Origin of the sequence: Roseofilum acuticapitatum BLCC-M154 (assembly GCF_030068475.1) — a bacterium.
Lineage (GTDB): Bacteria > Cyanobacteriota > Cyanobacteriia > Cyanobacteriales > Desertifilaceae > Roseofilum > Roseofilum acuticapitatum.
On sequence record NZ_JAQOSP010000150.1, the window covers coordinates 1 to 57,671 of the forward strand.

Annotated in this window: 55 protein-coding genes and 3 riboswitches (1 of these 58 running past the window's edge); of the genes, 26 read left to right on the plus strand and 29 right to left on the minus strand. The window is 45.8% G+C overall.

Annotated elements, in window-relative coordinates; genetic code table 11:
* Positions 1-160: 160 nt before the first annotated feature.
* From PMG71_RS23160 to crn3, 15 genes are all read right to left on the minus strand, one after another.
* Positions 161-1,942: an SLC13 family permease gene (locus PMG71_RS23160; protein WP_283756104.1), complete on the minus strand. Its 1,782-nt coding sequence runs from the start codon at positions 1,940-1,942 to the stop codon at positions 161-163.
* Positions 1,943-2,009: 67 nt separating this feature from the next.
* A complete protein-coding gene (locus PMG71_RS23165) occupies positions 2,010-2,405 on the minus strand; it encodes a DUF732 domain-containing protein (protein ID WP_283756105.1) in 396 nt (131 codons plus the stop codon).
* Between the two features lie 64 nt (positions 2,406-2,469).
* A complete protein-coding gene (locus PMG71_RS23170; RefSeq protein WP_283756106.1) occupies positions 2,470-4,446 on the minus strand; it encodes a hypothetical protein in 1,977 nt (658 codons plus the stop codon).
* A gap of 119 nt (positions 4,447-4,565) precedes the next feature.
* Entirely contained in the window at positions 4,566-5,204 is a 639-nt protein-coding gene (locus PMG71_RS23175) for a hypothetical protein (protein ID WP_283756107.1), read from the minus strand.
* Positions 5,204-6,223 (minus strand): RAMP superfamily CRISPR-associated protein, encoded by a 1,020-nt coding sequence (locus PMG71_RS23180; RefSeq protein ID WP_283756108.1) that lies wholly within the window; start codon positions 6,221-6,223, stop codon positions 5,204-5,206. Before PMG71_RS23180 ends, PMG71_RS23175 begins: the two co-directional genes overlap by 1 nt.
* A gap of 6 nt (positions 6,224-6,229) precedes the next feature.
* Entirely contained in the window at positions 6,230-6,658 is a 429-nt protein-coding gene (locus PMG71_RS23185) for a hypothetical protein (RefSeq protein ID WP_283756109.1), read from the minus strand.
* Positions 6,655-7,599 (minus strand): RAMP superfamily CRISPR-associated protein, encoded by a 945-nt coding sequence (locus tag PMG71_RS23190; RefSeq protein WP_347179381.1) that lies wholly within the window; start codon positions 7,597-7,599, stop codon positions 6,655-6,657. Before PMG71_RS23190 ends, PMG71_RS23185 begins: the two co-directional genes overlap by 4 nt.
* A 10-nt stretch (positions 7,600-7,609) precedes the next feature.
* Entirely contained in the window at positions 7,610-8,464 is an 855-nt protein-coding gene (csx7, locus tag PMG71_RS23195; protein ID WP_347179382.1) for a type III CRISPR-associated RAMP protein Csx7, read from the minus strand.
* Between the two features lie 11 nt (positions 8,465-8,475).
* Complete coding sequence (locus PMG71_RS23200) at positions 8,476-8,919, minus strand: hypothetical protein (RefSeq protein WP_283756112.1); 444 nt, start codon at positions 8,917-8,919, stop codon at positions 8,476-8,478.
* Positions 8,916-10,115, minus strand: a complete 1,200-nt coding sequence (gene csx10, locus PMG71_RS23205; protein WP_283756113.1) for a type III-D CRISPR-associated RAMP protein Csx10 — start codon at positions 10,113-10,115, stop codon at positions 8,916-8,918. The genes PMG71_RS23200 and csx10 overlap by 4 nt, the downstream gene beginning before the upstream one ends.
* Positions 10,112-10,837 carry an RAMP superfamily CRISPR-associated protein gene (locus PMG71_RS23210; RefSeq protein WP_430541030.1) on the minus strand — a complete coding sequence of 242 codons (726 nt, stop codon included), beginning with the start codon at positions 10,835-10,837 and terminating at the stop codon, positions 10,112-10,114. The genes csx10 and PMG71_RS23210 overlap by 4 nt, the downstream gene beginning before the upstream one ends.
* Positions 10,837-13,113 (minus strand): type III-B CRISPR-associated protein Cas10/Cmr2, encoded by a 2,277-nt coding sequence (gene cas10, locus PMG71_RS23215; protein ID WP_283756115.1) that lies wholly within the window; start codon positions 13,111-13,113, stop codon positions 10,837-10,839. The genes PMG71_RS23210 and cas10 overlap by 1 nt, the downstream gene beginning before the upstream one ends.
* 37 nt (positions 13,114-13,150) lie before the next feature.
* Entirely contained in the window at positions 13,151-14,269 is a 1,119-nt protein-coding gene (locus PMG71_RS23220) for a hypothetical protein (RefSeq protein ID WP_283756116.1), read from the minus strand.
* 41 nt (positions 14,270-14,310) lie between these two features.
* Positions 14,311-15,237 carry a CRISPR-associated protein Csx3 gene (locus PMG71_RS23225; protein ID WP_283756117.1) on the minus strand — a complete coding sequence of 309 codons (927 nt, stop codon included), beginning with the start codon at positions 15,235-15,237 and terminating at the stop codon, positions 14,311-14,313.
* Positions 15,238-15,256: 19 nt separating this feature from the next.
* Complete coding sequence (gene crn3 / locus PMG71_RS23230) at positions 15,257-15,586, minus strand: CRISPR-associated ring nuclease Crn3/Csx3 (protein ID WP_283756118.1); 330 nt, start codon at positions 15,584-15,586, stop codon at positions 15,257-15,259.
* Positions 15,587-15,663: 77 nt separating this feature from the next.
* Between crn3 and PMG71_RS23235 the strand changes: the two genes are divergently transcribed.
* Genes PMG71_RS23235 through PMG71_RS23245 form a run of 3 tightly spaced genes read left to right on the plus strand, consistent with a single transcriptional unit; the run spans position 15,664 to position 18,475 of the window.
* On the plus strand, positions 15,664-16,995 hold the full coding sequence (locus PMG71_RS23235) for a TIGR03985 family CRISPR-associated protein (RefSeq protein WP_283756119.1): 1,332 nt from the start codon (positions 15,664-15,666) through the stop codon (positions 16,993-16,995).
* 21 nt (positions 16,996-17,016) lie between these two features.
* Entirely contained in the window at positions 17,017-17,814 is a 798-nt protein-coding gene (locus tag PMG71_RS23240; protein WP_283756120.1) for an SAM-dependent methyltransferase, read from the plus strand.
* Positions 17,815-17,818: 4 nt separating this feature from the next.
* Positions 17,819-18,475 carry a class I SAM-dependent methyltransferase gene (locus tag PMG71_RS23245; protein WP_283756121.1) on the plus strand — a complete coding sequence of 219 codons (657 nt, stop codon included), beginning with the start codon at positions 17,819-17,821 and terminating at the stop codon, positions 18,473-18,475.
* A 14-nt stretch (positions 18,476-18,489) separates the two neighbouring features.
* On the opposite strand, the gene PMG71_RS23250 is transcribed toward PMG71_RS23245, so the two are convergent.
* From PMG71_RS23250 to PMG71_RS23275, 6 genes are all read right to left on the minus strand, one after another.
* Positions 18,490-19,722, minus strand: coding sequence for a BaiN/RdsA family NAD(P)/FAD-dependent oxidoreductase (locus tag PMG71_RS23250; RefSeq protein ID WP_283756122.1), 1,233 nt, complete (start codon positions 19,720-19,722; stop codon positions 18,490-18,492).
* Positions 19,722-19,883 carry a rubredoxin gene (gene rd / locus PMG71_RS23255; RefSeq protein ID WP_283756123.1) on the minus strand — a complete coding sequence of 54 codons (162 nt, stop codon included), beginning with the start codon at positions 19,881-19,883 and terminating at the stop codon, positions 19,722-19,724. Before rd ends, PMG71_RS23250 begins: the two co-directional genes overlap by 1 nt.
* 35 nt (positions 19,884-19,918) lie before the next feature.
* Positions 19,919-21,106: a TRC40/GET3/ArsA family transport-energizing ATPase gene (locus PMG71_RS23260; RefSeq protein ID WP_283756124.1), complete on the minus strand. Its 1,188-nt coding sequence runs from the start codon at positions 21,104-21,106 to the stop codon at positions 19,919-19,921.
* A gap of 100 nt (positions 21,107-21,206) precedes the next feature.
* Positions 21,207-21,824, minus strand: a complete 618-nt coding sequence (locus PMG71_RS23265) for a hypothetical protein (RefSeq protein WP_283756125.1) — start codon at positions 21,822-21,824, stop codon at positions 21,207-21,209.
* A gap of 2 nt (positions 21,825-21,826) precedes the next feature.
* Positions 21,827-22,210: a C6orf136 family protein gene (locus PMG71_RS23270; RefSeq protein ID WP_347179383.1), complete on the minus strand. Its 384-nt coding sequence runs from the start codon at positions 22,208-22,210 to the stop codon at positions 21,827-21,829.
* A 21-nt stretch (positions 22,211-22,231) separates the two neighbouring features.
* Positions 22,232-23,779, minus strand: coding sequence for a type II CAAX endopeptidase family protein (locus PMG71_RS23275; protein ID WP_283756127.1), 1,548 nt, complete (start codon positions 23,777-23,779; stop codon positions 22,232-22,234).
* A 111-nt stretch (positions 23,780-23,890) separates the two neighbouring features.
* Here PMG71_RS23275 and PMG71_RS23280 point away from each other — a divergent pair, with 111 nt between their 5' ends.
* The 4 genes from PMG71_RS23280 to PMG71_RS23295 all read left to right on the plus strand — a co-directional run bounded on the left by PMG71_RS23280 (position 23,891) and on the right by PMG71_RS23295 (position 30,332).
* On the plus strand, positions 23,891-24,802 hold the full coding sequence (locus PMG71_RS23280; RefSeq protein ID WP_283756128.1) for an AAA family ATPase: 912 nt from the start codon (positions 23,891-23,893) through the stop codon (positions 24,800-24,802).
* Between the two features lie 386 nt (positions 24,803-25,188).
* Complete coding sequence (locus PMG71_RS23285) at positions 25,189-25,329, plus strand: hypothetical protein (RefSeq protein ID WP_283756129.1); 141 nt, start codon at positions 25,189-25,191, stop codon at positions 25,327-25,329.
* A 187-nt stretch (positions 25,330-25,516) separates the two neighbouring features.
* Positions 25,517-27,022, plus strand: a complete 1,506-nt coding sequence (locus PMG71_RS23290; RefSeq protein ID WP_283756130.1) for an efflux RND transporter periplasmic adaptor subunit — start codon at positions 25,517-25,519, stop codon at positions 27,020-27,022.
* A gap of 82 nt (positions 27,023-27,104) precedes the next feature.
* Complete coding sequence (locus PMG71_RS23295; protein ID WP_283756131.1) at positions 27,105-30,332, plus strand: efflux RND transporter permease subunit; 3,228 nt, start codon at positions 27,105-27,107, stop codon at positions 30,330-30,332.
* Positions 30,333-30,613: 281 nt separating this feature from the next.
* Here PMG71_RS23295 and PMG71_RS23300 read toward each other — a convergent pair whose 3' ends face one another.
* Positions 30,614-33,193 carry a PEP/pyruvate-binding domain-containing protein gene (locus PMG71_RS23300; protein ID WP_283756132.1) on the minus strand — a complete coding sequence of 860 codons (2,580 nt, stop codon included), beginning with the start codon at positions 33,191-33,193 and terminating at the stop codon, positions 30,614-30,616.
* 73 nt (positions 33,194-33,266) lie between these two features.
* Here PMG71_RS23300 and PMG71_RS23305 point away from each other — a divergent pair, with 73 nt between their 5' ends.
* Positions 33,267-33,455, plus strand: a complete 189-nt coding sequence (locus PMG71_RS23305; RefSeq protein ID WP_283756133.1) for a hypothetical protein — start codon at positions 33,267-33,269, stop codon at positions 33,453-33,455.
* 195 nt (positions 33,456-33,650) lie between these two features.
* On the opposite strand, the gene PMG71_RS23310 is transcribed toward PMG71_RS23305, so the two are convergent.
* On the minus strand, positions 33,651-34,553 hold the full coding sequence (locus PMG71_RS23310; RefSeq protein WP_283756134.1) for a UbiA family prenyltransferase: 903 nt from the start codon (positions 34,551-34,553) through the stop codon (positions 33,651-33,653).
* Between the two features lie 88 nt (positions 34,554-34,641).
* The gene (bchD, locus tag PMG71_RS23315) at positions 34,642-36,645 is read right to left on the minus strand and encodes a magnesium chelatase ATPase subunit D (RefSeq protein WP_347179384.1); all 2,004 of its coding nucleotides are present in this window, start codon (positions 36,643-36,645) and stop codon (positions 34,642-34,644) included.
* A gap of 198 nt (positions 36,646-36,843) precedes the next feature.
* On the opposite strand from bchD, the gene PMG71_RS23320 reads away from it, so the two are divergent.
* From PMG71_RS23320 to PMG71_RS23355, 8 genes are all read left to right on the plus strand, one after another.
* Positions 36,844-37,482 (plus strand): Uma2 family endonuclease, encoded by a 639-nt coding sequence (locus PMG71_RS23320; protein ID WP_283756136.1) that lies wholly within the window; start codon positions 36,844-36,846, stop codon positions 37,480-37,482.
* A gap of 41 nt (positions 37,483-37,523) precedes the next feature.
* Positions 37,524-37,678, plus strand: a riboswitch (cobalamin riboswitch).
* A 242-nt stretch (positions 37,679-37,920) separates the two neighbouring features.
* Positions 37,921-38,688, plus strand: coding sequence for an energy-coupling factor ABC transporter permease (locus PMG71_RS23325; protein ID WP_283756137.1), 768 nt, complete (start codon positions 37,921-37,923; stop codon positions 38,686-38,688).
* Positions 38,685-39,002, plus strand: a complete 318-nt coding sequence (locus PMG71_RS23330) for an energy-coupling factor ABC transporter substrate-binding protein (RefSeq protein ID WP_283756138.1) — start codon at positions 38,685-38,687, stop codon at positions 39,000-39,002. The genes PMG71_RS23325 and PMG71_RS23330 overlap by 4 nt, the downstream gene beginning before the upstream one ends.
* Complete coding sequence (gene cbiQ / locus PMG71_RS23335) at positions 38,986-39,786, plus strand: cobalt ECF transporter T component CbiQ (RefSeq protein WP_283756139.1); 801 nt, start codon at positions 38,986-38,988, stop codon at positions 39,784-39,786. Before PMG71_RS23330 ends, cbiQ begins: the two co-directional genes overlap by 17 nt.
* Positions 39,779-40,618 carry an energy-coupling factor ABC transporter ATP-binding protein gene (locus tag PMG71_RS23340; RefSeq protein ID WP_283756140.1) on the plus strand — a complete coding sequence of 280 codons (840 nt, stop codon included), beginning with the start codon at positions 39,779-39,781 and terminating at the stop codon, positions 40,616-40,618. Before cbiQ ends, PMG71_RS23340 begins: the two co-directional genes overlap by 8 nt.
* Before the next feature lie 135 nt (positions 40,619-40,753).
* On the plus strand, positions 40,754-41,395 hold the full coding sequence (locus PMG71_RS23345) for a hypothetical protein (RefSeq protein ID WP_283756141.1): 642 nt from the start codon (positions 40,754-40,756) through the stop codon (positions 41,393-41,395).
* 245 nt (positions 41,396-41,640) lie between these two features.
* Positions 41,641-42,261, plus strand: a complete 621-nt coding sequence (locus tag PMG71_RS23350) for a type II secretion system protein (RefSeq protein WP_283756142.1) — start codon at positions 41,641-41,643, stop codon at positions 42,259-42,261.
* Between the two features lie 15 nt (positions 42,262-42,276).
* A complete protein-coding gene (locus PMG71_RS23355) occupies positions 42,277-42,975 on the plus strand; it encodes a hypothetical protein (protein ID WP_283756143.1) in 699 nt (232 codons plus the stop codon).
* 100 nt (positions 42,976-43,075) lie between these two features.
* Positions 43,076-43,230: riboswitch (cobalamin riboswitch) on the plus strand.
* A gap of 37 nt (positions 43,231-43,267) precedes the next feature.
* On the opposite strand, the gene PMG71_RS23360 is transcribed toward PMG71_RS23355, so the two are convergent.
* Positions 43,268-43,621 carry a HepT-like ribonuclease domain-containing protein gene (locus PMG71_RS23360; RefSeq protein WP_283756144.1) on the minus strand — a complete coding sequence of 118 codons (354 nt, stop codon included), beginning with the start codon at positions 43,619-43,621 and terminating at the stop codon, positions 43,268-43,270.
* A complete protein-coding gene (locus PMG71_RS23365) occupies positions 43,605-43,916 on the minus strand; it encodes a nucleotidyltransferase family protein (RefSeq protein ID WP_283756145.1) in 312 nt (103 codons plus the stop codon). The genes PMG71_RS23360 and PMG71_RS23365 overlap by 17 nt, the downstream gene beginning before the upstream one ends.
* A gap of 121 nt (positions 43,917-44,037) precedes the next feature.
* A riboswitch (cobalamin riboswitch) is annotated at positions 44,038-44,192 on the plus strand.
* Between the two features lie 20 nt (positions 44,193-44,212).
* Between PMG71_RS23365 and cobW the strand changes: the two genes are divergently transcribed.
* Positions 44,213-45,250 (plus strand): cobalamin biosynthesis protein CobW, encoded by a 1,038-nt coding sequence (gene cobW / locus PMG71_RS23370; protein ID WP_283756146.1) that lies wholly within the window; start codon positions 44,213-44,215, stop codon positions 45,248-45,250.
* Positions 45,251-45,297: 47 nt separating this feature from the next.
* Here cobW and PMG71_RS23375 read toward each other — a convergent pair whose 3' ends face one another.
* Entirely contained in the window at positions 45,298-45,981 is a 684-nt protein-coding gene (locus PMG71_RS23375) for a hypothetical protein (protein WP_283756147.1), read from the minus strand.
* Positions 45,982-46,278: 297 nt separating this feature from the next.
* Between PMG71_RS23375 and PMG71_RS23380 the strand changes: the two genes are divergently transcribed.
* The 5 genes from PMG71_RS23380 to PMG71_RS23400 all read left to right on the plus strand — a co-directional run bounded on the left by PMG71_RS23380 (position 46,279) and on the right by PMG71_RS23400 (position 51,422).
* Positions 46,279-46,662 carry a response regulator gene (locus tag PMG71_RS23380; protein WP_283756148.1) on the plus strand — a complete coding sequence of 128 codons (384 nt, stop codon included), beginning with the start codon at positions 46,279-46,281 and terminating at the stop codon, positions 46,660-46,662.
* Between the two features lie 205 nt (positions 46,663-46,867).
* On the plus strand, positions 46,868-47,923 hold the full coding sequence (locus PMG71_RS23385) for a putative bifunctional diguanylate cyclase/phosphodiesterase (protein ID WP_283756149.1): 1,056 nt from the start codon (positions 46,868-46,870) through the stop codon (positions 47,921-47,923).
* A gap of 35 nt (positions 47,924-47,958) precedes the next feature.
* Positions 47,959-48,699, plus strand: coding sequence for a TVP38/TMEM64 family protein (locus PMG71_RS23390; RefSeq protein ID WP_283756150.1), 741 nt, complete (start codon positions 47,959-47,961; stop codon positions 48,697-48,699).
* A 134-nt stretch (positions 48,700-48,833) separates the two neighbouring features.
* Positions 48,834-50,369, plus strand: coding sequence for a mercuric reductase (locus tag PMG71_RS23395; RefSeq protein WP_283756151.1), 1,536 nt, complete (start codon positions 48,834-48,836; stop codon positions 50,367-50,369).
* Between the two features lie 93 nt (positions 50,370-50,462).
* On the plus strand, positions 50,463-51,422 hold the full coding sequence (locus PMG71_RS23400) for a 3'(2'),5'-bisphosphate nucleotidase (protein ID WP_347179386.1): 960 nt from the start codon (positions 50,463-50,465) through the stop codon (positions 51,420-51,422).
* Positions 51,423-51,485: 63 nt separating this feature from the next.
* Here PMG71_RS23400 and nagA read toward each other — a convergent pair whose 3' ends face one another.
* Both nagA and PMG71_RS23410 read right to left on the minus strand, forming a co-directional pair.
* Positions 51,486-52,622, minus strand: a complete 1,137-nt coding sequence (gene nagA / locus PMG71_RS23405) for an N-acetylglucosamine-6-phosphate deacetylase (RefSeq protein ID WP_283756153.1) — start codon at positions 52,620-52,622, stop codon at positions 51,486-51,488.
* A 30-nt stretch (positions 52,623-52,652) separates the two neighbouring features.
* Complete coding sequence (locus tag PMG71_RS23410; protein WP_283756154.1) at positions 52,653-53,789, minus strand: ROK family protein; 1,137 nt, start codon at positions 53,787-53,789, stop codon at positions 52,653-52,655.
* Positions 53,790-53,860: 71 nt separating this feature from the next.
* Between PMG71_RS23410 and purE the strand changes: the two genes are divergently transcribed.
* From purE to PMG71_RS23430, 4 genes are all read left to right on the plus strand, one after another.
* The gene (gene purE / locus PMG71_RS23415; RefSeq protein ID WP_283756155.1) at positions 53,861-54,379 is read left to right on the plus strand and encodes a 5-(carboxyamino)imidazole ribonucleotide mutase; all 519 of its coding nucleotides are present in this window, start codon (positions 53,861-53,863) and stop codon (positions 54,377-54,379) included.
* Between the two features lie 262 nt (positions 54,380-54,641).
* A complete protein-coding gene (locus tag PMG71_RS23420; protein ID WP_283756156.1) occupies positions 54,642-56,201 on the plus strand; it encodes an ammonium transporter in 1,560 nt (519 codons plus the stop codon).
* A gap of 141 nt (positions 56,202-56,342) precedes the next feature.
* On the plus strand, positions 56,343-57,218 hold the full coding sequence (locus PMG71_RS23425; protein ID WP_283756157.1) for an SGNH/GDSL hydrolase family protein: 876 nt from the start codon (positions 56,343-56,345) through the stop codon (positions 57,216-57,218).
* Between the two features lie 21 nt (positions 57,219-57,239).
* Positions 57,240-57,671, plus strand: the 5' end (the start) of a protein-coding gene (locus PMG71_RS23430) for a 4-hydroxy-3-methylbut-2-enyl diphosphate reductase (RefSeq protein ID WP_283756158.1). It continues 765 nt past the right edge of the window; 432 of the gene's 1,197 nt are visible here — the first part of the coding sequence; it begins with the start codon at positions 57,240-57,242; the stop codon falls past the right edge of the window.

Below are 57,671 nucleotides of genomic sequence, written 5' to 3' on the forward strand. Positions count from 1 at the left end.
AAAAGTCCCCCTTTTTAAGGGGGATTTAGGGGGATCTGTCTGGCTATACCTCACAAGATCGCGAAGTGCTGTATCAAAGAATTCGAGGAGTGCGGGCATCTTGCCCGCTTCTTAACAAATTTTCATGTCCGCTTGCGGAAAGCGGACTTGATATTAATCCCTATAAACCATAGATAAAAGTAATCAACAAGGGAACCGTAAACATCATTAATATACTCAAGGGTGCGCCCACTTTAGTAAAATCAAAAAACTTATAGCCTCCCGGACTATATACCATAGCATTCGTTTGATATCCAATCGGAGTCATAAAGCTATTAGAAGCAGCGAAAGTGACCGCATACATAAAGGCATAGGGGTTTAAGCCTAGGGTTTTAGACACTTCGACCGCAATAGGTAACATCAGAATCACTGAGGCATTATTGGAAAGAATTTCAGTAAGGAGTGAAGTAATGATAAAGAAGAATAAAAGTATCCAATAACCCGATAAATGCCCTCCTAAACTAATTAAATTTTCTGCTAACCATTGAGTTGCACCTGATTTAGTCATAGCTATACCGAGGGGAATCAAACCGGCTAAAAGGAAAATGACATCCCAGCGCACCGCACCATAAATTTCCCCTGGTTTTAAGCATCCCGTTACAATCATTAAGACTACACCAGTTAAAGCACTCACCAAGATCGGCACAATATTAAAAGCAGCTAACAAGATGACTCCCACGGTAATTGCCAGAGCTATTTTAGCTTTTTTGCGTCTGACAATACTGACTTTTTTTTCTTCTAAAACCAGCAATTCGCGGGTAGTTTGTAGCCCGACAAAGCTCTGTTTTGGCCCTTGAACTAAGAGCAAGTCACCAAACTTAAGAGGAATTTTTCCCAGCCGTCCTTGGACTAATTCGGAACCTCTTCTAATGGCTAAAACTGTAGCATTGTAGCGTTGTCTAAATCTCAGGTCTTTTAAGGTGGTTCCAATTAATCTAGAATTGGATAAAATCAAAACTTCAGCAATTTTTTCTTCTCCAGAAGCGAGGACTTCTTCTAGGGGTTTTTCTTGAAATTTGACATCAGCTAAAATTTCGAGTCCATTGGATTCTCTAATTTTGAGTAATTCTTCGCGGCTGCTGCGAATCACGAGAATATCTCCAGCATTTAAGACTTTATCAGCTAGAGGTTGGGAAAAGCGTTGTTTATCACGAATAATTTCCAGAACATCTAAGTCAAATTTACGCTGAATTTTGGTTTGTTGTAATGTTTTACCAATCAAGCTTGAACGAGGACTAATGACCACTTCACTTACATAGTCTTTGAGGTTATAGTCTTGTCCTATAAGGTCATTTTCATGATTGGGGAGTAATTTTGGAGCGACTAAGGAGAGATAGGTTAAACCAATAATAAAGACCATTAAGCCCAATTTAGTAAATTGAAATACTGAAAATTCACCATAGCCGAGTTGGGCAGATACCCCACTGGCGAGGATATTGGTTGATGTGCCAATTAGGGTGATTAATCCGCCTAAGATGGTCGAATAGGATAGGGGGATGAGGAGTTTACTGGGGGAGATTTTTTTGCGTTTACTCCACTCTTCGATAATGGGGAGAAAGATGGCGACAATGGCAGTATTATTAATGAATCCGGAGATGGGGCCAACAATGGAACCCATGACAAAGATTTGCTGTGAGGGATGATTGCCTGCCCAACGAAGTATCCAGTTGCGAACGACTTGAATCACTCCGGTTTTAGTAATTCCTGCACTGAGGATAAACATGGCCATGACGGTGATGGTGGCAGAGTTACTAAAGCCAGAAACTCCTTCTTCAGGAGTCACTAAACCCAGTAACATTAAGGCAATGGCAATGGAGAGGGCAGTAATATCCGCAGGAAGCCATTCAGTAATGAAAGAAATTAAACCAAGAACAACAACGGTCAGGGTGAGAATGATGGGCATAGTTGGGAATAGCTAGTTTAGAACAGAATACAGAATAATGTAGATGCTTTTCCCTGACGATTGTTGATTATGGGGTGGGGAGTTCTAGTTCTTGTAATTGGGTGATATGTTGGGGGCAAAGGGTGACGACGGCGGCGGCAATTACTTTACCACTGAATAATCCGATCGCCTGTGCTTGTTCTGTGGTGATGCCATCTGCAACGAGTTGTTGAGCAACAGTATTAATCTGCTCTTCTAGGGTTTGTCCGGAGTTGAGGGCGCTGCATGTTTGTTGGGCTAGGGCGATCGCCTTTTTTTCGCCGATCGCCTGATAAGTTTGAGCTTCTAGGGGAGTTAACAGGGTGGGAAGGAAGTCTTCAAAACCGGGAGATTGGGGAATGGGAAGTTGGGCACTGACTGGGGAGATGAGGTTGAGGAGCAGAGGGGTTAGTCCGATCCAGGAAAGCTTAGAGATTAAGGACATGGGAAGATAGACCCGATAAGAGTTTAGCGTTTTTTCTAGTTTAGCAAGAGCCTCTGGAATTGCCCTAGGATTCGAGTTCCTCAAATGTCACTTCCCGGAAGTTGGGGGGAATAATCAGGCGGCGGAAACTGGTTTTATGGCTTTCCCGTTGGGTGAGCAGTTCAACGGCGATCGCCTCAAATTGGATTTCCATGGCTCCTTTGGGGACAGTAAAGTTAAACATGATACTGCGAGAGTTATGGCCATCAGGAACCAGATCGACGATCCAATGGGGTTCATCTAAGAGGGTACGGGTTTGGGCATCGACTAACCAGTATTTAATGTGGATATGGGGCGATCGGGTGGCTAAAGAGGCTTTGATGGGAATGATTTCTTCGGCGATCCAATCTCGCTCTGGTGCTTCCACCATGGGAATGGGCACGGGAGGGAGAAATGAGGGGGGTTCTGACTCAGATGGTGCTTCTGGAGTCTGAGGGAGATCCAACTGGTGATCGCCTCGATCTAAGACAATTTCTTGGGATTCGGCTGCTGGTGCGAGGAGTAAGGGAAAACGGGGGGTTTCTTCTAAGCGATCGGTGGAGTCATCTTCCTCTTCTACGAGTTCCCCCTCAATCACATCATCGTCCTCTTCCTCATCTGCGTCTGTATTATCTTCAACCCAATCTTCTGCATCTTTGGCTAGATCGTTGAGTCGCTCGCTAAATTTATCTTGCAGGTGGAGGGAATGGAAGGCTTCATCCACGGGGGAAAGGGGGGATGACTCCGGGGATTCCGGTTGCTCCTCCTGGGGTTGGCGGTTGAGCTTCAGGGGCGGTAAAGTCAGATTGAGCTTGGGTTTGGGGGGTTCAGAAGAGGGGGGAAGCTGGGGTAAATTGGGATCGGGTGGGGGTTGGATTCCGTTCAGGGAGGGTAATTGTAGATATTTGACTTTGGGAGAGTCGGAGGGGGGAAAGAGTTGGGGAGGAAGGGAGGGGGATACGGAGGGTTCCCAGGGGCGATCGGTTTCTGCTGGGGAGGTTTTGGCGATGTTAAACAGATCGAGGTTGACGGAGGGGGGTTTGACTGGGGGAGGTGGGGGGATGGGATCGCCGGTGAGGGGGAAGGGTAGGATGGTGGGTTTAGGGGTTTCTTCGGTTTCTCGGCGATCGGTGATGGCAGCCATCAGTTGTTGCAAGCCCATGGTAATACTAAATTGGGTTTCTGTCAGGGGAGTTGGGGGGGTAGGTGTTCCTTGAGCGGGAAGAGCGGGAGTTGCCCAGGAGTCAAAGAGTTGAGCTTGTCCGAGGATAAAGCATAGGGAGGTTAAGGGGGGTAGTTTAAAGCTGTATTCAAAGGGAACGGGAAGGCTGTGTAGAATAAGCTGGTGTTTGAGTTCTTGTAGGGTTTCTAGGTTTTGGGGGTTTTTGAGGGCGATCGCCAGTTGCAAACCAATGGGTTGGGGGAAGGTTTGGGGGCGATCGCCGCGCAACTGTCCGGTGAGGGTAATGGGGGCATTATTTTCAGCAACAACCATGGTGCGATCGAGGATCAGTTCCAGGGAGGATAGATCGACGCTTTCCCAGGATGAGGAGGTTTCTAATACTGGGCTAGGTTTGGGTTTAGGTCGTTCTGGGGGGGGAGGAACGTCAAAGAAGCTACTATCATAGTCTTCTGGTTTTTGTAGCCCATCCTCCTCTATTTCTGGTTCTGTTTCATCGGGTTCTGGAGCTAAACATAAGGATTCTAGGGATACCTGATAGGTTTGGTTGGGCTGGTTTTCGGGATGGGCAATACAAGCAATTTCCCACAATCCCGGTTTTAGGTAAGTATAGGGAAAGACAACCATCAGCCCTTCTTTGTTGGTTTGGTGCTGACGGGTTTGAACTTGGGGAGGGGATGAGGGTTGGAGTTGGTAGCTGAGGTGAATGGCGATCGCCGTTTGCGGATAGGGAGAGCGAAGCACCAAACGATATTGCCCCTCTAAGACTTCTACCCTAGGGGGTTCTAGGGGTAACCAGGCGCGATCGCCTTCTTTTTGAATCAGAAATTCCCAGGCTTTCATGGTTGCTGGCTTGGAGGAGTACCCATGACGGTTTGCAAATTACGTCCGATCCTAACTTAATTAGGGGCTTCTTGGGCTAGGGAGTTGGCAGATCGGGCTTCTGGATGGGCAAGAGTTCTTTAAGTCTTGACAAATTTCACATGATTAATCGTACCATCTTCCTTGAGCGATTTAATTTCTACAGTTACTTTGCCACTGTCAGAAATGTCATTAAAGTTTTTCGGTTCTTTTTCTTCATAAAAAATTCCGGCAATTTCGTACTTGACTTTGTTGCCCTTTTTCTTTTCAACAACACTAGCCTTTATTTGCTTACCTACCTCTAGTGTAATCTGATCTCGGAACTGTTCTAACTTTTCTTGACGTACCTGTTGTTTATCAGAAGGAATATCATTGGAAATGGGAGCTTTTTCGCCAATGGGAGTCTTTTTGTAATACTGCATCAATCGAGCCGCCCAGCCTAAAATGTTCAGCATGACGGCTATATCATCCTGATAATCTTTAAGATGCTTTTGGCAAGTTTGAGCAATACTTTTAAAATATTGTTGGGTTTTTCCACTACGGGCAATCGTATTGCCATGACGATCCAATGTCTTCAAATAGTCAAAGAATTTTTTGCCAGCATCTGCGCGATCGCTGTAGACGCGAAGATAGGAGAGGGTTTTGCGAAATTCATTATGATCAGTATCATCACGTACCAGTTGATCGGCGATCGCCTCAGCTACTTGCCATTGAGTCGGGGTTAAATCTGCTGTTTTCATCAGTAACTCTCCTCTGGTGCATGGTAATTTGTTGGCCATTTCAGGATCTGAGCCAGTTTTTCAAGTTGTTGTTTTTCAATCAAGCTATCATGAGCTGCTGTTAATGCCTGATTCACTAAATCCTGTCGCGCTTGATCGGTGAGGCGATCGCTGTCCGAAATAGTATACTGATGGTATCGCTGTTTCCAATTTTCAGGCTGTTCTAGGGCTTCAATTTCAACCTTCATTGTACCCATGCCAACGGGTTTACCACCACCGACTTTAAGGGCGATCGCATAGTTGGGATCTTGACCAAGAGAAACTAATAGCGTCCCAAACTGAGCGAAGGATAAATTCTTAAATTGGAGAGTTGTTTTAAACTGATACTCAGTTCCTGCCTGCTGGACTGAAACACCACCCTTACTCACAGCCTCCACTGCATTATAGTAAAATTTTCGTCCAATAGCTTTCCCATTTTTAAAGTAAGCTTTTCGCTTATCAGAAGGAGCATAAAGTGACCGCATAGAACCAGTAACTGGCTTCACTTGTTCGCAAATAGCATCAGTAAAGTGAATTAAGCCTTGCCAATTCAATGCACCAAAAACAAGACTAGCTGGACAAAGTTGATCTTTTTTTCGGCAAGGTAGCCGATCTGGAGGCATCTTATCTTTATCGCTAACTACTGCAAGGGTACTGTTAGTAATTGCCTCATAAATAGAGCGCACAACCCCTTTAAAAGAACTGCCAGGAATAATCAGTTTTTGTTGCTGTCCTTGAGTCATGGTTTGAATGAGTGGCGCACGCTCACCAATATCTGTTCCCATCACTAAAATTCCAGTGGATATATGCACAGGAGTTTTCACCGTTAGCCTTAAAGTGAGCTTACCATGCAGAAGATCTTTGCAGTAGCGATCGTGTCCCACCGGAGGCTTAAGATCCGGTTTTTTTGCGGGAAATGGCACTAGATCGTAGGGTTTTGATCCAGAATTCTGAGGATCGGGTTTTTTAGGTAGGATGGGTCGATTAGGTGGGTTAGGCATAACTTTTTAAAGAATAGTAAGGGCGACAAAGTGAACCGTAGAAGTTTCTACATCAATAAAGTAACGCTGACCCAGATTAATCGGTTGATGGTGAATTTTCTTGGGAAAGCGAGTCTCATTTTTGCGGTAGAGATGGGCAGGTTGAATCTTGGTTAACCAAGTTTTACCGAGAGGCTGAAAATTTTCATGTATCCCGTCTTCATTCAATAATAATAGGCTAAAACTTTCTCCTTGTTTTTGCCAGCGAAGTTCTTTGTGGTCATCAAATATTTGACCCTCTGGACTGGGAAAATCTACAGGTAAACTCTGGCAAAAGCCACTGACTTGGTGAGGCCACCTGAGAAAGAAATAAGACTTTTCTGTTTTGAGCGATTCTAGGAGCGATCGCAATTCCTCTGCTGAATCAACAGTATAAGTTCCTACAAATGCGCTCATGCTTCCCCCCCCAAAAGCTTACTCCATGCCTTCACTGACCGTATAAATAAATCTTTAACCTGTTCTGCTCCTGACCAGGTAAGTTTCACCCCAAATCCAAATTCCATCAGCGATCCAGCTACAGGTGTTGGTTGGCGATCGGGTTGATAAAATCCGTATTTATTAGCTTCATCAGTATCTAAAAATTCTCCAGCTCCCAATAACATCGTTTTATCCCATTGCCGATTTGCACCGATTGCCTTAATTTGTTCATTGTCTAAAATACAACCAGAATACTGAACAACTGCCTGATTAAAAGCCACTTTAACTAATCCCATCCCGCGAGACTTAGCATAACCCAAACCAAACCATCCATCATCCAGATCTCGCAATACCAAAGCGATCAATCCTAATTGTGCCAAAGTGAAGTTTTTGAGGTGAATTTTCGTGCGAAATTCACCAGCAGTACAGACTTCATAATTAAATGGCCCAACAGCAACAGAGCCAAATACTCGGTCAATTGCTACCCCATTGCGTTCTTCTATTTTGAGTTGCTGGAAATTGATAGGATAAGCATCTTCAATCCGAACTCGACTGGCAATTTCCGTGCTGCCAAACATTTGATCGGTAAAACAGGATAATTTGTAAATTTCTGGTGCTGATTTTTTACTGGGATATTCGTGGTTATCTTTAATCGGATCGTTCGCCCAAATTCCCTGGCCATTAGTGGGTCTTTTATCACTTCCCACTGTCCGCACAATCCGCTCCGCGTGGGCGCGAATGGCCCCTTTCAGCGAACTACCCGGCAGATAAATGGATCGTCTTCCCTGATAATAAGTATCCACAAATTCCATATCTGGTTTTGTGGGATCGGCTCCCTGTTTTCCTGACTTAATCAGGAGCGGGGCAGAGGGAGAAATATTCAGGTCAAGAATGCAGTGGTTGACATAGCGTTGGTGCATCATTTTCTCCTTATGAATTAACTGGAGTGGAGGAAGATATTTTAGTTCTTAAGTGATTGATAAGCGCTTCAGTCCAAGTGGTTTTATACTCTTCAAAGCGTTCAGGTATTAGCTTGTAGTGATTATCTTTTTCATCATTGATTAATCGCTGGAGATAGGTGAGCAATTCCTGTGGATTATCTTGAGGATCGATCCAGCAAACCTCTGAAATTTCTAATCGCACAACGCCTAACCCTCGCGATCGCCCGCCCCCCAGGGGAATTTGCTCGGTTTCTAACTGATGTAAGCCAATGATGAGTAAGCCTAATTCTAACTCTTCAGCATTTTCAACCACGGCTTTAAATTCAAAAGGCGTTCCCGCAGGAACAACTTGAAAATCATAGAGTTTGCCCTCAGCCGCAGTTCCTGTATCCCGATCTAGGCAAACACCATCCCGTTCTTGATATTGCCCGAACCAGGCATCAGAAATGACTGTTAAATCGCGAATTTGTAGTTTTCCTGCTATCCAAGGCGCACCAAATAGACAAGATACTAGATCGGTTTGATCGATCAATGCTACTGTTAAATCGGCATCATTAGTCGCCGTTTGCTTTTGATCTTTTAGCCAGCGTATCCAAGTCGATCCGGTAAGTTCGCTAGGCTCGATAGCTAGTTGAGGATCAATGGCACGTAAAAAGCTTTCTAGGCGCGATCGCAATGCTCCTTTAAAGCTTGAACCCGGAATAAAAGGTCTCCCTAGGGCATCTTTAATCACGGGCAAATCCGAACCGATAGGTTCACTCGATCGCCCTTTAGAAATTCGCAAAGCGGTGACAGTGGTCAGAGTTCCGGTAAGTTCTAGCCGGTTTTTGAAGACATCAAACATCATGGGTTACCTCAGTTATTTTTTAGTTTATTTTCTTTCTTATTAAGGTATACTAAGCGGCGAGAACCATAGCCAAGATAGCGCCGAATGAGTTCAATATGGATCGCTTTTTCATCGCTACTTCCTGCTTTTTGCTCAATTTCTCTTGCTTTAGATTTCAACCGATCATCAATATCAGTAATAATGCGTTCAGCCAATGAACCTTCTCCACACCCCCATTTGTCATCTCTACCTACTTGATAGCGGAGAAAATTCTTAATCACTTCTGAACTGGTCGTTGTTTCTGATACTCGAAGCAAGTTGCGAAATTGAGCCTCTTCTAGTTTCTTCTGTCCTGTTTTAGGATAGTTTGTGCTTCTTAAAGCCTCTTCAATCCAACAAACCAATTCATCCTCAGCTTCACGGATACCTTTTTGTACTTGTAGTTCAATCCGTTGTTTTGGGTCAACACTCATACTGCATTCTCCCGAAAGATATGATGAAATGTGTTACAAACTTGTACTTGACCAAAGCCTTCCAGAGTGCGATCTCCTACACCCTGATATTCTAGTTCCTTTAAAGCATCGATCCATACCTCTATTTTAGACGTACTGAACAAAAAAACCGCTCCTTTCTGAGTAATAAGCTCAACATCTTTCATCAGTCCCCATGCAGAATTCCAGCCTGACCAATAATCATAACTGCTATAGGTTCCATGAAGCCGTAAATCAGGATCTTCCACCTTCGTCATAGCACAGAGCATCGCTGGTGAAATTACCATTGTCCGCCGCCATTGCTCCGTGAGAATGGCATCAGACTGTAAATCCAGAGTAAAAAACCGATGGTCTTGAATCAATGAATCTTGAGATTTTCCAAAAACGTCATTCCAAACTTTCCAGCGTTCTTTCAAAACCGTATTAAATTCATTGACTCTCGCTTCAGTTTCAGACTTATAATCTTTAACTTCTGCTTGAATTTCAACTTTCCCCAATCCCCGCGATGTCGATCCCCCCAATCGCAAGTGACTCGAAGTAAGATAATTCCCTAAATCTTCGGAAAGTTCTCTATCTTTCAAATAAACATAACTCTCGAAACATTTATCTTTTTGATGTTCGCTAATCACTTGAATGCTGTAGAGTACCTCCTCTTCTGCGGTAGCTCTCCGACGATTAATCCCCACTTTAGTTAATAATCGCTTTTCAGCAGTATGGGATGTATACTGACCATTTTTAACACTATAAAAACCACTAAACGGTTCTACTCTTCTTCCATCTTTTGGACAATTTGGATCGTACAATTGACCATGAAAGTCTGCACAAAATCGGTCAATTAGTGTATCAAAAACACCGGCATTTCTCGATTTTTCTGATTGGAAACCAGGGTCAGATTTAGAACTGACTGCCGTTGCTGATAAAACATAAACTTCTTCTCCTTCCACGGTTGGGTAGGCATTAGTAAAAATCGCTGCTTCTCGATCGACAAAAAGCGTCTGAAAATCGCCACCAGGACGATCTGGATCAACACCAGGCTGGTGGAGGATATGAGCAGCAACTGCACCGCGAATCACCGATCCAGGGATATAGTCTTGAGCTTCACTGATTGAACCTCCCGGTTTTTGGCGGCTAATTGCCAATGGTGAAAGAGCTTTAATTTTAAGTTTAATTTCTTTCATGAGAGACTCTCTTGTGCTAAAAAATTCCAAACTTTTTGATCGATATTTTCTTTTTCACCGGTTACTTCCCAAGTCAGCCAACCCAATCCGGCTGACTTACTGCCCCCCAATGCATGAATATGTTTAATAGCTGATAAGAGGAGAATGTTGGCATAAGTGGGACAATTTGGCTCTAGATAAATAGAGCCTTTGAAGGGTAGTTTTACATTCATTGCTGAAGTTTCCAGGAAAAATAGCTTTTTCTCTTCTGCGGTTTGGCGGCGACGATTAATGGTCACACCAGGACGCAGGACTTCAGGTAAATTTTGGGGATCTTCTGGACAAATTAAATCATCTACAAGAATCCGCGATCGCAGAGTGGGATTACCAAAAATTTGGCAGACCAAACAGTGGTAAGATTCATCATCGTTAACTTTATATTCTTCTCGATAAAAACCCTCTTCATCATCAGAATTCGCTCTTTGTGGACACATCATTTGTGGATTAGGAGATTCACAAATGGGCCATTTTAGTCCACGTAGTAATTTTTCACATTCGTGGCGCAAGCGACCTTTTAACTGAGATCCAGGAATCAACAATTTACCCTCAGCAGTGCGAACAATGGGCTTATCTGCTAAAGAACCCGATGAACCGCCTGCGCCAACACATAAAGCGGTATCAATTAAGGCAGTTAGCTCAATGGTACGGTAAGAATTTGGCATTAATGTACTTAATTGAACCATTAGGAAACCTCCGCTTCACTTTCGATAGATTGTTCAGATGTTTTGTCTGGCTCTTCTACAAATGGATACAGATCAACCAGTTCATGCCAAATTGTTTCATAGGTGGTGCTAGAATCTTCTTTTAATGACATCCAAGGTGCTAAATTACCCCTATTATTCCGATCTTTAGGTGGACACCAAGCTTCTTCAAATTTTTTGAGTAGAGGTTGTTGTTTTTCTTCTTTTAACCGCACTCGAAAATAGCGGTAGTTCAACATAGCAGTATTCTTACCTTGCTCTAGTAAGCTCCGAACCTGGTAAAGTTGCGATCGCGGAAATTCAGAATCTTTCAGTGCCTTCACCGTTTCCAGTAATCCACCGATTTCATGCAAAGTATAGGGTGCAGCATAAAGCTTGAGCTTAGGCTTACCTTCAATCTCTAATCCCTTTTTACGAAATGTTGCAATACTAGAAGATAGCATCGTGACAGATTTCATTACCAAAAAGTCAATAGTACCCCCATAATAACTGGCATTTTTCTTCGCTTCTTTTGCTTTTTTCTTAGCAGATTTTAGAAGTTGCTTTGTTAGGTCTTCCGCATAGTAAATGGGAGTATCCAGTGCTGTAATTAATACGCCAACAGACATACTTAGTTGACAGTGAGAACTAGGAGCTTCGCCCAGTTTCCAGCGATGAATTGTGCTTTCTGGTTTCTGTATCTTTTCAGAAGATACTGCCAAAGAAGGATCGAGCATCAGTAAAATATTTTCAAACTCTTCACCAATAGTTTTAGCGATTTCCAAGGCTTTTTCTGCCGGTACAATTAGCATCACATCATCGCCACCAATCGTCAAAATTTCAAAAGGATGAATCCATTTTCCATTCCGGTTTTCATTGTCCGAATCATTCAAACCTTCCAGCTTGCGTGGCTTGAGATGGCGTTCTAATGCTTTGTAAACGGATTTTTCTGTAGCTTCAGATACATTTTCACTAAATCTCTGATATTCTTGTGGTGTTTTGATTTTCTGAATATAACCTCCCATGTTATTACCATCAGCATAAACATAAGCAACAAAACCTTTAGGCTCACTTACATTACCCAATTCACGGAGCGATCGCGCTTCTTTGTGAGAGTCTTCTAAATGTTGATATTCAGGACAATTACGGTATAGTGCATCAGAGGTTAGATAACCTTCAAATTTGCTCACCCAACTTTTAAATTCACCTGGCTCCCAATCAAGCCATTCTGATGACTTATACCAGCCTACATTTTGACTATCACGCTTGGATTTTTGACCCGCAATTCGTTTCCGTGCCAGAGAATCAGATAACCAAGGCTCACTGGGTAAACGTTGAGCTTGACGCACAGTAGAACGGTGTTCAGTTTCGTCTCGTCGCACATAGGGATGGGTTTCAAACATAGGTGGATAACGACGACTTGGACGGTTTTCTTTAGGCTGTTCATAGCCACTGCGACGCTGATTAAAGCGAGTCGCTAATTGACCAACCAGTTCATTAAAACTCTTACGATCTTTGAAGTTTTCAGAAGGATCGGATTCTGATTGACCATAATAGGCTTGAACTAAAGGATGTGAGCTATTGCGTTGATACCACTCCAGCCAATTAGTCTCTTGAATAGGCTCTTTGAGTAAACCGAAACGGAGTTCTAGAAATCGAAAGGTATCACCTACAGCACAAGAATTAGCCGTTAAACTTTCTTCGGTGTATCGCTTTTCAATGGCATTAGCCAGTTGATCAATATATGCGGCTGGACAAAATGCGAGAATATTACCCCCTGTGGAATAAATAATTAACTCAGGAATGAGAGCCTGATGCAATCCTGGGAAATTTTCTGGTTTATCTAACCACTGCTTAATTAAAGTGGATTCACCTTGACCAAAGAAAGCAGGAATATCTACAAGATTAATGCGATCTAGGAGCGCAGAAGCACCCCGGATATCTTGTAGATTGGATGCTTCAAAAACATACTGTTTGATTTTTGTTGCTCCTCCATAAACCAACCCAATCTTGGCATTCCATAAATTGGGATTTTCCTCACTCAGTTGTTGCAATTGCTCCACAGTCTCAGGATAAGGTAATTCTGCCAACTTTTGAGCCTGCTCAACAAAAGGCTTGACTTCTGCTGGTAAATCTCCTTGAGCTAGAAGAATATTTCTCATCTGCTGTAGATCTTCAATACTGATCTGGGGCTGCTGCTCTTCACCCCAAGCTAGACACCAAGCGATGCCTATAGAAATGGGATCTGTTTCTGTTAATAAACTACTATTTTTTGGCATGATTTTTAATTCCTAGCAATAAAAGAAATCAATGGCATCAAGGATTATTATTCACTTCCGGTTCTTTCCCATATCGTCGCAAGTGTAGAACGCCATTTTCTGTAGTACAACTGACTCGCAAGCCTTGAGTGACACGAAAATGCTCAATATCTCCTTTATTGGTATACTTGTCGTATTGAATTCCACCATCTTGCTTTAAAAGACTGGTACTGCCATTGGACTTCTCAAGGAGTACCGACACTTTCACTAAAACTTCTTGGAGCTTCGTGCGTTCTCGATCGTTTTTAATTTTGTTATAGTCTTCTCTAAATCTATCGCTATACTGGATTCTTTTAAGATCTAATAGATCTTTGGAAAGAAAAGACTCTTTTGATGCATCCCAAATCAGTTTACCCCAGGTTGACAATACTTTTTCACCGTCAATATCTCCAATCATAGCTTCTGGAATTCCCTGAACTTCTGAGGGTGATAAGCCTAGTCCAGTGTCCATAAATGCTAAAGGAACAACATATTCTTTTAGCTTGTCTTCATCAACTTTAATTGGTAAACGAGGAATCTTAATTAGTTCTGAGTTTTCTCCTTCAAAAATGTAAATAATTTCATCAGCATAGAGCATCCCAATGGTATTCAAATACCCTTGTAGGCTCTTGAAGCTGCCCACAAGATTGAAGATCACTTTATCGTATCCTTCCAAAACCGATCGAAGATGATCGAGTAAATCATCAATTCCTTCAGTAAAGGCTTGAGTTGTCAAAGTGGATAGTCCTTTGGGTTGATAGACTTGAGCCGGTATATTTTGACTGATTAAAAATTGATTAACTACTTGAGCAGTAGCTTCTCCTTGAGCTGTATCAGTAGCAATGAGCCAGTGAACATCTTGTTTTGCTTTGTCTATCTGTTCTTCATAGAGTCCGTAAATTCCATTCAATTCAGCACTGGATGCTCTGATATTTTTTATGGATTTATTTTTCAGTGTTTGTTTGGCTCTTGTTTTTAAGATTTCAATAATTTCTTTAACTTTTTCTGGTGTTTGCTCTGCCGTCAAGTTGGCATAATCTCGAAGGATTTTGTTCCAATCTCGTTCTTCTTGGTTTTTGTTATCGATTTGCTTGGTTAATAAGCTTGTGCCAACGGTAGAAATGATAACTTTAGACATAATTAAACCTCTTGAAAATTGACTGTGTGACTGTGTAAAATTCAATCTCTGGAGTTTATGATTTTTTTGATAATCACCTCCAAGAGGACATCTGGTGCAGTTGGTCTTTGGTCACGCTCCCACTTTCCAGCAATGAGTTCTAGATAGGGTTGGGTATGTAATACTTCGACTTTCTCCTCTAAAACACTGTGAATGACGGCGACTGGGGTTAAAGCTTGACAGAGCTTGTGCCAAATGGGGATTTGATCCGGTTGACTGCTGATGATGATGTAGTGGGTGCATTCCTCTACTATGGGTAACTTTACAGGATCGGGTTTACCTCCTACATCTACAAGGGCTAAATCAACTACGTTGCGAATCTTGCGAGTATTCTTGGCTTGATCTTCAAAATACTGTATTAAAAGTTTTTCTGAATCAGGGTGTTTACAAATTGGAACTTTGTTTTTTTGCTTCAAACGCTTGGATAGCTCTCTGTCTGGGGTTTCGTAGGTGTGGTTGCCTTCACCGTCCCAGTTGGCTCGATGTAAGTAACTGCTCAGATAAGGTAAAGTTTGGGACAAGTGTACCCGAAGTGTATTAGATAGGACACTTTTGCCGCTATTGGGCGGGCCGACAATTAGGAGCGCGGGGGACAAATTATTACTAAACTCAAGGGGAATGGTATCTCCTATGGTGATGTCAGAAGAGTGACTGATGACGACGATCGCCGCTTGTGCTTGAATGTTAAAAAAGGCTACCCATGGAAAGGAGGAAAATTTTTCTCCCAGATAGGTATATAACCAGACGGGAGCGCGACCAAATAAAAGTAAGGGTTGATCGGGGTCTAAATCTGGAGGAAATTCTAGGTTGAGTAAGGCTTCAGTGGAGATGAGTTCTGAGGGTTTGAGTAGGTTGATGGCTAAAGTTTGAATTAAGTCATTAACGGGTGCTTTTGCCTTCAGAAAAATGCGCTGTAATTCGACTTCCATGATGATAAAATAAGGCTGATTAGGAGAAGGTGGGTAAGTCTAAAGGCAATACTTGACTGACGTTAAGGGTTGGGGAATGGGTGGCAATGACAACACCGCCTAAACGGGTGTCATAGCAAGCAACCCAGGCTGCTGGATGACATTCATGGACGAGATAGCCATAGAGCCAAATGGGGGCTTTTCCTTCAAGAATTACACCTTGGGAATAGTCGAGTTTGGGTAGTTTTAATCCTTTGAGATCTTCGGGGACAATGACACCATTTTCGGTGAGAATTTCGATGTGAAGATGTTGATAGTTAAGTCCCGATCGCGTTTGATGGGGAATTACGGTTAGCTGTACTGAACTCATACGTGGTTCTTGCTGATTGATATAACGGTATTATAGTCCTAGCTGGAAACAGATGCTTCCAATTCTCCGGTAACCTTATGGATATTGACATTGACTTGACTTCTCCTCCTACCGTAATCTTGCTCAAATATTTAGCCAGGGCTGCTTTGCGGCAAAAATCAGCATTCCTACAGGCGATTCGTCTCTGGGTAATCTTGCGGGTTTTATATGAAGAGCCTTCTATTAAAGATCCGTTTACCTTTCCCGAATGGCGAGAGTTTTGGTTTACTGCTTCTCACCCGAAAAGCGATCGCCTCCCAGATAACCACGATCGCACCTGTCCTTGTAGCAAAACCACCCAAGACTGGTTATTACAAGCCTTGAGTCCATCGGAAATTACCCTATGGTGCGAGCAATTCGTCCAACAAGAACAATGCTCTTTAAGCCAGATCCAAGACTATTTACAACAGCGTCCTTTTCAGGTCACCCGCCGATCCTTGCAAAGTGATTTTTATCGCCTCCGGGATCTGGGGTGGCTCACTGGTCGAGATCGCCTCTACTCCCGCGTTAGCCAACCCCCCCTCGGCTATCCCATCAGCAAAAACGCCTCCCCCCTTTGCACCCTACCCTTAATCAATCCCGATTTAGAACTCACCGTGCAAACCCTCTTACAACCCTTGGGAGGTCATCCACGATTTTTCCTCTATCTCGATTATGTCGTCCATCAGAGTCAGCAAGACCGGGTAGAAGACTGGCAAAATTTACTCAAACAAATCTGGACACAAACCCCCATTCCTCCCCTAGAATTGAGCTATAACAGCGCCAAATTGGGAAAAATTTGCACGGTCATCATTTACCCCGTCAGTATCTATTATGTGCGTCGCGCTCTCTACCTGTGCGGTTTTGGAGCAACCCCCCAGGGGACTGGAGAATGGTACAATTATCGCCTAGAACGGATAGAAAAGATGACCGTGCGATCTTGGGAAGATGCAGATATTCCGACTCTATTGGGCGATCGCCATCAACAGCAAACTTTACCCACACCAGAATATATTGAAACCGAACTCGATCGTGTTTGGGGTTTTGACTTCTGGGAACCTAAGCAATTCCTTTTATACCGATTTGACCGCCAGTTTCATGACCGCTACATTCAAGGAACCCATCGCCATGCCACCTTTAAACCCATCAGCTATGAAACCGTGCGATCGCATCTTCAAAAACACCATTGCTTATCCATCCTCAAGTCAAAATCCCCCCAAGATGCCTATTATCAAGCCGACTATCGAGACAACGATATCAACGTTATTCAAAGACTCAGAGCTTGGCGACCCTTTGGCGAAGTCCTCTGGCCTTTATCCTTGCGAGAGCGCATGAGAGCAGAAGTCAATCAAGAACAATACCTGTATCAATCCCTGGAAGAGTCAGTATAATAGCAAAAAAAATCATTAATAATGACTGCCGAAACCGATTCTAAAACCCCATTCGTACCCTTTACCGCACGAGTCATGGCCGCCATTCGTGCCGCAGAAAGCGATCGCCCCGATCGCCTCTTTTATGACCCCTGGGCGCAACAATTCGTCACTCCAGAGGCAATTGCCTTTAAAGACGAAAAACTACACGCCAGAGATCATGAATATGTAGCCATCCGCGCTCGCTTTCTCGACGATCTGATCGCCTCCTCTGTCCCTCCCCTCAAGCAAATCGTCATTTTAGGTGCAGGAATGGATGCGCGGGCTTTTCGTCTGACTTGGCCCAAAGAGGCTACTCTTTATGAACTGGATCAACCTGAAGTCATTGAAGCTAAACAGACTTATTTTCAGGATATCGAACCTCAGATTAACCGTAAGGCGATCGCCGCAGACCTCACCCAACCCTGGAAAAGTCTATTATTAGAACAAGGGTATCAACCCGAAATGCCTACCCTATGGATACTCGAAGGACTGCTGATGTACCTGACAGAACCAGAAGTTCATAACCTCCTCCAGACCTTATCTGACTTGAGCGCCCCTGAGAGTGTGTTAGGTTGCGATCTGCTCGGAAAAGCTGGCATTGACTATGCACCCTATCGGGGATACTTTAAATCTGGCTTTGATGACCCCATTGCTCTCTTTGCATCCTATGGTTGGCAAGCAATGGTGACAGAACCCAATGAGTTCAGCGTCACCCTAGGTCGTCCCCCCCTCGATACTCCCGTGGATATACCTTTTGAAGGTCGAGCCAGATATCTTAGTGCCACCAAACTCCCTTAAACCCATGGACAATCGTCAGCGAATTCAAGAAATGGCCTATCGTGCGATCGATAATCATGCCCCCTATGCCTGGTTTGAACCCCTCTATCAACAAGCCAATCAGCAAGAAAACCAGATCCCCTGGGCGAAATTAAAACCCCATCCCCTACTGGCAAGTTGGTTACAAAATAATTCCACAGTTGGAACGGGTAAAACGGCTCTAGTTGTCGGTTGTGGCTTAGGGGATGATGCTGAAGCCTTAGCTAATCAGGGGTTTAAGGTCACAGCTTTTGATGTTGCACAAACGGCGATCGCCTGGTGCAAGCAGCGATTTCCCCAGTCTCAGGTTACCTATCAGGTGGCCGATGTATTCGCACCCCCGGAAAATTGGCATCAGGGTTTTGATATGGTCTTTGAATGCTATACCATTCAAGCTCTACCCTTAAAGGTGCGATCGCAAACTATGGAGGCGATCGCCAAATTAGTCACTCCAGGTGGTACACTTCTGGTCGTCACCCGACTTCGAGCCACCGAAACCGAACCCGATGGCCCCCCTTGGCCCCTCTCCCTGTCAGAATTAGACCACTTTCAGGCGATCGGCCTGCAAGAAATACAACGAGAATCCCTAGAACAGGAACCCAACACTCTGCTGGCGATCGAATATCAACCCTTGCCACAGTAGCGTCAAGTGCTGTATCAAATCCCCTCAAATACGCCTTTTCCGGCTAACCAGCCAGTTGTCCAAGCATTTTGGAAGTTAAAGCCGCCGGTAATGCCATCGATGTCTAAAATTTCACCAGCAAAATGTAAACCTGGACAACACCGACTTTCTAAGGTCTTAAAGTTGACTTCTTTGAGGGGAATGCCGCCACAGGTGACAAATTCTTCTTTGAATACCCCTTTGCCGCTAATTTGATAGGTGTCTTGAGTGAGCGCTTGTACGAGTTGATTGAGTTGTGTTTTGGAAAATTGTGCCCACTGGAGGCGATCGCCAACCCCACATTTCTCTAGTAAGTATTGCCACAAACGACGAGGAATCGGTACAGGACAATTCGCCCATAGGGTTTTCGCACCTAACTGAGATTTCACCTTAATCAGCAACTGTCTCAGGTCATCGGGCTTAGATTGGGGTAACCAGTTAATCCGCAATGGCGTTTGATACTCGGTTTTTTTTAATGCTCTTGCTCCCCAAGCAGAGAGCTTCAAAATCGCCGGGCCGCTCAATCCCCAATGGGTAACTAAAACGGGCCCGGTTTGGCTTAATTTCAGGTCGGGTAATTCGACTCGCGCTTCGGTGACTGAAATTCCGCTTAACTCGCGCAGAGCAGCATCATTAATTTTGAACGTAAAGAGGGAAGGAACCGGAGGAACCAGGGTATGGCCGAGACGTTGAGCAAGTTGGTATCCGCTTGGATGGCTTCCGGTTGCCAGTAAAAGGCGATCGCCGCTCATTTCCACTAACTCTTGACCTGACTTCACCTGTATCCGAAACAGGCGATCGCTGGTATTGACTCCCAAAACAGGCGATCGCGTGTGGATCTCTACCCCTAAATTTAGGGCTGCTTGAATTAAACAATCGGCGATCGTCCTAGCATCATCGGTTACCGGGAACATGCGCCCATCAGATTCTGTTTTCAGAGAAACCCCATGGGACTCAAACCAGGCGATCGTATCTCTGGGTTGAAACCGGGTAAATGCTCCCCGCAACGCCTTAGCTCCCCTAGGATAAGACTGCACCAGGGTGGCCGGATCGAAGCAAGCATGGGTCACATTGCACCGGCCTCCCCCAGAAATCAGCACCTTAGACAACAGGGTTTTTCCCGCTTCCAGGAGTATCACCTCCCTCTGGGGGTTCGTCGTTTTGCAGGAAATCGCAGCAAAAAAACCCGCCGCTCCTCCTCCAATAATCAAGATGCGATCGCTAGTCATTAATCTTCCGGTTCAAAATCCTCTTTACCCACCCCACAAACTGGACAAACCCAATCATCGGGAATTTTTTCAAAGGCTGTCCCTGGTGCTATCCCACTGTCAGGATCTCCCTCGTCGGGATCGTAGACATAGGCGCAAACAGTGCAAACATATTTTTTCATAAAATCCCCCTTGAGGATCTGTAGCAATCTCGATTCTAAGCCTTAGCTATCTCAGTAAACCGAATCTTAAGATAATCTTCCTCCATTTTCGCCCCAGAAGGCTTCAGAGCTGCCAAAGACTGGGGTAAAACCAAATTCCGTCGATGGTTACCAATGCGTACATTTAACTCATCCCCCGTTTTATTGAGCTGAATTTGATCTTTGGGAATACCCGGTAAATATAGCTCTAAGCTATAGTGATCCTTATTTTGTACCACCCGAATCGTATTTTCCTCATAATAAACTTGGGTGGGGTCTTCATCTTTATAAAGGGTTTCTTTCAAGCGCTCCAAAGACTCCAAGCCACACATCTCATCGGAAAATAAAGGAACTTCTTTGACGGGAAGCGGACTAAAGTTATCATGAATTTCTTGGCGATATTCCTGTTGATGAGCCTTCCAACGTTGGAAAAAGGGATCGTTCACTTCATCAGGAATAATCCGATTCGCTACCACCATATCAGTCGAAACATTATACAAACTCAAATAGGCATGGGCGCGTAAAGATTCCTTAATCACCATTTTCTCTGGATTAGTCACCAAGCGTACCGAAGTTTGTTTATTGTCGGTTAAAACCCGCTCTAACTCTTCAATTTGCTCATAAAATTCATAGGGCGCATCCATCACTTCTTTATTAGGTAAGGAGAATCCGGCGATGGGCTTGAAGAGTGGCTCGACAAGGGGTCTGAGCGCCACTGACATGCCCTGCAAAGGCTTGTAGAAGCGTCTCATGTACCATCCCCCGACTTCCGGAATACTCAGCAGTCTGAGGGCGGTTCCGGTGGGGGCAGAGTCGATGATCAGCACATCATATTTGCCTTCGTCATAATGGCGCTTCATGCGGACGAGGCCAAAAATTTCATCCATTCCTGGCAAAATAGCGAGTTCTTCCGCTTGCACCCCGTCTAAACCCCGTGCTTGTAGGACTTCGGTAATGTAGCGTTTGACGGCTCCCCAGTTGCCCTCTAGCTCCATGAGCGCATCGAGTTCTGCCCCCCAAAGGTTGGGTTTGACTAATCGGGCTTCATGACCTAATTCGAGATCGAAACTGTCTGCTAGGGAGTGGGCGGGATCGGTACTCAGGACTAGGGTTTTATAGCCGAGTTCGGCACAGCGTAAGCCAGTGGCTGCTGCGACGGAGGTTTTGCCGACTCCGCCTTTACCGGTCATTAAGATTACACGCATGGAGGGTTTGGCCTTTTCTGAAAATGAGTTTACACTTCTTTACTTTACCGGGTTTTACCGGCGATCGCATCCACTAACCTATTCTCAGTTGAGAACACCCCTACATAACTTGCTCATCGACTATCCTCTCACATTGCTGAAAAATATAATTGATGGCAGCAAAGAGTCGATCTAACTCTTGAATCGTATAAAAAATTTTACTTTCCGTAAAACCATTCCTTTTCAGCTTGCCAAACTTCCAGACTTCACCATTAGAGGTAATACCAAACACTTCTTGTTCCGGATTTTCATTCATTTTCTGTGCAGCAATCATTTCAGCCAGACATTGCGCCCATCCTTGGTTAAAGTCATCTTTTTTAGCTTCAACAATCACAAAATAGGGGCGGTCAAACACTCTTTTTCCTAAAGGTGATTTTTGGGCAACAATATATTCTGGAATACCAGATAACGAATCTTCATAGCTGAGGGTTTGATGACTCCACAGAATAAACTTACTGCGGTACTGCTTCCAGACTTCTTGCAAAATCGGAGCGATCATGGCTTCACAGATCGCATATTCTGAATTATCAACTACACCATCTTCTAGAAGAATCTGTAAATGTTCCCGGAAGTAGGGAGAAATTTCAAAGGGTGTTTCCAGAATGAAATTGGATTGAGTTTGGACGATCTCAAATTCTTTGAGAACTGCACTCAAATCTTTATAAGCACTAAAAGGCATGTTTACTTCCCAAAAGGCATATGTTGTTTTAAGACATCTAAGCGGGAAATATCCCAGGTATCAATATGGGAGCAAATTAACCCCTCCTCATTAATTTTTAGTTCGCTCGATCCAGGGATCGAAATGCGAGGTTTCCAGGGTAGGGGGGTATTCCAATGCAATGTCCATCGAGTGTTGATGGTGTTTCCGTCTTGCTCGATGTGGTGTAAGTCCATTTTGATGTTCAGAAACCACCGTTCCATGAAGGATATCATCTGTTGATAGCGATCGCCTCCCCGAAATTGCGTCATTGGATCTTTAAAATACACATTTTCTGCGTAAATACTATAAGTGGGATTCACCGGAAAGCGTTCATAGTCTGCTTTGAGAATATCGATAATGTCCATAGTTTTTTGACTCATTACTCATTAAGAGAGGCTACTACCTAGGAGAAATAAACTTAAGAGCGTGTTTGCATTCCATAAGCTATGGAGGAGAATGGGGGCGAGTAAATTACCGGAACGGGTATAAACAAATCCCATAATGATACCCAATGTGGTGAGGGGAATGACTTCGGATAAACTCAGGTGAGCGATCGCAAAAACCAACCCACTTAAGATAATCCCTAACCCCACGGGAACATAGCGAGTGAGGGAGGGGAGCAGGAAACCCCGAAACATAATTTCTTCAAAGACGGGTGCAGCAACAGATGCGGTAAAGGAGAAACAGGCGATCGCCACCCAATCATTGCCTTGCAGAGCTAAAGGTAAAATAGGATTGCTCCCCCCTTGACCTTGCCATAGGGTTTGATTGATTAAAGAGACGAATAACACCACGGGAATGGCAACCAGAAACCCACCTATTCCCCAAGCAATAGCCGATAGTTGAAAGTCAAACTTAAACCAGTTTGCGGGTAGGGGACGAAAGGGATTAACGGCTACATATAAAACCCCTAATGCTCCAGCACTGCTAATTACATAGGACATCAAAATAATCAGAGCATCGGCGCGAACTCCACTGCCACGGGTGAAGGAAAAAAGACTGAGAAATTCCCTAAAAATGACCGGGGAAATCAATTGACCAATGAAGAAAAAGCCCGCAACGATGACTAATAGAATAGTATCCCAATGCCAAGGCACTTCGGACACTCCCTGATTTTGGGCTAACCAAGAGTTTTTGCGTTGAATGAGCCATTGCACTGCCATGAAGGCTAATAAGGCGGTTCCTAGGAATATGCCCACTGACTGCACCCCAGCTACAATCAACAGTTTCCGAATCCCTTGAAAGGCGATCGCCTGTTGCCGCTCTTCTAACTGCTGTAATGCGACTTCTTCTCCCTGGATTTGATACAGTCGAGTCAATCCCTGATAGCGGAACCATCCTGATAGCTCCAGATCCAGCATTAACTCGGCATCCGAGAGAACTTGGGGGGGATCTTGCCATAATCCGATTAAAATCTCTGCCGTATCTCCGGTTAAAGATTGGGGATTATCGGCAAGTTTTTCCCAGAGTTGCAGGGCTTCTGGCACATCATTGACCTGGGTTTTTAAGAGACCCAAATTCAAATTAATCTTCTCTAAAGACTCCTCAGTAGAGGCGATCGCCAGTTGTAGGGTTTGCTCTTGAGTTGGATTCGCTACCGGTTGCTGCTTTAACGCGATCAATTCCTGTTGAGTTTTCTCCAGATGAGTTTGGCTATCGGTGCGAGCATTCTCATATTGGGCGATCGCCGTTGACACCGGTTCAACCCCAATCAGCGCTTGGCGCAAAGCTCCTTGAGTTCGGGGGTCTAGATTTTCCCCCTGCCATGTAGACGAATTCAGCATCAGATTGGTCTGATAGAGTTCTAACTGACCTTGAAACTGGGGTTGACTCCAACTATTGTACAAAAAGAGAGTCACCAGACTCAGGGCGATCGCCGTTAAGAACAATAGCCCAATTTGCTTAATCGTCAGAGGTTGCTTTTCAGAGGTCATAGAACACTTCTCGGTAGCATGGCAAGATCCCATTGTACCGGAGTATTCTAGACTATCCTGAATGGAAAGCCAGCTATCCTAAAAGAATCAACTTGGGGAGTAACAAAGCGGATGAGAGAGCGTATCCAGCAATTAATCGATAACCTAAATCAAGCGATCGTCGGTAAAAGCGATCCAATTCGTCTGGTGCTTGTAGCCCTTTTATCTGGGGGTCATGCCCTTTTAGAAGATGTTCCCGGAGTCGGGAAAACCTTATTAGCTAAATCCTTAGCCCGTTCCATTGATGGTAAATTTCAACGGATTCAATGTACCCCCGATCTGCTGCCTAGCGATATTACCGGAACCAATATTTGGAATCCCAATACCGGAGAATTTAAGTTTATGCCAGGGCCCATTTTTGCCCATGTGTTGCTCACCGACGAGATTAACCGCGCTACTCCCCGCACCCAATCCGCCCTCTTAGAAGTGATGGAAGAGCAGCAAGTAACAGTAGATGGGTTTTCCCATACCCTAGAATCTCCCTTTTTTGTGATTGCCACCCAAAACCCAGTGGAATATCAAGGGACTTTTCCCTTACCCGAAGCGCAAATGGATCGGTTTGCCTTGTCTTTTTCCTTGGGTTATCCCACGGAGTCAGAAGAATTAAAGATGCTGCAACAACATGCAGGCGAAAAAAATGGCGATCGCCTAAAACCCTGTATTTCCCTTTCGGAAGTGCAGACCCTACAAAAAGAGTGCTTGCAAGTAAAAGTCGAGACTTCTTTACAGCAATATATCGTCGATATAGTCAGAGCAACCCGTGAAGATGAAGAGATTACCTTGGGGGTGAGTCCCAGGGGTGCGATCGCCCTACAACGAGCCAGCCAAGCCCTCGCCTTCTTAGAAAACCGCGATTATGCCGACCCCAATGATGTCAAATTTTTGGCTCCCCATGTGCTGTGCCATCGCATGATTCCGGCTGGAGGACGACAAGCAAGGGTCATTATCGAGCGGTTGTTGCGCTCAGTACCCACAGGGACTTAAAGCCTTGATCCTGGCAGGGGATGGGGCGAGTTCACCTCATTGATACCCCTCTTCTGTTAAACTGGGAGATTATGACGTTTCATGTCCGCGAAGCCGAAATTTCCGCCATTACAGCCCGCCATCGCTTCGCGATGCGGAGCATTATCGCGAACAAAAGAATCAGGGTTTCATATCAAGTCCGCTTGCGGAAACCGGACATGAAAATCGGAAAAGACAAGCGGGCAAGATGCCCGCACTCCTGGAATCCCTTAATATTACTGGAGTGGGAGCGTCTCGCTCCCTAGAGTTTTGATTATTGATTAAAAATAATCATTAGAAGAAAACTTCTGTTTTAGATACTGTAACCCCTTCCATAAACTTAAAAGAATGGTGGCAAGCCAAACCCGATGAAATGCTGTGGCAAAGGGGCCGATTTCTCCTTCGAGGAATCGAAAAAAAATCGCGATCCAGAAGCGCTGACACTCTATTCTATTGCCCAAGCGCAGCCCCAACAAGGGGATCTCGAACTCGCTCGAACTCTGGAATAGTGAAGAATACCGACTGCCCTACCTCTGGACAGCCTTTACCCTTCAGGGAGAAAGGAGGAATCAGAATTTGCAGCAAAAGTTATCCCACAAGCTTAACAATGCGTAATAATATAAAGAAGAGATAAAGACTACCCATTCATAGGCAAGGCCAACGCCTAGACCCAAAGCATCCAAATCGGAGGGATACATGAGTGAAAAGCCAGTCAGCGAGATTGACAATTCATCGAAACCAACGGAAGCACAAGAAACTCCAATGACTGAAGAGATAACTCCTGAAAAGAACGAGGAGAAAAAACCGGGATTACTATTGGGTGTAGGCATTGGCCTAGCAGTTGGCGCATTGGCAACCTATGCCTTCAATACCCTAAATCGTTCTGAACCCACTCCCGTGCAACCGGTGGCGGCTTCTCAATCGGCCGAACCAGTGCAAACGGTTACCCTGGCAACGGTAGACCTGGCGAGAATTCCCCGCACATTTACGGCGACGGGGACGGTAGATGCTTATGACTTGTTACCGGTTCTTCCCCAGGTGATGGACTTGCAAATTCGCCAAGTCTTGGTGGATGAGGGGGATTGGGTGGAAAAAGGACAATTAATGGTGGTTTTAGATGATTCAGTTCTGCAAACCCAAATTAGTCAAGCCCTGGCAGATGTAGAAGCGAGTCGGGCGGTGGTGCAAGAGCGTCAAGCGGCGGTGGAGCAGGCGAAATCGGCTCTGCAAGGGGCTTTGGCGGCGAAAACGGAGGCGGAAGCGGGCAAGCAACAGGCGATCGCCTCTTTAGCCCAAGCGCAAGCGGAACTCGAACAAGCGGAACGGGACTTGGAGCGCTCGGAAACTTTAGCCACAGAAGGCGCTATTAGTACCCAAGAAGTAGATTTAAGCCGCACGAAAACTAAAAATGCTAGGGAAGCGGTGCAAGTGGCTAAAGCCAATGTGAATAGCGCAAACGCCAGAATTAGCAGTGCGACAGCCAATGTGAACAGCGCCCAAGCTACCATCAGCAGCATGACGGCGAATGTGAATACCGCTTTAGCCCAACTGCAAAGCCAACAAGCTAGGGTGGAACAACAGAAAACCTATCTGGCTCAAACCCAAGTAACTGCGCCATCGAGTGGTAGGGTCAGCGAACGAACAGCACGGGTGGGAGATTTGGCCAGTCCGCAAACGCCCCTATTTCGGATTATTAATCAGGGCGCTCTGGAATTGGAACTGAAAATCCCCGAAACTCAACTGAGTCAGGTGACTATTGGGGCCCCGGTGACCTTAACCTCGGATGCTGATAGTCGGATTAATATTGAGGGCACAATTCGAGAAATTTCGCCCCTGGTGGATGCCAATACTCGCCAAGCGACGGTGAAGGTTGATTTGCCTTCGTCTACTGTGTTGCGACCGGGGATGTTTTTACAAGGGAGTATTACGGCGCAAATGGTGCAAGGGTTGGTGATTCCGGCTGAAGCAATACAACCCCAAGCTGATGGCAACGCTATTGTGTATCAAGTGGATGAAAATAATCAGGCGATCGCCCGCACAGTCGAAGTCGGCTCTACCCTGGGGGGAGACTCCACCCAAGTAGAAATTAAACAAGGCCTGAATTTAGGCGATCGCATCGTCGTTCTCGGTGCAGGATTTATCAACGAAGGCGATATCGTCCGCGTCGTAGACAGCACCGCCCTTAATCCCACCGTCAACTAGCCCTTTATAGACTGTCTAAGGAAAGGGAAAAACCTGGTTTTCCCTATTCCCTATTCCCTATTCCCTATTCCCTCCAACGGAAATGTCTTTCAAAATCTCCTCCTGGTCAATTCACAAACCCGTCCCCACCCTGGTTCTATTCCTGATTTTAGGAATCGTCGGTTTCTTTTCCTTTACCCAATTGGGCATTGATGAAAATCCCAATATAGATGTGCCCTTTGTTTCCGTTACCATTGTGCAACCGGGAGCCGGGCCCACGGAACTAGAAACCGAAGTGACCAAAAAAGTCGAAGATGCCGTTGCCTCCCTAGAAGGAGTCGATGATATTCGCTCGACGGTAACCGATGGTCAGTCCAGCACCAGTATTGCCTTTGAACTGAATGTAAACAGCGACACAGCTACTAACGACGTTCGCAATGCGATCGCCCAAATTCGGCAAACCCTGCCCCAAGACATCGAAGACCCCATCGTTCAAAAAGTGGACTTTATCGGTCAAGCGGTGATCAGCTATGCGGTGACTTCTCCCAAGCGCTCCGTGGAAGAACTGAGTGACCTGGTAGACCGGGACATTACCCGCGCCCTGCTCTCCATTCAGGGTGTAGCTAGAGTAGACCGCATTGGAGGGGTGGATGAAGAAATCCGTATCGACCTGAATCCGGCACGGTTGCAAGCCTTGGGAATTACGGCTAGTGAAGTCAACCAACAAATCCGCGCCTTTAACATTAACCTCCCTGGGGGGCGATCGCAAACCGGCGGCACAGAAAAAAGCATCCGTACCCTAGGCAGCGCCCAAACCCTAGACACCCTGAAAAGCTATCGCATCGTTCTCCCCAGTGGCGAAGCTGTCCCCCTCACCAGTCTAGGAGAAGTTCACAATGGATTTGCCGAACCCCGCCAGCTCTCCCGGTTAACCATTAAAGGAAATCCAGAGGTACAACAAGCTCCGGTTGTGGGCTTCTCCGTCTGGCGCAGTAGCGGGTCTACTCTAGTCAGTGTAGAAGAAGGAGTTCAGGCAAAAGTCGCTCAACTGCGGGAAACCCTACCCGCAGACATCCAACTCGAACTGATTTTCACTAACGCTGACTATACTCGCCTCTCCTATCAAGCCTCCATTGATGCTCTTGTCTTAGGGTCACTGCTAACGGTGGTTACCGTCGGCATCTTTCTAAAAGATTGGCGAGCGACTCTAATTACAGCCGTAGCCTTACCCCTCTCCATTATTCCCACGTTCATCGTCATGAGAGCCTTGGACTATACCCTCAATGACATGACCCTGCTCGGTCTAGCCCTCTCCATGGGGAACTTGGTAGATGATGCCATCTGTATGATTGAAAATATTACCCAGCATATTCAGATGGGTAAACGTCCTTTTCAAGCAGCCCTCGATGCAGCCAATGAAATTGGGTTAGCCGTCTTAGCTACCACAGCTACTATTGTGGCGGTGTTTCTCCCCGTTGCTTTTATGGGCGGCATTCCCGGTAAATTCTTCCAACCCTTTGCCCTCACGGTAGCCGTCTCTACCATGTTCTCGACCTTGGTGGCTACAACCATGACCCCCATGTTGGCTGCCTACTTGTTGAAAGGAAAGAAAGTAAGGGGCGATGTAGGGGCGAACGGCCGTTCGCCCAGCCAAGATGGGCCATCCTTGGATAACTCCGATCCCAATCACCATTCCTTAGATGACCATTTGGCCCATCGGGGCTTTCGTTGGGGTCAACACACCTTTCATCCCTATCGCCGAATTCTCAGTTGGGCCCTGTCCCATCGCATCATTACCCTAATCGTTGCTGTAGCTTTGTTTATGGGATCGTTGCAATTGGTTCCCCTGATTCCGACAGGATTATTTGCGGGGTATGACCGGGGATTAAGTCGGGTAACGGTGGAGTTGCCTCCAGGCTCTCCCCTGGCGTTGACTGACCAGGTAATGCAGAAAACGACCGCAATTTTGCAAGAGCATCCCGCCTTTAAGAGTGCTTTGGCTAGTGCGGGTGAGGGAGATTCGGGGATTAATGAAGGGTTAATTACGGTTAATCTGTTGCCCCAAGAAGAGCGGGAGGTGTCCCAAAAAGAATTTGAACAGGAGATGCGCGAGAAGTTTGTGCAAATTCCGGGAGCTAGGGTGAGTTTCCAGTCCCAAGGTGCGGCGGGGAATACTAAGGATGTATCGGTGGTTCTCAATAGTGAAAATCCAGCATCTCTGAAGAGGACGGCCGATCAGTTGGAGAGTTTTATGCGGGGTCTTCCAGGCTTAGTAGAGGTATCCTCTAGTGCCAGTTTGGTGAAACCGGAGTTGTTGATTACTCCAGACCCGAAACGGGCGACAGATTTGGGGGTCTCGGTGGAGGCGATCGCCCGCACAGCCTCTTTAGCGACGATTGGCGATAATGATGCTAACCTGGCGAAGTTTAATCTGCCCGATCGCCAAATTCCCATCCGTGTCCAAATTGCTACCGAATCTCGTAATGATATGGAAACCCTGCGGAATTTGCGCGTTCCCAGCCAAAATGGGGGAGTCGTTCCCCTGATGGCCGTGGCGGATATCCACATCGGTAGCGGCCCCTCCCAAATTGACCGCTTTGACCGCCTGCGTCAAGTGTCCATAGAAGGGAATTTACAAGGGCTATCCCTGGGACAAGCCATGGAGCCGATTAATGAGTGGTTAGAGGCCAATCTGCCTCCAGATGTGCAACAGCAACCCTCTGGAGATGCGGAGATTATGCGCGATATTTTCTCCCGCTTTGCCAGCTCTCTGGGGCTGGCTGTTCTGGGAATCTACGCGATTTTGGTTCTGTTGTATAACAATTTTATCTATCCGACCGCGATTATGGCGGCTCTGCCCCTATCTGTCGGTGGCGCTCTTGTGGCGCTGATGATTACCCAAAAGGAGTTGGGATTATTTGCTCTGATTGGGATTGTCCTGCTGATGGGATTGGTGACTAAAAATGCGATTTTGTTGGTGGATTGTTCCTTGGCGAACATGCGCGAGGAAGGCATGAGCCTGAAACCGGCGGTTATTTCTGCCGGAGTCTCCCGTCTGCGACCGATTTTTATGACTACGTTCTCGACGATTGCGGGGATGACCCCGATTGCTTTAGAGTTAGGGGCAGGCTCTCAGGTGCGATCGCCCCTAGCTATTTCTGTAATTGGCGGGATGACGACGGCAACGTTATTAACGCTGGTGGTTGTCCCTACTTTGTTTACCTATATCCATGGTTTCGGTCGTTTTCTGTTGCGTTTAATCCAAGGCCAACCCCTGAAACGGCCTCGCCTAGCCCTCTCTTCTGAAGGAAAAAAGAGCCAGTTTAATTAGGGTTAATGGGTTGAACTAGCGGGCAAGATGCCCGCACTCCCTCAATCTGAGTGATATTACTGGAGTGGGAGCATCTTGCTCCCTGGATTTTTAATTAGGGTTAATGGGTTGAACTAGCGGGCAAGATGCCCGCACTCCCTCAATCTGAGTGGTATTACTGGAGTGGGAGCATCTTGCTCCCTGGATTTTTATAGATCGCTAGAATACCTCACTCGCTAGATTGAGTCTCCCCATTCCCCCATTCCCCCATTCCCCCATTCCCCCATTCCCCCATTCCCACACTACAGTGCTTTGCGCTGTATCAATCGCTCTACCCTTCCCGTACTGCCATCCATTTTGACCCAATCTCCATCTTTTAAGAAACGGGTGACTCCGGGAAGGGAAACAATGGCGGGAATACCCATTTCTCTGGCAACAATGGCAGAATGGGAGAGCAGACTTCCACGCTCGACTAATACGCCAGATGCAGCCGGAAAGAGCATGATCCAGCCGGGATCGGTGCGTTCGGCGACGAGAATGCTACCGGGTTCTAGAATGGCGTTTTCTGGGTTGGTAATGACTCTGACTTGGGCTTCGACGATGCCGGGACAACAGCCTAACCCTTGTAAGGTGTCCGGGTTATCTGAGTCTACTATAGAAGCCTGGTTTTCCTGGAAACGGTTGCCTTGATAGACGATGCCACGGGTTTCAAAGCGATCGCCAATCTCCCCATTTTGCTCATATTCGGCAAATTTAGCTTTTCTTAATTGTACCAAACCTTTCAAGTTTGTGCAAGTATTCGTTCCTTCCACAAAGCCTAAAATTTCGGTCACTTCCAGATAAAAGATATCGCGATAATCATCGAGCAGATCGAGCGCTACGAACCGCTTACCGAGTTCCACAAAAATGCGGCGCACATGGCCAAATAAGCGGGTTCGTTCAAAGCGGAGATTTTCGCGATCGCGCACCCGTTCCCTGGCATTATACAGCACCCAATCAAACAGCCAGCGTTTTAAGCCAAAATTCCCCAATTTTTCCCTAACTTTCGCCTCTGCTGCTTGGCGCAAGTCCCCCGAAACCGATGCAGAATCTAGGTTTTGACCGGATTTTGCTAGTTGACCTACCGATCGCAGCAGCAATAGAGGATTATCGAATAGGGTGGGACTTTCGAGCTTCAGCTCTCCCAAACAGCGATCGCCAAATTTGTCTAAATACGCTTCATACTTTTGCCTCACCTCTGGGCGCTTTTCCAACTCAGACAAAATCAGCCCTAATTCCCCCTCACAAAAAACTTGAGTGAGTGCCTCATCTTGCGCTACCAATCGAGCTAATTCTTTCACCCGCATCGCCGGTTCTGCGCTAATCATTCCCCCTTCACCGCTAATCAAATCATTTTGTAAACTCCCAGAGGTTTCCTTACCCCAAGATTGGCACAACTTTTTCAAAATTCCATAGAAAATCATGGCAAAAAAGTCATTAATTAAGGGTGCATCCCAACTGCGTAATAACTGACGCTCTAAATCCCGGTAATGGGCTACTAATTCATCGGCGCGTAACTCCTGTAACTCTAATCCCTTAAACTTCTGACCCAAAACTTGCATTAATCGCCCATAAAACTCCTTAATCTTAGAAGGTAATAGGATAAAGTTTAGTCCTAAACCTACAACTGTCCGCAACAACCGCAAGCTATCCAGAATTTTCACCGAGAGAGTCGGTTTTTGACTCGGTTGAATGCCAATAGACTCTAAAATTTCATCAGAAATGGGTTCTTTCACTCCCATCATCTGTTCCATAAATCGACGATTGACTTGGAAGCCAGGCAACAGAGACAAAACCTTGTACCAACTGAGGAGATTATAGTAAACGCGCCCTTGAATCAAGCCAATCATACGATTAAAGGTTGAGTCATTATTTTCTACTACTGTTTTATCTACTGCCATTAACAGGCAAAATTGCCGGTAAACTTCCTCATAAGCACGACGAGCAAAGGAAAAGGTTAAAGGGGTGGTAACTCCGCTATAGCTTTCGGAGATGTTGCTATTATCCCAAAGATTCAATTGAGCATCGGGATCGGGGAGTTTGGCTAATCCGGTAATTGGTCTGGCTTGCAGTAAATAAACTTGGTTGTTTTCTATTGCCCATTCGATGTCTTGGGGGCGACCAAAATACGCTCCTACTTGACGAACTAGATGGGTAATTTGCTTTAAGGTTTCTGGGTTTAATAAGGGGTTATCTTCCGGTGCAGAAATTATCGTTCCTTGGCGATGAATTCGGTAAGTTTGTCCATCCACTTCCCCGGAAACCAAGGCATCCCCAACTCCTGATACGGCGCTAATCACGGTAACTCCCCGTTGACCGGTGACGGGATCGGCTGAAAAGGCGACTCCGGCAATTTCGGCATTGACCATGCGCTGAATCAGGACGGCTGGGGGTTTGGGGTTGCCGAGATGATGCTGCTGACGGTAGGCTAGGAGGCGATCGCCGAATCCAGAGCGCCAAACCTCTACTACGCGATCGTCTACCTCCTCCAGAGGCACAAATAGGAAGCTCTGCAATTGTCCCGCAAAGGAATAGTCGGCTCCATCTTCATCTACGGCCGAAGAGCGCACCGCAACCAGTTCCCCATTTGGAGAGAGATGTTTGAGGGCTTGTGCTAATTCTGCTTTTACTTTATGATTTAGGTGCAATGCTGCAATAACTTGGGGAATAGTGTCTGTTGTTAAACTCTCTCCCTCAGTTAAGCTATGGTAAAACGCACTGGGTGACACCACAAACCACTCAGGAATGGGTAAGTTGAGAGCTTGGAGTTGAGCGAGAGCCGCACCTTTACCTCCTAGTTGTTGAGGATTTTTGCTGTTTTGAGCCGTGAGAATGTAAGTCATAGGATTTGAGAAAATAGGGAATCGGAAAATAGGGATTAATGACAGATAGAGAGTTTATAAGGAGGGAACAATAATGGACGATCGCCAACTCAAACTCGTAGAAAAAACAGTCACTTATGGACTAGAGATCGAGGGTAAATTGATCTTAGTGGAAAATGTGCCTGCTCGTGTGGATGAAGAAACTGGAGAACAATTCTTTTCTCCATCCACGGTGGAACGCTTACAGAAAATTATATCAAGTCCGCTTAAGTACCCTAATTAAAAATCCAGGGAGCAAGATGCTCCCACTCCAGTCATATCAAAGAATTCGAGGAGTGCGGGCATCTTGCCCGCTTCTTAACCAATTTTCATGTCCGCTTGCGGAAACCGGACTTGATATTATCCGAGAACAGCAGCAACCCAATCGCATGATTCAAACTCCTATATATAGCTGGAAATAAATTGCACTGGTGATGGGTTAAAGGGAACTCAACAGGGGAATAATGCCTAAACCGAGATAAACTAAGAGTGTCCAAATGGCGGAGAGAAGTTCAAAGCGCTTACCGGATTTGGGGACTGGAGAGCGTAAAAATTGAGCGGAGAGTGTTCCGGAAATGCCCAGCATTGCCCAAGTTGCTAGAGCTAGGGGTAAGCCAAAGCCAATTAAGTTCGCGGCGATCGCACTAATCACCGCCATAATGGTACAAACGGCTAACCAGACGAAAACGGCTGGTTTGCGTCCCCACAAGTAACTGTAGGTTTCTACACCGACTTCCTCATCTTGGGGCGATCGAATTTTGCGCCCAATTTCAATGATGACACCGTTGAAAAAACTGACGGCTAAAAACCAGCCTAAACCCCTCGGTATCACCCCGGTGGTGACTTGCCAATCACAAGCGGTTGCCAAGCCATAAATGAGGGGCATAATCATCATATGGCTGATTAAATAAATGACGGGATGATCCTTAAGCCAATGGCGGATAAAAAATTCTTGACTCATTAAGCCTAAATAGAGCCACACTGCGATCAGAGATAGTCCTAGGGTGAACCCCCCCAAATAGAGCGCCAAAAGCCCTTGAATAATCGCTGTGAAAGCGCCCAAACTGCCCAATTCCCGCAAACTAACCAAACCCCTAGGAACAGGGCGATAGGAGCGAAATTGGCAGTCCTCTTCATAGTCCTTGAATTCATCAGCAATTCTTAATTGCAAGAAGAACAAAAAGGCGATCGCAAATGCCACGATACTAGAACCCCAACTGGGAAAGCTTCCTCGCAGCAGTGCCGAATAGCTGACTGCGGAAAAACTAAACACCCCAATGAGTACCCCATTGGCTACAATGGGGAATCTTTCTTTTTGATATGTCCACCATCGATTAAGCATAAGGTTCAATTCAAGATTAAATAGCTCATTCCCCAGGCTATCTTTTCTGGGGAACAAGCAATCATTTTTAATTTTTAATTTTTAATTTTTAATTGAATTTGATGTCGGCGATCGCACTTTTGGCAACTCCGGCGATCGCCTGATCCGTTGCTTTGGGTAAGTGATAATAACTACCTCCAGCCGTTTTTGCCAACTCTTTACCAAATCCCGTGGAAATAAACTTGCGTTCAGTGTCAATCACCAATAGTTTAATCCCCAAAGCGCGAATACGGGCGGCAATTTCTAATAGCTCCTTCTTAATATCCGGTTTTTCTTCCCCTTCCATCGGTTCACCCAAAGAGCGCGACAGGGGAATATTACCGCGACCATCCGTAATCGCAACTACAACCACTTGACCAATATCCCCCGATTGTTGGGCGTTCATTCCCACGCGCACGGCTGTACTCAAGCCATGGGCGAGGGGAGAACCGCCCCCACAGGGCATCACTTCCAGTCTACGGCGGGCAGAGGCGATCGAACGGGTGGGGGGTAACAAGACCTCCGCTTGCTCCCCTCTGAAGGGAATCAGCGCCACCTGGTCGCGATTTTGATAGGCTTCCGTGAGCAGTTGCATCACCGCACCTTTGGCCGACTGCATCCGGTTGAGGGCCATAGAACCCGATGCATCCACCACAAAAATCACCAACGCCCCTGACTTGCGGGCTAACCGTTTGGAGCGCACATCCCCCGATTCCACAATCACCCGGCGGTGGGGGTTACGAGCGCGTCGAGCTTGCTGGTAGGGGGCGGCTGCCCGCAGGGTGGCATCGACGGCAATACGGCGCACTCTACCTTTGGGTAACATGGGTTTAACATACCGGCCGCGATCGTCCGTAAAGATCAGGGCACGACTGCCGGATTTTCCTTGCCGTTTGGCCATTTGGGCAAAATAAAGCACGCTGGAATCGAGAACCACCCCTTCCGGATCGAAGATAAACTCTTCCGGGATACTGGGTTCATCCGGTTCATTTTCTTGTGGTGGATCTTCCTCCTCGTCCTCTTGATCTTGATCCTCCTGATCCCGATCCTCTTGGTCTTGAGGCTGTTCTGGGGGAGGGGGAGGCGGTGGCGGTTCGTTGGGTGGGGGGGCTTGAATCACTGTCGCTCTGGGCACAATCACCAATTGGACGGCGGTGCGTAAATCTTCTGCACTGACTTCCGTGCGACCTTCTAAAGCAGCAGCAGCTTTAGCGACTTTCACGGCAAACAGTTCGGCACGATGGCCTTGCACTGCTCCCCGGATGGCTTCCTCAACCAGATAGCTGACTTGCTCTGGGCTAATGGTGACATCTTTGAGCCATTCCCGCGCCAGTAAAATTTGGGTTTTGATGTTGTCAATTTCTTCCGTGTAGCTTTCGAGGAAGGCTTGGGGAGATTGGGTATAGGACAGGGCTTGGTTTACCGCGTCTACCCGTTGGTCGAGACCGAGGACTCCATCAGCAGAGAGACTAATGGCAATTCGGTCGAGAAGATGTTCTCTGAGCGAGCCTTCTTCCGGGTTGTAGGTGGCGATGAGGATGGCTTGACAGGGGTGTTCGATACTAATGCCTTCCCGTTCGATGCGGTTGCGTCCTTCACTGAGAACGGTGAGCAGTTGGTTGCTGATTTGGTCGTCGAGGAGGTTGATTTCATCGACGTAGAGAACGCCTCGATTGGCTTTGGCTAGGAGTCCCGGCTGGAAGATGGTGGCTCCTTGTTTGACGGATTCTTCCACATCTACCGAGCCTAAGAGTCGGTCTTCCGTGATTCCCAGGGGGATTTGCACAAAAGGCGCGGGGATAATTTCAGTCTCTGGTGCGTCTGCTTCTGGATGTTGGGGGGGTTGGTTCCAGAAGGACTCTTTGACGATTTCGATGGGGGGAAGTAGGTCATGGATGGCTCTAGCCATAACTGATTTTGCTGTACCGCGACGGCCGGCGATCGCCACTCCTCCTAAAGCTGGATCGACAGAAGCCAACAGCAGCGCCAGTTTGATGGCTTCTTGGCCAATGACGGCAGTGAGGGGGAAATTGCGGGAGGAGGCGATCGCGGATGGAGGCTCGGTAACAGGCATGGTATATCGATAAAAGGTAACCATCCTCTAGGATACCGAAAAAGGGGATAGAATGGAGATTGCTTCATTCCACTGCGTTCCATTCGCAATGACACACCATAACTGATCTAACGGACTTGATATCATTGCCCAGTTGCACCAAGGGCTTGCTACAGCTAACAGATGCCCTACCGTCTAAAGAAACCTCCCAAACTTATTATGCAGATCGCTCAACATCGGCATCAAGTCCCATCTCACAACATCGTCTTAAATAATATCAGTTGGCAAAACTTTGAAAAGTTACTTTTGGAATTAGGAGAAAATCAGGGGGCCAAACTTGCTTACGATCGCGGTCGTTTAGAAATTATGACTCCATTACCCGAACATGAGTATTATAAAGAAATTTTGAGTTTAACGATTCAAGATATTGCAGAAGAACTCGATCTCGATTACGAAAGTTATGGATCGACCACTTGGAAGAGAGAAAAAGAATTAGCGGGTTTAGAAGCGGATAATTGTTTTTATTTCCAAAATGAAGATCGAGTGCGCGGCAAGTTAACGTTGGATTTAGATCAAGACCCTCCACCAGATCTCGCATTAGAAATCGATCTAACCCATAAATCTTTAAATCGCTTTCCCATTTATGCTCGGTTAGGTGTACCAGAAATTTGGTGTTATGATTCAGGAGAGTTAAAAATTTATCAACTTCAGGGTTCTGATTATCAAGAAGTTGACAAGAGCGATATCTTTCCCAACTTACCCATTCAAGAATTACCCCGTGTGATTGAGCGCGATCGCCTCCAGGGAAGGCGTGCCATTCGTAGAGCAGTACGCGCTTGGGTAAAAGAGAAGAGCTAGAGCATTTACGCAGTCGAAAGCTTTTCGCCCCGACATCATGGTATAATCAAATCTGCTTTGGTTCTGATGGGGAGCAGCCATCAGAGGTAACGGGGAAAGTTTGGTGCAAATCCAACGCTGTCCCGCAACTGTAAGGAGATTAAAGATATCTAAATCATCTCTAAGTCAGGATGCCCGCCGAAGTGATTCTTTTAACTATTATTCTGCGAGGTACAGAATCATGTCGCAAGTTTATTCATTTCCGTTTCTTTTCTCCTCTATCCCCCTTCTCTCCAGGTATTGATCCCCCCAACCCCCTGCTTAAAAAGGGGGGCAGTAGGGAAAGTCCCCCTTTTTAAGGGGGATTTAGGGGGATCTTCATACAAGCGAAAAGTCCCATCTTACGCGAACTAAAAACTAAAGTTCCCCTTCAAAAATCATTGTTTTTTGTCTGAATCTATGAACTACCGCAAACTCTTCTTTCGGCTGATGGCCGGTTTTCTCGCCTTCAGTTTTACCCTAGTTTTATCACTCCTACCTGCACCCGCCCAAGCGATGCATATTATGGAAGGATTTCTGCCCTTACCTTGGGTTATTTTTTGGTGGGTTGTGTTTCTGCCCTTCTTTGGTTTGGGACTCTTTCGTATTAACCAAACGGTGCAAAAATATCCCGAACTTAAACTCCTACTCGCCTTATCTGGAGCCTTTGCCTTTGTCCTTTCAGCCCTGAAAATTCCCTCCGTTACCGGTAGTTCTTCCCATCCCACCGGAACCGGTTTAGGAGCCGTATTATTTGGCCCCTCCACCATGACGGTTTTAGGATCTCTGGTTCTCTTATTTCAAGCCTTACTCTTAGCCCATGGTGGTCTTACTACATTGGGGGCAAATGCCGTTTCTATGGCGGTGGTTGGCCCCTTTGTGGCCTTTGGTATTTATCGCTTGGTGATGGGGATGAGTCAACGGCAAACTCTGGCTGTTTTTCTGGCTGCGGCTTTAGGAAACTTAGCCACTTATGTAGTCACCTCTTTACAACTTGCCTTAGCTTTTCCGGTGGAAAATGGAGGCATTTTGGTCGCTTTTCTCAAGTTTGCCGGTATTTTTGCCGTGACTCAAATTCCCCTGGCAATCATTGAGGGACTGTTAACGGTAATGGTCTGGAATGGCTTAATGTCCTACTCTCAACCGGAATTAAAACTTTTGAAATTAATGGAATCAGAAACGGTATGAAAACACAGCAAAATCAATGGCCAAATGGTCTATTATTGTTAGCCATCATTGGGTTAACGGTCTTTCCTTTAATGACCGTTAAGGATAGTGAATTTGGTGGAGCTGATGGCCAAGCAGAGGAAGCCATTACCGAAGTTAATCCTCAGTATGAACCCTGGTTTGAACCGATTTTAGAACCGCCAGGGGGTGAAACTGAGAGTTTATTATTCGCTCTGCAAGCGGCTTTTGGCGCGGGAATTATTGGATACGGAATCGGATGGTATCGGGGACGTTCTGAGTCAAATCCTTCTTCAGAAAATGACGTTACCGACTGATACTTGGGCCTATCAAAATGGTTTAAATCGGTTGCCTCCAAGTCAAAAACTGGGGTTTTCTTTGCTGATGTTGGGGTTGGCTTTGGTGAGTCAACCCCTCACGCAAATTGCCCTTAGTTTGTGGATGGCGGTTTGGACAATTGGGTACGCTAAAATTCCGATGAAGTTCTATCTAAAGTTGCTTTTGGGGAGCTATACGTTTGTGTTGATGAGTTCCTTGGCGTTTCTGATTGATGTGCGGCTAGTAGAAGGGGGAAATTTAGACAGTTCTGGAGTCTTGATTGGTGGGTCAACCGGGCCGCTCTATTGGTCGATTTCCTACAGTGTGTTGGATTTGTTTATCCGGCTGATTGTACGGGCAGTTGCTTGTTTGTCTTGCTTCTTTTTCTTGATGTTGACGGTTCCGATGGTGGAGATGGTTCAAGTGTTGCGTCAGTGGCGTTTTCCGGAACTGTTGTTGGAGTTAATTTTGTTAATGTATCGGTTGATTTGGGTGCTGCAAAAGACGGTTTCTGATTTGCGTCTGGGACAAAGAGCGCGGGGAGGATATGGTGATTTTGCCCAAAGTTTGCGGAGCGTGAGTTTGTTGATTCGGCAATTGTTGCATCGAACGTTAACAGATTATCATCGCTTTTCTTTGGGGGCGACTGCACGGGGATTTGATCATAAATTTGTGGTTTTGTCAATGCGAAACTATGAGCGATCGCCCCGTTATGAATGGGAAGCCCTCCTGGGCTTGTTCTTCTTGCTGTCCCTAGAATTGTCAGGAATCGCACATGGATAATCGGAGTTTGCTGGAACTTAGGGACGTGACTTATCACTACTCAGGACAGTCCCAGGCTATTTTTGAGCAACTGAGTCTGAAGATTTTTCTCCATCAAAAGACAGCGATTTTAGGGCACAATGGTTCGGGAAAATCAACCTTATTTTTACTGATGACGGGATTATACCCTGTAGATCGCGGAGCCATTATTTGGCAGGGTAACCCCCTAGATTACGAGCGCCAAACCCTCAAACAATGGCGGCAAAATGTGGGATTAGCCTTTCAAAACCCAGAACATCAGCTCGTTGCGGGAACCGTAGCCGAAGATCTATCCTATGGACTGTGCAACCTCAAATTATCCAAATCGGAAATTCGCTACCGAGTCGAACAGGCGATCGCCGATTTTCAACTTACCGACATTGCCCACACTCCCCTCCACCACCTGAGTTTAGGACAAAAGCGCCGGGTTGCCCTAGCCGGGGTGATGGTGTTAAATCCCCAACTGCTCTTACTCGACGAACCCACCGCCTACTTAGACCCGCAACAAATCCGCACCTTAGTCCAAGAGTTACACAAAATCGAGCAAAAAGGAACGACGATCGCGATCGCCACCCATAACCTCGATTTTGCCTATCAATGGGCAGATTGGTTTATCATTCTCAACCAAGGAAAACTCATCCTCCAAGGAGAAGCAAAAACCGTTTTTTCTCAACAAAAACTCCTCTCAGAAATCAGTTTAGGTATCCCCACCCTCTGGGAAGCTTGGCACTCTTTACCCCCTTCTTTCCGTCCTGAAGTTCAGGAAATTCCCCGCACATTGCAGGATTGGAAAACAATTTTCAATGAATTCTAAACCCTCATCCCCCTGCCCCCTTCTCCCGTGGGAGAAGGGGGTAAAAAGTCCCTCTCCCGTGGGAGAGGGATTTTCCTGCGGACATGAAAGGGAGAGGGCATTCCAAGTTTACGTCTCAAGTGAAATTGAATTAAAATGACTGATTACGACTCCCCCTGGAAAGAAGCCATCTCTGTCTACTTTCGCGATTTTCTAGAATTCTTCTTCCCCAACATTGCTTATGAACAAAAGCTATGGGGATGTTGCGCCCTGTTAAAATTTCCTAGGGTTAAACTCTTAGATTACGATCTGAGCCAATTAGAGCAGGATTCTAATCCTTTTGCCGCTATAGTCGCTGCTCACCGAACTGCCCAACAAATGGGCGAGGATGTACAACAAAACTATCAACGCAAATTACAATTAGTTAAAAGTCTTTATCAACGGGGACTGAGCCGAAATGATATCGTAGAACTATTTCGCCTAATCGACTGGTTTATTGCCCTACCAGCAAAAGAAGAACAGCGTTTGTGGACAGAAATTGAGAGTTTAGAAAAGGAGGATCAAATGCCTTATATTACCAGTGTGGAGCGCTTTGGAATCAAGAAAGCCCGACAAGAAGATATTGTTCGTATCCTAGAAGTGAGGTTTGGCGAGATTCTCTCATCTTTGAGGGAGCAAGTGAGTCAGATGACAGACTTGGAAGCACTAGAGAGACTTGTGGTGCAAGCACTTAGCAGTCAGTCTCTAGAGGCTTTTCAATCCGAGTTGAACTCCTTGATGGCTGACGAGACAGAATAAAAGAGGTATTGGCTGCTCCATTCTCTACTGGACTGGCAAGGTTGATTTTGTGGCAATGCGATCGCTATAATCGAAATCAGTTGTATTTGTAGCACATGGCTTACCCCCATTTTTAACCTGGTTAGCCCACTACTCCATGTCACGACTTTTTCCCTAGAAAATGTTCTCAAACGTAACTTATATCAAGTAATGTTAAGCTACAATAAGCTACGGATAATTTAAAAAGGAAGGGTTGGTGATTTTTTATGAAACACAAAAAAAATACGTGGTTTACTCTTGTTGAGCGATTAGTAGTCATCATAATAATTGGTGTACTAAGCTCACTAATGCTGAGTGGTTTTAATTGGTCACCGTCTTCCCAGAAGACATGTTCTGATATAAGGTGTATCACAAGAAAAATTAAACAAGGGGAAAATGTTGTTAAGACTCTTAAAAAACGCAGAAATAGTGACTTACAACCCTTGTACGACAATTATTCAGAAGAGTATGACACATATTACGAGTTATTGAAGTATGATATCAGAGATATTAACGTTGACAGTCATGAAGAACTGCTGAGAAATTGCACAGAACATTATCAGATTTGTAATGAACTCGAACGTGCCGCAATACTACGTCATTCAATGCAATGGCTGGATGGAAAAATAAAGAAAGTTGATTTCCAAGTGAGTGAGCTAGAACAAAATATTTGGAAAATGGAGAAAAAAGTGGAGCTGAGTCTAGTAGCATCCTCTGAAGAGCAGGCAGAAGTTAGTAACTTGATTGCTTCTACTGAAACATTGATTGAAGAAAATATTACTCCTCCTGAAGCGCAAGATGTGGCCAACATTGAGCAAGAAATATTCAAGAGTTTGATTGATCTATAATTTGGAAAAACCGATATGCTGAGAAACTTATTTCCCTACCGCAAACATCCCTATCAGGAAGCATTACATACTTTACTCTATGATTTCCCTGAAGGACTTTCCGAAGAAGAGATAGTTCAAAAACTAAAGATATCTAAGCGAAGCGGTCAGCAGCTTTTACGCAAAGAACAAATTGAAGATAGAATTCATGCCGATCCATATAGTGGTATTTTGATTTACCAATCCAAGCAAAATAAGCAACCCATCCGCTCTTTATCTGAAGAAATTAAAATGGCAAAATCCAATCATATTATAAACATCCTTAAGGTCTTTGTTATTTCAGTGTCTGCTGCATTTGGTATAATTTTTGTATCCATAAAAGTATTTGTATTTGTAAATGTAAATATTGTAAGTATTGTAAATATTAATCCAAAACTACCTGAGACACAGATCTTACAAACACAATCTCCTCCGAATCTAATTAGGTCTCGTGTCGATGCAAAGCTTGCAACAGAGAAAAGATTGGAATTGGTAGCCACAAAAGAAGATCTCGATCGCCGGATAAAGCAAATGCTATTTTGGGCAGAAGATGAAAATTGTGAGAGTTTCTGGAAAAAAGCTGATACTTGCTACATTGAAGGACGATTATTGAGTCAAGTGAAGTTTGAGGATGAGATTGAAGAGATGAAATTACAGGTCACTCAAATTGAAGAGGATCTTAAAGAACTAGATTGATCTCATCCTTCAAAATTAAAAAGCATCTATCAACGGGGATTGGGCCACAATTGATGTAGCCCCGGTAGTGGCGGAGAATTTTTCGCCCCTACATTTATGGTATAATCAGCAATACTTCGGTTCTGATTGGGAGCAGCCATCAGAGGTAACGGGGAAAGTTTGGTGCAAATCCAACACTGTCCCGCAACTGTAAGGAGATGAAGAGCAGCGAAATCATCTCTAAGTCAGGATGCCCGCCGAAGTGAGTCTGTTTAATTACTATTCTGCGATGATCTGACTGTAAGTTTCTATTCTATCCGCTTTTTTCTATATCACTAATAATGTTTTTCAAGCTTGCTACTAAGGGGCTAAGATCGTTAATCACTGTATTCCAAACAACATCTTCATCCACATTAAGATAGTCGTGAACAACTTTACTTCGCATTCCTACAATAGCTTTCCAAGGAATTTGAGGATAAGCTTCCCTAAAATCAGGGGAAACTCGTCTCGCTGCTTCCCCAATAACTTGTAGCAGATGAGTTATAGCTAAACGCAACTGCTCATTATTATCAAACTCTTCTCGACTCACACCTGAGACAAAACCAAGAGCCTTATTTGCTGTGTCTATCATATGGCCAATATAAACAGAGTTATCCTTCTGCGACATAACAAACCTCTGCTTCTGCTAGAATGCGATCGCGGATTCGATGGTTCAGAAACTTAGAAGTCACTAGATCAATTCGACGATGATCGAATAAATTTGAAAGTTCTTCTTCAATTTGGTAGAGTTTAAAAAATCCAGGAGTAAAACCCGGTTCAAATTCCACTAAGATATCAATATCGCTCTCTGGGGTAAAGTCATCCCGCAAAAATGATCCAAATAGGGAGAGTTTATGAATATGCCAGTTCTGGCACAGGTTAGCAATCTTTTCAATAGGAACGTCAATATTTTTGACTTTCATGATATAACTAAATTTGACTAATAAGCATAGTCTTGATACTCATAAATAAACTATATGTTATAATCATACATAAAGTCAACACAGTGATATGAACTGAGTATGGGTTGCCCTACATTTATGGTATAATCAACAGTGCTTCGGTTCTGGTGGGGAGCAGCCATCAGAGGTAAGGGGGAAAGTTTGGTGCAAATCCAACACTGTCCCGCAACTGTGAGGAGATGAAGAGCAGCGAAATCATCTCTAAGTCAGGATGCCCGCCAAAGTAAATTAATCAGTATTCTGCGAGGTACAGAATCATGCACAAAATTCCCGTAACCATTATTACCGGATTCCTGGGCGCAGGAAAAACGACCCTAATTCGTAACTTACTCCAAAATAATGAAGGGCGCAAAATTGCGGTTTTAGTCAATGAATTTGGCGAAGTTGGCATTGATGGAGACTTGTTACGCTCCTGTCAAGTTTGCGATGAAGAAGAAGACCCCAATGATAATATTGTGGAACTGACGAATGGCTGTTTATGTTGCACGGTGCAAGAGGAATTTTATCCCACCATGCAAAAGCTCTTAGAGCGCAGAGATCGACTGGATGCTATTGTAATTGAAACCTCTGGACTGGCACTACCCAAACCTCTAATTCAGGCGTTTCGCTGGCCAGAAATTCGCAATGGGGCAACGGTGGATGGGGTGGTGACAGTAGTAGATACTCACGCTTTAGCTACAGGAACTTTAGTGGGCGATTTGGAGGCATTGGAAGAACAGAGAAAAGCCGATCCGAATCTGGATCATGAAACGCCGATTGAGGAATTATTTGAGGATCAATTGGCTTGTGCAGATTTGATTTTGTTGACAAAAACGGATTTAGTAGATGATTCGGGTTTAGAGCAAGTGCAAAACTGGTTAAAACAGGAAGTTTCGCCTGCTGTAAAACAAGTTTCTTGTCATCAAGGGCAAATTGAGAGTGAAGTTTTGTTAGGCTTTAATGCGGCAGTTGAAGATAATTTGGACTCTCGTCCGAGTCATCATGACCATGAAGAAGAGCATGACCATGATGATCATATTAATTCAGTAGAGATTGTGTGCGATCGCCCCTTCGACCCCCAACAACTCACCCAAACCCTACAGCAGATTGTCCAAAACCACGAAATTTACCGCATTAAAGGCTTCGTCCAAGTGCCCAACAAACCCATGCGCTTAGTCCTGCAAGGAGTCGGTAACCGCTTTGATACCTTCTATGACCGTCCCTGGAAACTGAACGAACCGCGCCAAACCCGGCTCGTGTTCATCGGTCGAGATTTGGAGCATCAAGCGATCGAAAACCGACTCTATAGCTTATAATTAACGCGATCGGGGGGGTATATCGATCCAGATCTATACCCCCCCGATCAGGACTCCTCGGATTCCTTAGATTCTTTTTGATCGGACTCTCGATCATCACTCTTATACTTAGGTGTATTAAACTTACCAACCGGTTTACCCTTGCCTTTCGGTTTTCTCTCTTTCAATCGATCCTTAACCTTTCTCGCTTCAAGTACGACAAGCATCTTACCCTCACGACCCAAAATAAAATCCCAAAATTCCCCTAAAGTGGTTTTCGGCTCACCGGGTAATATCCCCTGAAAGGTTAACTTAAATGGCTTCTCTAACTTAGAGCTAGGATCTTTACGATTGGGGTTAATACGGACAGCAATTCTACCACTGTAATTAAAAATAATTTGTCCCCGCACCGAAAATACATCACCACTGAGATTATCCGGAATCGGATTCAGAGCATTCCGAAGAATAAAATGATAGCCCGCTTCACGATCGGGTTTAGTCCAACACCGAAACCAATGGAACTGTTCCAAGTTATCATCTTTTTCCAACCACTTAAAAAAATAGCCCCAACGGATCGAAGCCGGGAAGAACTGATTATCCTCAGTCACAATTAATCCTCTGAGTTGGAATCCATTTTCATTAGGTTGAGGGATATAGCGTCCCCAAATTAAACCGGTACTCCGATATTGAATATCGGATTCAGGAGGGCAAATTAGGTGACTAATATTACTCTTATCTTGACTATTGGACAAGGTTCTTTTCAGGAAGTAAGGTGGACGACTCCCTTCATCTTCAAGGAGGGAGATAGGGATAGAGCCTTAATAAGGGCCCACGGGAAAGCTGAGGACAGGCTTTCCAAAACGCGAACTTGTTCCATTGTACCCTGTGAAGGCTATCACAAGGGCCATGCTTTGACCCCTTTTAAGATCGAATCAGCTCAAAGGGGTTGGCTATTGCCTTAATTCTCGTTTACGTTGTAGGGTGAGAATTAGAGAGTACATTTAATTAAACTTATATATCTTAGCTCCGATCGGGGAACTCTTTCTCACATGGCAAGCAAACATATATTGATCATTGATGATGAAATGGATATCCGAGAAATTGCTCGGATCAGCCTAGAAAAGTTAAAAGGGTGGCAGGTTACGGGTACAGCCTCTGGATATGAAGGAGTAGAGCTGGCAGAGAAATACCAACCTGATGCAATTCTCTTGGATGTAATGATGCCTGATATTGATGGGAAAGAGACCTTAAAGCTTTTAAAAGCGAATCCTAAAACTCGACATATTCCCGTAATTTGGTTAACAGCTCAGGTTCAAACTACTCATCGTCAATCTGCCGCATTAGGTGTGACTGCCGTACTAATAAAGCCCTTTGACCCCTTGGAATTACCAAGTCAAATTGAGGAGACTCTAGAATTGGGCAACAATTCATAAAATTCTCTGATGGACAAGACGATCGCGATCCGTCCTAGATCTCAGAGCCGATCGCCACTCGATTTGACTCCATTAGTATTATGATAATAATAAGTTTTTAAGGAGAAAAGTTAGATACAGTCATGTTCACAAGAATTTCACATTCCTTATTTAAGGTAAAGGCAATCGATGACTAAACAACTCATTTCTTGGGGAGATCGCGATCGTGGATAAGGAAAACTTCAGCTCCGATCCCCTGGAATTCAACCCCGAACTCTCCCTAGACGAAGCCATTATGCTATTAAGTCATGAACTCCGTACTCCCCTAACCTCCATTCGAGGGGTAGTTCGGTTGATGCAAAGTGGCCATGTCAACCCGGAATCGGCCGAAGGTAAGTATATGTTGGCCATGGCGATTAAGAACATTGGTCGCTTAGAGCGTTTAGCCCAAACCATTGAGCATCAACCCACCCTCCCTCTAACTTTATTTAAGAAAGAAGACTTAGAAAAAATTCAATTAGAACTCGATCTCAAGCAAGCGATTGAGAAACAACAGTTACATTTAGTTTATCAGCCAATTGTCTCTTTATCTCCGAGAAAAATCATCGCCTTTGAAGCCCTAATCCGTTGGAATCATGGGAGTAAAGGATTAATTTCACCGACCGTATTTATTCCCGTAGCTGAAGAAAGTGGCTTGATTCACGATATTGGCCAGTGGGTGATTCGTCAATCCTGTTACCAGCTTAAGAAATGGAAAAACAACCTGCCCTCAGATTATTCCTTACTGATGAATCTGAATTTATCCCCTCTTCAGTTACTCCATCCGCAATTTGTAGATCAATTGAAATCCTTGATCAAAGAGTTACAGATTAATCCCCATGAAATCCGTTTAGAAATAACGGAAACGATGTTAATGGAAAATCTAGAAGTGGCTACCCAGACGATTCAAGAATTGAGGGATTTAGGCTTCCAATTTGATATTGATGATTTTGGTACGGGGTATTCCTCTTTAAGTCGCCTCAAAAATTTAGCGGTGAATGGGTTGAAAATAGACCGCTTTTTCCTGAAGGAGCAACAGTGGAATTTAATTAAAGCGATCTTGCTGATTGCTTCGGATGTGGGCTTAGATGTGATTGCTGAAGGGGTGGAAACAGAAGAAGATTTTGAAAAACTTAAAGAGTTAGGCTGTCAGTATTTCCAAGGCTATTTCTTTTCTAAACCCATTGATGAAGATTTGGCGATCGCCTGGATGGAAAATCAACTCTCTTGTCCCATTCGTTAGGATAAAAAGTTAAGTGCTACTCAACCTCTGAATTGATGATCGATCGCCATCTAAACCCCCACAAAGTCTTATTCCTGTTGGCAATCGGGGCGATCGCGCTCTTGGTTACCACCACCCCTGCATTTGCCCAAGATCTCAACAACAGCACGGGATTTAACCCCCAAGAACTCCTCCGCTCTGCCCTAGAGAATATTGAAAATCTCGGCCCAATTGGGGCGATCGCCTTCATCCTCCTCTACATCATCGCCACCGTCGCCTTCCTCCCCGGCTCCATCGTCACCCTAGGCGCAGGAGTCGTCTTTGGAGTCGGTTTTGGTTCAGTCTATGTCTTCATCGGCGCAACCCTAGGCGCAACTGCCGCCTTTCTCATCGGACGCTACTTAGCACGGGATTGGATCGCCCAAAAAATCGCCGGGAACACCAAATTTAGTGCGATCGATCGCGCCGTTGGTGAAAAAGGCTTAAAAATCGTCCTCCTCACCCGACTCTCACCCGTCTTCCCCTTCAACCTGCTCAACTACGCCTACGGTTTAACCCAAGTCACCCTCACAGACTACTTCATCGGTTCCATTGGCATGATTCCCGGCACAATCATGTATGTTTATATTGGCTCCCTCGCTGGAGATTTAGCCACAATTGGCACAGGCGATCAACCCTCGAACCCAACCATTACCTGGACACTGCGGATTATTGGATTTATCGCCACCGTCGCCGTTACCCTTTATGTCACCAAAATCGCCCGAAAAGCATTAGATGGAGCAATTGAAAACAATTAAAAATTAAAAATTAAAAATTAAAAATTAAAAATTATGTCTGATATCAATTAAACTCTACTTTACTCCCCATCCCCCCATTCCCCCATCTCCCTATCTCCCCATCCCCCCATTCCCCCATTCCCCTACTCAAAACCATGTCATCCCTAAATTTACATCCCATGGATCAATTTAACCAACAGTTAATTGATCGGGTTCATCCCCCAGATTGGGTTAATCCCACCCCCGCCGATCGCTATGATTTAGTCGTCATTGGTGCGGGAACCGCCGGGTTAGTCGTCGCTGCGGGAGCTGCCGGATTAGATTTAGGCTTAAAAGTCGCTTTAGTCGAAAAGAATTTAATGGGAGGAGATTGCTTAAACCTTGGTTGTGTGCCCTCAAAATGCCTGATTCGCTCCTCTCGCGTCGTGCAAGATATCCGTAATGCCCCTAATTTTGGCATTCATCCTTCCGAAGAGATTAACATTAACTTCGCCCAAGTGATGGAACGGATGCGGAAAATTCGCGCCGAAATTAGTCACCATGATTCTGTGCAACGATTCCAGAGTTTAGGCATTGATGTCTTTTTAGGAGAAGCACAATTTACCGGAAACTCGCGGGTGGAAGTCGAGGGCAAAACCTTACCCTTTAAAAAAGCAGTCATTGCCACCGGAGCAAGGGCGGTGCGTCCCCAAATTCAGGGTTTAGAAGAAGTGGGATTCTTAACCAACGAAACCGTGTTTAACCTCACCGAATGCCCTAAACGATTAGCCGTGATTGGGGGCGGCCCCATTGGTTGTGAATTAGCCCAATCCTTCCATCGTTTAGGCGCTCAAGTGACGTTATTTCATAATAAAGAACATTTGTTAGACCGGGAAGACCCCGATGCAGCCGAAATTGTTCAAAACCAGTTTCAGCAAGAAGGAATTCAACTGGTTTTAAATAGCCAAATTGGGCGAGTAGAAGCCACTCCAGAGGGCAAAATAATGAATTTTTCCACTCAAGGGAGCAGTCAATCTTATAGCTTAGAAGTCGATCAAATTTTAGCCGGTGCAGGTCGTGCGCCTAATGTGGAAGGACTGAATTTACAAGGGGTTGGGGTGGACTATGACCGCAAAGGGGTGAAAGTGAATGATTATTTGCAAACGACTAACCCCAAAATTTATGCGGCTGGCGATATTTGTATGAATTGGAAGTTTACCCATGCAGCAGATGCGGCAGCAAGAATTGTGCTTAAGAATGCTTTATTTTCTCCCTTTGGGTTAGGAAAATCGAAGTTAAGCGATCTGATTATGCCATGGGCAACTTATACCGATCCAGAGATTGCCCATGTAGGGCTATATGAAAGGGAAGCGCAAGAGAAGGGCATAGAGATTGAGACGATTAAGGTCTTAATGAGTAGTGTAGACCGGGCGATCGCCGATGGGGAAACCGAAGGCTTTGTCAAAATCCATTATCGCCAAGGTTCGGATAAGATGGTCGGTGCGACTATCGTGGCTCGTCATGCCGGGGATATGATTAGTGAAGTGACGACGGCGATCGCCGCTAAAATCGGTTTAAGTCAACTCTCCAGCACCATTCATCCCTATCCCACCCAAGCCGAAGCCATCAAAAAAGCCGCCGATGCCTACAAACGAACCCTTCTAACTCCTAAAACCAAAAGCCTCCTCAGTTTCCTCACCAAACTCTCCTAGAGAAAACAGGATCGGATGTAGTGACAGCAGTCCATCCTCTTGCCAAGATAGAAACGACATCTTCGAGAAATGATCACTTATATTAAGGCAACTATGTCCTACGATCGCGAAAAACAGGTAGCCATGGAAGCGGCCATCTTAGCCGCAAAACTCTGTCAGCAGGTACGCCAAGACATTCCAGAGGCGATCGAAAAACAAGATAAAAGCCCCGTAACCGTCGCCGACTACGGCTCCCAAGCCATCATTTGCAAAGCCCTCAAAGAAACCTTCCCCAACGATCCCATCGTCGGAGAAGAAGACGCAACCGAGCTACGCAAACCCGAAATGGCCGACACCCTCAACAAAATCCTCGGTTATGTGCAAAACCTCATCCCCGATGCCACCGCCGACCAAGTAACCGACTGGATCGATCGCGGAAATGGCTCCGTATCCCCCCGATATTGGACGCTAGACCCCATTGACGGCACAAAAGGCTTTTTGCGTCAAGATCAGTACGCCGTCGCTCTAGCACTCATTGAAGACGGGGATATCAAAGTCGGCGTGTTAGCCTGTCCCGCCATGCCCGTTGAAGGCTCAGAACCCGGTATGCTCTACATTGCCGTGCGCGGAGAAGGAGCGCAAATGATGCCCTTAGCAGGAGGAGAACTACAACCCATCCATGTCGTCAGTCCCGACGATACAGAAAACCTGCGCTTTGTCGAAAGCGTAGAAGCCGCTCACGGCGACCAATCTCGCCAAAACGCCATGGCTCAAGCCGTCGGTATCACCGCTCCCTCCGTGCGCGTAGACTCCCAAGCCAAATATGGCATCGTTGCCTCCGGCAAAGCCGCCCTCTATTTGCGCTTACCCTCACCCAAATATCCCGATTATCGCGAAAATATTTGGGATCATGCTGCCGGTGCAATCGTAGTTGAAGAAGCCGGAGGAAAAGTCACCGATATGTATGGAAAACCCCTCAACTTCGCCGATGGCCAAAAAATGATGAATAACCGGGGAGTTGTCGTCAGTAATGGCATATTACACGAGAAAATTATCGCCGTTTTAAACAGTTAAATTCCCTAGGGGCGGGTTCACAGAGATGGAGCAATAAAAACCCAAAGCTTAATCAATCCGCCCCTAACTTGCTAACCGCTCCCAACTTAATCCCCCTTCTTGCCCCTGCCAAGACCAACGCAATAAATCGGCTGATTCACCCACAGCAAGACCAGGCAAACCCAAAGCTTTCCTCGGATTTTCTGTCGCTAAACCAATCCCTTCTCCTAACTCGCAAATACCCCAACGCACTAAATTTTCTACCCCAGAAAACAAAGGTAAAGTCGTACCCGATAACGTTCCATTGAGTAGTCGCGCTGTTCCCTCCCTCACTTCAATTTCACGATTATCCCAGGGATAAACTCCATCCGGCAAACCCAAAGGAGCAAGGGCATCACTCACCAGAAAAATGTTCTTAGAATTCGCCCGCAATAAAATATCAACCATCGTCGGACAAACATGAATCCCATCAGCAATTAACCCACAATACACCTGAAAATTCACGAGGGCAGCACCCAACAAACCAGGGTCTCGATGGTGTAAACCCGGCATCGCATTAAACGCATGAGTTACCATCGTTGCACCCTGTTCAAAAGCCAATTGAGCTTGCTCTAAAGTCGCTTGAGAATGCCCCAGACTCACCGTAATTCCCAAGGAAGTTAAATAAGGGATAACTTCATCCGTAGCATCGAGTTCTGGTGCAAGAGTAATCACCTTAACAATTTCCCCATACTCTCCCAAGATCTGTTTCATATTTTCTACAGTTAAAGGCAGTAGATACTCCGCAGGATGAGCGCCCCTTTTTTCAAAATTTAAGCACGGCCCTTCTAAATGAACTCCTAGAGGTTTAGCGCCATTTTTTGGAGGAGTAAAATCAGCAAAAATCTTGAGAGAACGGTGAATATTTTCAATCGATGTAGTGACTAGAGTCGGGAGGAAATAGCTAATCCCTTGTTGCCAAAGAAATTGACAAATCTGATTGAGCTTTTCCTCGTCTGCTTGAGTAATTTCAGGAAAAGCTAATCCCAATGCACCATTAATTTGTAAGTCCATACCCCCTAAAGAGATCCAATCCCCTTGAACATCTAAGATGGGTGGCTCGGAACTCGGATGATTGTGGGAGGGTAAGATGGCTTCAATCTTACCCTCTCGAATCACTAAAGTCTGTTTATCTGCATATCCAGGCAGTTTGGCGTTAATAATATTCAGGTTAGGATTCATAACTGGAAATGGAGGATAGGGAGAATCTAATTATGGCAAAATGATGCTGGCATATTGGGCTGCACCATAGGCGGCACTGTCAGAAAGGGTATCAATAGACCATTCCACTCTGGTGTTTTTCAGATGGGGGAAAGAATGGTCAATTTCATGGCGAATCCAACCAATGGCATCGGTTTTAAATCTTTGATAGGAAGCCTCCGATGCATTGGGCTGTTTTTCCTGCGCTCCACCGGAGATCACAATTAGGTCGCAGCCCACAATATTAAGGACAGTGCGGGCAGCTCTTCCTAAGTTAGTAAAATATTCATGCCAGATATCCGTAACATCTTGTAGGGGATTTTCGGACTGACCCAGTTGGCGCAGGGTTTTGGCTACTTCCATGGGGTCGCCTTGTAGTGCTTCGGGTACATTGCCTTGGGCTTGTCGATGTTTGACCATGTTTCTGAGTCCGAGTAAGGAGGCTCTGGTTTCGGCACATCCTTTGGCTCCACATCCGCAAACGTCGGCTGTGTCGCTGCTATCGGTCAGGATATGGCCTAATTCGGCGGCGACTCCAGGAGCGCAGAAGATTTTGCCGTTGATGATTAAGGCTCCTCCTAGTCCGGTTCCGGTAATAAACTGAGCCATGGAGGAGGAGGATTGATGTTGGGTTTCTCTGACTGCATATTCTCGGTAGGCGGCAGCATCACCATCGTTGAGCAGGAGTGCGGGTAAGTTGAAGCTATCAGAAAGTTTTTGTTTGACGTTGACTCCTTGCCAGGAGTGGTCAATGTTGGTGGGATAAACGCACAAGCCTGAAGGATCGATGGGGGTGGGGCAACATGCACCAATGGCTTTGAGATCCTGGGGGTTGATGTTATGGGTTTTGCAGATTTCTGTGGCAGCGCTTTTAATGACGTTGATGGTGGCATCGGGGCCTTCGGAGGCGCGACTGGGGTTATCTAAGCGATCGCCAATCACCCCTTTTTCAGCATCCCATAATCCCAGTTTGACGGTGCTGGCTCCGATGTCGATGCCCAAATAAATGCTCATTTTGACCTCCGTTAAGCTTCCCAGATCTTGCCCTCTCCCTTTCATGTCCGCAGGAATATCCCTCTCCCACTCCGAGAGGGACTTCTGCTCCCCTTCTCCTGCGGGAGAAGGGGCTGGGGGATGAGGGGCAGCCATTACATAACTCATTTGAAATTGCTATATATTATGGCATCGTATCAAATCCTGAATCTCAATCCTCTATGCTTATGTCTGATCCTCTGGTGGGTATTATTATGGGTAGTGATTCTGATCTGCCCACGATGAAAGCGGCGATCGCCGTTTGCGAAGAATTTCAAATCCCCACAGAAGTCGCCATTGTCTCCGCTCACCGCACCCCCGAACGGATGGTTACCTATGCCCAACAAGCCCATCAACGGGGTATCAAGGTCATTATTGCCGGAGCAGGAGGCGCAGCCCATCTACCGGGAATGGTGGCTTCTTTGACCCCTTTACCGGTCATTGGTGTGCCAGTCGCTTCTCGCCATCTGCAAGGCCTCGACTCCCTCTACTCCATTGTCCAGATGCCTAGAGGCATTCCTGTCGCTACCGTGGCGATCGGCAACGCTCAGAATGCCGGACTCTTGGCCATCCAAATTTTAGCCACCCACCAACCCCACCTGCTGCAACAGGTTCAAGCCTATCGTCAACAACTCAATCAATCTGTAATTGAGAAACAAACCCAATTAGAGCGGCTCGGATATCAACATTACTTAGAAAGCATGTAATATAATTTTTTAATTGAATCTACAAAAAGTATTCAGTAATACAGAATAAACTCATCAGAATTGATGCAATCTATCTATCGTATTTGCGGAACCAATTCAAGGAGTAGCCAAGCTTAAGTAAACCTTAAAACCGGCATTGAGTTTGACTTTATCTTCTATTTGGACTGGTTCTATGAAAAGCTGGAAGGCTATTTGTCGTCCCCTACTCAGCGAGTAAACTGCATCTCCAAATTTATGCGGTCATTCTCAGATCAAGAAATTCATGGAAAGACAATCATTGAAAACTCAACGCCTTGATATCGGAGGGAGTCCGAAAAATCTCCCCAACCTCTGGGCTAACAAGTCCTGGAGGCAACAGCCCCCACTGAGTACCCTACGCTTGTGGTTCGGTCGCAGTGCCTTAAACTGGATAGCCTGTATTCCCCTATCCGCAATCATTGTCGTGATTTGGGAAGTGGCAGCCAAAGCCCAAGAAGCAGCCGAAATCGATACCGGATCTCCCGAATATATCCAAGGAGTCCTCAATACCATCTGGATTTTAGTCGCTGCCATCCTGGTCATCTTCATGAATGCTGGGTTTGGCATGTTAGAAACCGGATTTTGTCGCCAGAAAAATGCCGTCAATATCCTAGCCAAAAACCTGATCGTCTTTGCTCTAGCTACCCTAATCTTTTGGGCGATCGGCTTCTCCCTCATGTTTGGCTCCGGTAATGGCTTTGTAGGCGGTGGCGGTTGGTTCCTCAGTAGTGCCGATGCAGGAACCTACGGACTCGATCCCTTCCCTGCGGGTTTACCCATTCCCGTATTCTTCCTATTCCAAGCTGCATTTGCGGGAACGGCTGCCACCATCGTTTCCGGAGCAGTGGCAGAACGGATTGAGTTTATCGCCTTCATCCTCTTCTCCCTGCTGATTGTGGGCATTGGCTATCCCATCTCCGGTCACTGGGTTTGGGGGGGCGGTATGTTAAGCGATATCGGTTTCCTCGATACAGGATTCTCTGATTTTGCGGGTTCGACTGTGGTTCACTCCGTCGGCGGTTGGGCTGCTCTCATGGGTGCAGCCATCTTAGGGCCCCGGATTGGTAAATATGAAGATGGCCAAGCTCGTGCCATTCCCGGCCACAATATGAGTATCGCCACTCTGGGATGTCTAATCCTCTGGATTGGCTGGTTCGGATTTAACCCCGGTTCCCAACTGGCAGCAGATGAAGCAGTTCCCTACATTGCGGTAACCACTAACTTGGCTGCGGCTGCCGGTGGAGTATCGGCTACGATCGTTTCTTGGCTCAAAGATGGCAAGCCTGACCTCTCCATGGTCATTAACGGTATTCTGGCTGGTTTAGTTGGGATCACCGCCGGTTGTGATGGTGTCTCTTACTGGGGCGCTGTGATTATTGGTTTGATTGCTGGAGTCTTAGTCGTCTATTCCGTTGGATTTTTCGATAGCGTTCTCAAAATTGATGACCCGGTAGGTGCAACTTCAGTTCACTTGGTCAATGGGATTTGGGGAACTTTAGCTGTGGGCTTGTTTAATACCGAATCGGGCCTATTTTATGGCGGTGGAGCGAATCAACTGATTGCCCAAATCCTTGGTATTTTAACCATTGGTGGTTTTACGGTACTGCTGAGTACGATCTTTTGGTTAGCCCTGAAAGCAACTGTCGGTATCCGGGTTCATCCCGAACAAGAGTTTGAAGGATTGGATATCGCCGAACATGGTATGGAGGCTTACAGTGGATTCCTGAAAGAATCGAGTGTAGTGATGAGTTCAGGCATGGCAGATGCCATCAAGTCCTCTGGTGCTAAAGGTCACAACTCTTAGCTCTAGAGTGTCTTAAAGTAAACTGATTTCCTCTCACGAGAACCGCTAAGGATTCACGATTTTCCTTAGCGGCTTTGTTTTGTTAATGATCCGATCCTATGATGGGATTGGTAAATGCGTCTGTTGAATCGGTGTAGGGTTGTGTTCAGCCACAGAAAAAAAATTCCCATTTGGGTAGGATTATCCCTATCAGCCAATGTCGTCTTAGGTTTGTTAGCGATCCAGGGGCAACGCGAGATTGGCTCGGTGGAAGGGCGATCGCTCCTACCGGTGACGGATCAGCCTTCAGGTATCCCCGCTCAGGCCCAGATCCTCTCCGTCAGCGGCCCCGAAGAGAGCGTTAACCCAGACCCTTATACCCCCCAAAGTCATCATCTCACCTATCAAGAATGGGTGGAACTGCTGGCCAAAGAAGCCCAAGTTGCTGCCGCGAAACAACCGGAAAAGTTATCCATATTAGCCGGAGATTCGATTAGTTTATGGTTTCCACCCTCCCTCCTCCCCCCCGGACGCACTTGGCTAAACCAAGGCATTTCTGGAGAAACTTCGGCGGGGTTATATCGCCGCTTACCCCTCTTGGATGGGACGAAACCGGACACTATTTTTATTCTGATTGGGATTAACGATCTGCTCAAAGGAGTAAGCGATCGCGAAATCTTGGATAACCATAAGCAAATTATTCAAGACCTCAAATGGAATCATCCCCAAACCCGATTGGTCATTCACTCGATCTTGCCCCATCAAGGGCCACAAGCGACTTGGGAACAAAGAGACCGTCTGCTACAAGTGCCCAATGAACGAATTCGCCGACTCAATCAAGAACTGTGGGCCCTAGCCCATGCCCAAGGAGTATACTATCTTGATCTATATCCCCTGTTTGCAACTGCACAAGGGAGTCTACGGTCTGAGTTGACAACCGATGGTTTACATCTAAATCATCAAGGGTATTTGATTTGGAGTACCGCCATGCAAATGTTTAGCCAACATTACCTAGACTCTCGCCAGGGCTATCCCTAACTTGACAACACTAAACCATCCATGGATACCAAAGCCTTTTCTAGCACGCTCAAAAAATCGGAAAATTACCATCGCAAAGGGTTCGGTCACAAAGAGGAAGTGACCCAACTCATGAATACTGCTTATCAAAGTCCCTTGGTACAAAAGTTGCGCGACAATAACTATACGCTCACTGAGGGAAAGGTAACGATCCGATTGGCCGAGTCCTTTGGATTTTGTTGGGGAGTGGAACGGGCAGTGGCCATGGCCTATGAAACCCGCGAACATTTCCCCACGGAAAATATCTGGATTACCAATGAGATTATCCATAATCCGGCGGTTAATGACCATTTGCGTCAGATGAATGTGCAATTTGTTCCAGTAGAAGGGAATACGAAGAATTTCTCTGGGGTTCAATCAGGAGATGTGGTGATTTTACCGGCTTTTGGCGCAAGCGTTCAGGAGATGAAGGAG

Coding starts and splice junctions, on each gene's coding strand:
- PMG71_RS23265 (WP_283756125.1), bottom strand. CDS start 21,824: ATGCCTTTTAGTGCTTATAAAGATTTGAGTGCAGTTCTCAAAGAATTT.
- PMG71_RS23275 (WP_283756127.1), bottom strand. CDS start 23,779: ATGACCTCTGAAAAGCAACCTCTGACGATTAAGCAAATTGGGCTATTG.
- PMG71_RS23340 (WP_283756140.1), top strand. CDS start 39,779: ATGGATAATCGGAGTTTGCTGGAACTTAGGGACGTGACTTATCACTAC.
- csx7 (WP_347179382.1), bottom strand. CDS start 8,464: ATGTTTGATGTCTTCAAAAACCGGCTAGAACTTACCGGAACTCTGACC.
- PMG71_RS23245 (WP_283756121.1), top strand. CDS start 17,819: ATGGACAATCGTCAGCGAATTCAAGAAATGGCCTATCGTGCGATCGAT.
- PMG71_RS23290 (WP_283756130.1), top strand. CDS start 25,517: ATGAGTGAAAAGCCAGTCAGCGAGATTGACAATTCATCGAAACCAACG.
- nagA (WP_283756153.1), bottom strand. CDS start 52,622: ATGAATCCTAACCTGAATATTATTAACGCCAAACTGCCTGGATATGCA.
- PMG71_RS23345 (WP_283756141.1), top strand. CDS start 40,754: ATGACTGATTACGACTCCCCCTGGAAAGAAGCCATCTCTGTCTACTTT.
- PMG71_RS23350 (WP_283756142.1), top strand. CDS start 41,641: ATGAAACACAAAAAAAATACGTGGTTTACTCTTGTTGAGCGATTAGTA.
- cobW (WP_283756146.1), top strand. CDS start 44,213: ATGCACAAAATTCCCGTAACCATTATTACCGGATTCCTGGGCGCAGGA.
- PMG71_RS23360 (WP_283756144.1), bottom strand. CDS start 43,621: ATGTCGCAGAAGGATAACTCTGTTTATATTGGCCATATGATAGACACA.
- PMG71_RS23220 (WP_283756116.1), bottom strand. CDS start 14,269: ATGTCTAAAGTTATCATTTCTACCGTTGGCACAAGCTTATTAACCAAG.
- crn3 (WP_283756118.1), bottom strand. CDS start 15,586: ATGAGTTCAGTACAGCTAACCGTAATTCCCCATCAAACGCGATCGGGA.
- PMG71_RS23295 (WP_283756131.1), top strand. CDS start 27,105: ATGTCTTTCAAAATCTCCTCCTGGTCAATTCACAAACCCGTCCCCACC.
- PMG71_RS23260 (WP_283756124.1), bottom strand. CDS start 21,106: ATGCGTGTAATCTTAATGACCGGTAAAGGCGGAGTCGGCAAAACCTCC.
- PMG71_RS23175 (WP_283756107.1), bottom strand. CDS start 5,204: ATGAAAACAGCAGATTTAACCCCGACTCAATGGCAAGTAGCTGAGGCG.
- cas10 (WP_283756115.1), bottom strand. CDS start 13,113: ATGCCAAAAAATAGTAGTTTATTAACAGAAACAGATCCCATTTCTATA.
- bchD (WP_347179384.1), bottom strand. CDS start 36,645: ATGCCTGTTACCGAGCCTCCATCCGCGATCGCCTCCTCCCGCAATTTC.
- PMG71_RS23165 (WP_283756105.1), bottom strand. CDS start 2,405: ATGTCCTTAATCTCTAAGCTTTCCTGGATCGGACTAACCCCTCTGCTC.
- PMG71_RS23355 (WP_283756143.1), top strand. CDS start 42,277: ATGCTGAGAAACTTATTTCCCTACCGCAAACATCCCTATCAGGAAGCA.
- purE (WP_283756155.1), top strand. CDS start 53,861: ATGTCTGATCCTCTGGTGGGTATTATTATGGGTAGTGATTCTGATCTG.
- PMG71_RS23240 (WP_283756120.1), top strand. CDS start 17,017: ATGACTGCCGAAACCGATTCTAAAACCCCATTCGTACCCTTTACCGCA.
- PMG71_RS23285 (WP_283756129.1), top strand. CDS start 25,189: ATGAAATGCTGTGGCAAAGGGGCCGATTTCTCCTTCGAGGAATCGAAA.
- PMG71_RS23365 (WP_283756145.1), bottom strand. CDS start 43,916: ATGAAAGTCAAAAATATTGACGTTCCTATTGAAAAGATTGCTAACCTG.
- PMG71_RS23200 (WP_283756112.1), bottom strand. CDS start 8,919: ATGAGTGTTGACCCAAAACAACGGATTGAACTACAAGTACAAAAAGGT.
- PMG71_RS23410 (WP_283756154.1), bottom strand. CDS start 53,789: ATGGCTGCCCCTCATCCCCCAGCCCCTTCTCCCGCAGGAGAAGGGGAG.
- PMG71_RS23225 (WP_283756117.1), bottom strand. CDS start 15,237: ATGGAAGTCGAATTACAGCGCATTTTTCTGAAGGCAAAAGCACCCGTT.
- PMG71_RS23400 (WP_347179386.1), top strand. CDS start 50,463: ATGTCCTACGATCGCGAAAAACAGGTAGCCATGGAAGCGGCCATCTTA.
- PMG71_RS23210 (WP_430541030.1), bottom strand. CDS start 10,837: ATGGTTCAATTAAGTACATTAATGCCAAATTCTTACCGTACCATTGAG.
- PMG71_RS23305 (WP_283756133.1), top strand. CDS start 33,267: ATGGACGATCGCCAACTCAAACTCGTAGAAAAAACAGTCACTTATGGA.
- PMG71_RS23300 (WP_283756132.1), bottom strand. CDS start 33,193: ATGACTTACATTCTCACGGCTCAAAACAGCAAAAATCCTCAACAACTA.
- PMG71_RS23160 (WP_283756104.1), bottom strand. CDS start 1,942: ATGCCCATCATTCTCACCCTGACCGTTGTTGTTCTTGGTTTAATTTCT.
- PMG71_RS23320 (WP_283756136.1), top strand. CDS start 36,844: ATGCAGATCGCTCAACATCGGCATCAAGTCCCATCTCACAACATCGTC.
- PMG71_RS23235 (WP_283756119.1), top strand. CDS start 15,664: ATGGATATTGACATTGACTTGACTTCTCCTCCTACCGTAATCTTGCTC.
- PMG71_RS23170 (WP_283756106.1), bottom strand. CDS start 4,446: ATGAAAGCCTGGGAATTTCTGATTCAAAAAGAAGGCGATCGCGCCTGG.
- PMG71_RS23330 (WP_283756138.1), top strand. CDS start 38,685: ATGAAAACACAGCAAAATCAATGGCCAAATGGTCTATTATTGTTAGCC.
- PMG71_RS23380 (WP_283756148.1), top strand. CDS start 46,279: ATGGCAAGCAAACATATATTGATCATTGATGATGAAATGGATATCCGA.
- PMG71_RS23190 (WP_347179381.1), bottom strand. CDS start 7,599: ATGCACCAACGCTATGTCAACCACTGCATTCTTGACCTGAATATTTCT.
- PMG71_RS23185 (WP_283756109.1), bottom strand. CDS start 6,658: ATGAGCGCATTTGTAGGAACTTATACTGTTGATTCAGCAGAGGAATTG.
- csx10 (WP_283756113.1), bottom strand. CDS start 10,115: ATGAAAGAAATTAAACTTAAAATTAAAGCTCTTTCACCATTGGCAATT.
- PMG71_RS23395 (WP_283756151.1), top strand. CDS start 48,834: ATGTCATCCCTAAATTTACATCCCATGGATCAATTTAACCAACAGTTA.
- PMG71_RS23420 (WP_283756156.1), top strand. CDS start 54,642: ATGGAAAGACAATCATTGAAAACTCAACGCCTTGATATCGGAGGGAGT.
- PMG71_RS23280 (WP_283756128.1), top strand. CDS start 23,891: ATGAGAGAGCGTATCCAGCAATTAATCGATAACCTAAATCAAGCGATC.
- PMG71_RS23390 (WP_283756150.1), top strand. CDS start 47,959: ATGATCGATCGCCATCTAAACCCCCACAAAGTCTTATTCCTGTTGGCA.
- PMG71_RS23325 (WP_283756137.1), top strand. CDS start 37,921: ATGAACTACCGCAAACTCTTCTTTCGGCTGATGGCCGGTTTTCTCGCC.
- cbiQ (WP_283756139.1), top strand. CDS start 38,986: ATGACGTTACCGACTGATACTTGGGCCTATCAAAATGGTTTAAATCGG.
- PMG71_RS23180 (WP_283756108.1), bottom strand. CDS start 6,223: ATGCCTAACCCACCTAATCGACCCATCCTACCTAAAAAACCCGATCCT.
- PMG71_RS23270 (WP_347179383.1), bottom strand. CDS start 22,210: ATGGACATTATCGATATTCTCAAAGCAGACTATGAACGCTTTCCGGTG.
- rd (WP_283756123.1), bottom strand. CDS start 19,883: ATGAAAAAATATGTTTGCACTGTTTGCGCCTATGTCTACGATCCCGAC.
- PMG71_RS23250 (WP_283756122.1), bottom strand. CDS start 19,722: ATGACTAGCGATCGCATCTTGATTATTGGAGGAGGAGCGGCGGGTTTT.
- PMG71_RS23310 (WP_283756134.1), bottom strand. CDS start 34,553: ATGCTTAATCGATGGTGGACATATCAAAAAGAAAGATTCCCCATTGTA.